Source organism: Pseudomonas fulva, from assembly GCF_023517795.1.
GTDB lineage: Bacteria > Pseudomonadota > Gammaproteobacteria > Pseudomonadales > Pseudomonadaceae > Aquipseudomonas > Aquipseudomonas fulva_D.
Genome location: NZ_CP082928.1, coordinates 4422566 through 4479868 on the forward strand (window position 1 = coordinate 4422566; position 57303 = coordinate 4479868).

Annotated in this window: 47 protein-coding genes and 3 pseudogenes (2 of these 50 only partly in view); 17 read left to right on the top strand and 33 right to left on the bottom strand. The window is 65.1% G+C overall.

Annotated elements, in window-relative coordinates; all coding sequences use genetic code 11:
- The 3 genes and pseudogenes from K8U54_RS20385 to K8U54_RS20395 all read right to left on the bottom strand — a co-directional run.
- Positions 1–734: the 5' portion of an OprD family outer membrane porin gene (locus K8U54_RS20385; RefSeq protein WP_434059962.1), read on the bottom strand. 322 nt of this gene lie to the left of the window's left edge; 734 of the gene's 1056 nt are visible here — the first part of the coding sequence; its start codon is at positions 732–734; its stop codon lies off the left edge, out of view.
- A complete protein-coding gene (locus tag K8U54_RS20390; RefSeq protein WP_249907506.1) occupies positions 731–1138 on the bottom strand; it encodes a DoxX family protein in 408 nt (135 codons plus the stop codon). Before K8U54_RS20390 ends, K8U54_RS20385 begins: the two co-directional genes overlap by 4 nt.
- Before the next feature lie 442 nt (positions 1139–1580).
- A pseudogene (locus K8U54_RS20395) lies at positions 1581–1742 on the bottom strand (general stress protein); the annotation flags it as partial.
- Between the two features lie 347 nt (positions 1743–2089).
- Here K8U54_RS20395 and K8U54_RS20400 point away from each other — a divergent pair.
- On the top strand, positions 2090–2353 hold the full coding sequence (locus K8U54_RS20400) for a DUF1652 domain-containing protein (RefSeq protein ID WP_249907507.1): 264 nt from the start codon (positions 2090–2092) through the stop codon (positions 2351–2353).
- A 45-nt stretch (positions 2354–2398) separates the two neighbouring features.
- A complete protein-coding gene (locus tag K8U54_RS20405; RefSeq protein WP_249907508.1) occupies positions 2399–2653 on the top strand; it encodes a hypothetical protein in 255 nt (84 codons plus the stop codon).
- 12 nt (positions 2654–2665) lie between these two features.
- Here the strand turns inward: K8U54_RS20405 and K8U54_RS20410 are convergent, their stop codons facing one another.
- Together K8U54_RS20410 and K8U54_RS20415 are read right to left on the bottom strand one after the other, a co-directional pair.
- Entirely contained in the window at positions 2666–5194 is a 2529-nt protein-coding gene (locus K8U54_RS20410; RefSeq protein WP_249907509.1) for a PAS domain-containing protein, read from the bottom strand.
- Between the two features lie 140 nt (positions 5195–5334).
- Positions 5335–6111: a substrate-binding periplasmic protein gene (locus K8U54_RS20415; protein ID WP_249907510.1), complete on the bottom strand. Its 777-nt coding sequence runs from the start codon at positions 6109–6111 to the stop codon at positions 5335–5337.
- A 239-nt stretch (positions 6112–6350) separates the two neighbouring features.
- Here K8U54_RS20415 and K8U54_RS20420 point away from each other — a divergent pair, with 239 nt between their 5' ends.
- On the top strand, positions 6351–8156 hold the full coding sequence (locus tag K8U54_RS20420) for a sensor domain-containing phosphodiesterase (protein ID WP_249907511.1): 1806 nt from the start codon (positions 6351–6353) through the stop codon (positions 8154–8156).
- Positions 8157–8237: 81 nt separating this feature from the next.
- Complete coding sequence (locus K8U54_RS20425; RefSeq protein WP_249907512.1) at positions 8238–8870, top strand: LysE family translocator; 633 nt, start codon at positions 8238–8240, stop codon at positions 8868–8870.
- 81 nt (positions 8871–8951) lie between these two features.
- Here K8U54_RS20425 and K8U54_RS20430 read toward each other — a convergent pair whose 3' ends face one another.
- Positions 8952–10418, bottom strand: a complete 1467-nt coding sequence (locus tag K8U54_RS20430; protein WP_249907513.1) for an alanine/glycine:cation symporter family protein — start codon at positions 10416–10418, stop codon at positions 8952–8954.
- Positions 10419–10678: 260 nt separating this feature from the next.
- Entirely contained in the window at positions 10679–11740 is a 1062-nt protein-coding gene (locus tag K8U54_RS20435) for an SDR family oxidoreductase (protein ID WP_249907514.1), read from the bottom strand.
- Positions 11741–11827: 87 nt separating this feature from the next.
- Here K8U54_RS20435 and K8U54_RS20440 point away from each other — a divergent pair, with 87 nt between their 5' ends.
- Positions 11828–12208 carry a winged helix-turn-helix transcriptional regulator gene (locus tag K8U54_RS20440; RefSeq protein WP_249907515.1) on the top strand — a complete coding sequence of 127 codons (381 nt, stop codon included), beginning with the start codon at positions 11828–11830 and terminating at the stop codon, positions 12206–12208.
- Positions 12209–12287: 79 nt separating this feature from the next.
- On the opposite strand, the gene K8U54_RS20445 is transcribed toward K8U54_RS20440, so the two are convergent.
- Positions 12288–15479 (bottom strand): hypothetical protein, encoded by a 3192-nt coding sequence (locus K8U54_RS20445; RefSeq protein ID WP_249907516.1) that lies wholly within the window; start codon positions 15477–15479, stop codon positions 12288–12290.
- A gap of 318 nt (positions 15480–15797) precedes the next feature.
- Here K8U54_RS20445 and K8U54_RS20450 point away from each other — a divergent pair, with 318 nt between their 5' ends.
- Positions 15798–16685 carry a hypothetical protein gene (locus K8U54_RS20450; protein ID WP_249907517.1) on the top strand — a complete coding sequence of 296 codons (888 nt, stop codon included), beginning with the start codon at positions 15798–15800 and terminating at the stop codon, positions 16683–16685.
- Between the two features lie 16 nt (positions 16686–16701).
- Here K8U54_RS20450 and K8U54_RS20455 read toward each other — a convergent pair whose 3' ends face one another.
- A complete protein-coding gene (locus K8U54_RS20455; RefSeq protein WP_249907518.1) occupies positions 16702–18147 on the bottom strand; it encodes a SulP family inorganic anion transporter in 1446 nt (481 codons plus the stop codon).
- Between the two features lie 322 nt (positions 18148–18469).
- On the opposite strand from K8U54_RS20455, the gene fabV reads away from it, so the two are divergent.
- Positions 18470–19678 (top strand): enoyl-ACP reductase FabV, encoded by a 1209-nt coding sequence (gene fabV / locus K8U54_RS20460; protein WP_249907519.1) that lies wholly within the window; start codon positions 18470–18472, stop codon positions 19676–19678.
- Between the two features lie 67 nt (positions 19679–19745).
- Here the strand turns inward: fabV and K8U54_RS20465 are convergent, their stop codons facing one another.
- Positions 19746–20852 carry a Gfo/Idh/MocA family protein gene (locus K8U54_RS20465; protein WP_249907520.1) on the bottom strand — a complete coding sequence of 369 codons (1107 nt, stop codon included), beginning with the start codon at positions 20850–20852 and terminating at the stop codon, positions 19746–19748.
- 204 nt (positions 20853–21056) lie between these two features.
- On the opposite strand from K8U54_RS20465, the gene K8U54_RS20470 reads away from it, so the two are divergent.
- Positions 21057–21434, top strand: coding sequence for a DUF1090 domain-containing protein (locus K8U54_RS20470; RefSeq protein WP_249907521.1), 378 nt, complete (start codon positions 21057–21059; stop codon positions 21432–21434).
- A gap of 59 nt (positions 21435–21493) precedes the next feature.
- On the opposite strand, the gene K8U54_RS20475 is transcribed toward K8U54_RS20470, so the two are convergent.
- From K8U54_RS20475 to K8U54_RS20535, 15 genes and pseudogenes are all read right to left on the bottom strand, one after another.
- Positions 21494–22786, bottom strand: a complete 1293-nt coding sequence (locus tag K8U54_RS20475; RefSeq protein ID WP_249907522.1) for an NAD(P)/FAD-dependent oxidoreductase — start codon at positions 22784–22786, stop codon at positions 21494–21496.
- Between the two features lie 46 nt (positions 22787–22832).
- Positions 22833–23255: a RidA family protein gene (locus K8U54_RS20480; RefSeq protein WP_249907523.1), complete on the bottom strand. Its 423-nt coding sequence runs from the start codon at positions 23253–23255 to the stop codon at positions 22833–22835.
- A 30-nt stretch (positions 23256–23285) separates the two neighbouring features.
- Complete coding sequence (locus K8U54_RS20485) at positions 23286–24425, bottom strand: tyramine oxidase subunit B (RefSeq protein ID WP_249907524.1); 1140 nt, start codon at positions 24423–24425, stop codon at positions 23286–23288.
- Between the two features lie 377 nt (positions 24426–24802).
- A complete protein-coding gene (locus K8U54_RS25445) occupies positions 24803–25570 on the bottom strand; it encodes a methyl-accepting chemotaxis protein (protein WP_434060039.1) in 768 nt (255 codons plus the stop codon).
- Between the two features lie 138 nt (positions 25571–25708).
- Positions 25709–27046: pseudogene (locus K8U54_RS25450) on the bottom strand (HAMP domain-containing protein); the annotation flags it as partial.
- Positions 26940–27707 carry a methyl-accepting chemotaxis protein gene (locus K8U54_RS25455; RefSeq protein ID WP_434060040.1) on the bottom strand — a complete coding sequence of 256 codons (768 nt, stop codon included), beginning with the start codon at positions 27705–27707 and terminating at the stop codon, positions 26940–26942. The gene K8U54_RS25455 and the pseudogene K8U54_RS25450, both read right to left, overlap by 107 nt.
- Positions 27708–27845: 138 nt before the next feature.
- A pseudogene (locus K8U54_RS25460) lies at positions 27846–28814 on the bottom strand (cache domain-containing protein); the annotation flags it as partial.
- A gap of 413 nt (positions 28815–29227) precedes the next feature.
- Positions 29228–30058 (bottom strand): metal ABC transporter permease, encoded by an 831-nt coding sequence (locus K8U54_RS20500; RefSeq protein ID WP_283939383.1) that lies wholly within the window; start codon positions 30056–30058, stop codon positions 29228–29230.
- Positions 30059–30060: 2 nt separating this feature from the next.
- Positions 30061–30915 carry a metal ABC transporter permease gene (locus K8U54_RS20505; protein ID WP_249907528.1) on the bottom strand — a complete coding sequence of 285 codons (855 nt, stop codon included), beginning with the start codon at positions 30913–30915 and terminating at the stop codon, positions 30061–30063.
- Entirely contained in the window at positions 30915–31796 is an 882-nt protein-coding gene (locus K8U54_RS20510) for a manganese/iron ABC transporter ATP-binding protein (RefSeq protein WP_249907529.1), read from the bottom strand. The genes K8U54_RS20505 and K8U54_RS20510 overlap by 1 nt, the downstream gene beginning before the upstream one ends.
- Entirely contained in the window at positions 31796–32692 is an 897-nt protein-coding gene (locus tag K8U54_RS20515; RefSeq protein WP_249907530.1) for a metal ABC transporter substrate-binding protein, read from the bottom strand. The genes K8U54_RS20510 and K8U54_RS20515 overlap by 1 nt, the downstream gene beginning before the upstream one ends.
- A 281-nt stretch (positions 32693–32973) precedes the next feature.
- Positions 32974–34074 carry a polyamine ABC transporter substrate-binding protein gene (locus K8U54_RS20520; protein ID WP_249907531.1) on the bottom strand — a complete coding sequence of 367 codons (1101 nt, stop codon included), beginning with the start codon at positions 34072–34074 and terminating at the stop codon, positions 32974–32976.
- 45 nt (positions 34075–34119) lie between these two features.
- Positions 34120–35148 carry a histone deacetylase family protein gene (locus K8U54_RS20525; protein WP_249907532.1) on the bottom strand — a complete coding sequence of 343 codons (1029 nt, stop codon included), beginning with the start codon at positions 35146–35148 and terminating at the stop codon, positions 34120–34122.
- 163 nt (positions 35149–35311) lie between these two features.
- Positions 35312–36316, bottom strand: a complete 1005-nt coding sequence (locus tag K8U54_RS20530) for an AraC family transcriptional regulator (RefSeq protein ID WP_249907533.1) — start codon at positions 36314–36316, stop codon at positions 35312–35314.
- 195 nt (positions 36317–36511) lie between these two features.
- Complete coding sequence (locus K8U54_RS20535) at positions 36512–37309, bottom strand: undecaprenyl-diphosphate phosphatase (RefSeq protein WP_249907534.1); 798 nt, start codon at positions 37307–37309, stop codon at positions 36512–36514.
- A gap of 227 nt (positions 37310–37536) precedes the next feature.
- Between K8U54_RS20535 and K8U54_RS20540 the strand changes: the two genes are divergently transcribed.
- Together K8U54_RS20540 and K8U54_RS20545 are read left to right on the top strand one after the other, a co-directional pair.
- Positions 37537–38820 (top strand): MFS transporter, encoded by a 1284-nt coding sequence (locus tag K8U54_RS20540; protein WP_249907535.1) that lies wholly within the window; start codon positions 37537–37539, stop codon positions 38818–38820.
- Positions 38821–38893: 73 nt separating this feature from the next.
- Complete coding sequence (locus K8U54_RS20545; RefSeq protein WP_249907536.1) at positions 38894–39334, top strand: HIT family protein; 441 nt, start codon at positions 38894–38896, stop codon at positions 39332–39334.
- Between the two features lie 283 nt (positions 39335–39617).
- On the opposite strand, the gene K8U54_RS20550 is transcribed toward K8U54_RS20545, so the two are convergent.
- The gene (locus tag K8U54_RS20550; protein ID WP_249907537.1) at positions 39618–40544 is read right to left on the bottom strand and encodes a DMT family transporter; all 927 of its coding nucleotides are present in this window, start codon (positions 40542–40544) and stop codon (positions 39618–39620) included.
- A 158-nt stretch (positions 40545–40702) separates the two neighbouring features.
- Here K8U54_RS20550 and K8U54_RS20555 point away from each other — a divergent pair, with 158 nt between their 5' ends.
- Together K8U54_RS20555 and K8U54_RS20560 are read left to right on the top strand one after the other, a co-directional pair.
- Positions 40703–41122 (top strand): 3-isopropylmalate dehydratase, encoded by a 420-nt coding sequence (locus tag K8U54_RS20555; RefSeq protein ID WP_249907538.1) that lies wholly within the window; start codon positions 40703–40705, stop codon positions 41120–41122.
- Positions 41123–41167: 45 nt separating this feature from the next.
- Positions 41168–42469, top strand: coding sequence for an FAD-dependent oxidoreductase (locus K8U54_RS20560; RefSeq protein WP_249907539.1), 1302 nt, complete (start codon positions 41168–41170; stop codon positions 42467–42469).
- On the opposite strand, the gene K8U54_RS20565 is transcribed toward K8U54_RS20560, so the two are convergent.
- Positions 42466–43671 (bottom strand): MFS transporter, encoded by a 1206-nt coding sequence (locus K8U54_RS20565; RefSeq protein WP_249907540.1) that lies wholly within the window; start codon positions 43669–43671, stop codon positions 42466–42468. The two genes, K8U54_RS20560 and K8U54_RS20565, sit on opposite strands and share 4 nt — an antisense overlap.
- An 86-nt stretch (positions 43672–43757) precedes the next feature.
- A complete protein-coding gene (locus K8U54_RS20570; RefSeq protein WP_249907541.1) occupies positions 43758–44546 on the bottom strand; it encodes a substrate-binding periplasmic protein in 789 nt (262 codons plus the stop codon).
- Positions 44547–44737: 191 nt separating this feature from the next.
- Here K8U54_RS20570 and ahpC point away from each other — a divergent pair, with 191 nt between their 5' ends.
- Positions 44738–45301 carry an alkyl hydroperoxide reductase subunit C gene (gene ahpC, locus K8U54_RS20575; protein WP_042552238.1) on the top strand — a complete coding sequence of 188 codons (564 nt, stop codon included), beginning with the start codon at positions 44738–44740 and terminating at the stop codon, positions 45299–45301.
- A gap of 302 nt (positions 45302–45603) precedes the next feature.
- Entirely contained in the window at positions 45604–47157 is a 1554-nt protein-coding gene (gene ahpF, locus K8U54_RS20580) for an alkyl hydroperoxide reductase subunit F (RefSeq protein WP_249907542.1), read from the top strand.
- Positions 47158–48130: 973 nt separating this feature from the next.
- Here ahpF and K8U54_RS20585 read toward each other — a convergent pair.
- Positions 48131–48526, bottom strand: a complete 396-nt coding sequence (locus K8U54_RS20585; RefSeq protein ID WP_249907543.1) for a hypothetical protein — start codon at positions 48524–48526, stop codon at positions 48131–48133.
- Between the two features lie 14 nt (positions 48527–48540).
- Positions 48541–48666, bottom strand: coding sequence for a hypothetical protein (locus K8U54_RS25230; protein WP_283939384.1), 126 nt, complete (start codon positions 48664–48666; stop codon positions 48541–48543).
- Here K8U54_RS25230 and K8U54_RS20590 point away from each other — a divergent pair.
- Positions 48665–49795, top strand: coding sequence for a M14 family metallopeptidase (locus tag K8U54_RS20590; RefSeq protein ID WP_249907544.1), 1131 nt, complete (start codon positions 48665–48667; stop codon positions 49793–49795). The genes K8U54_RS25230 and K8U54_RS20590 overlap by 2 nt on opposite strands.
- Here the strand turns inward: K8U54_RS20590 and K8U54_RS20595 are convergent, their stop codons facing one another.
- The 3 genes from K8U54_RS20595 to K8U54_RS20605 all read right to left on the bottom strand — a co-directional run bounded on the left by K8U54_RS20595 (position 49796) and on the right by K8U54_RS20605 (position 54496).
- Positions 49796–50326 (bottom strand): hypothetical protein, encoded by a 531-nt coding sequence (locus tag K8U54_RS20595; protein ID WP_249907545.1) that lies wholly within the window; start codon positions 50324–50326, stop codon positions 49796–49798.
- Positions 50327–50480: 154 nt separating this feature from the next.
- Positions 50481–52859, bottom strand: coding sequence for an ATP-dependent DNA helicase (locus tag K8U54_RS20600; RefSeq protein ID WP_249907546.1), 2379 nt, complete (start codon positions 52857–52859; stop codon positions 50481–50483).
- On the bottom strand, positions 52856–54496 hold the full coding sequence (locus K8U54_RS20605; RefSeq protein ID WP_283939385.1) for a VRR-NUC domain-containing protein: 1641 nt from the start codon (positions 54494–54496) through the stop codon (positions 52856–52858). The genes K8U54_RS20600 and K8U54_RS20605 overlap by 4 nt, the downstream gene beginning before the upstream one ends.
- 150 nt (positions 54497–54646) lie before the next feature.
- Between K8U54_RS20605 and K8U54_RS20610 the strand changes: the two genes are divergently transcribed.
- On the top strand, positions 54647–55807 hold the full coding sequence (locus K8U54_RS20610; protein WP_249907547.1) for a two-component system sensor histidine kinase NtrB: 1161 nt from the start codon (positions 54647–54649) through the stop codon (positions 55805–55807).
- Positions 55808–55915: 108 nt separating this feature from the next.
- Positions 55916–57303 carry the 5' portion of an ATPase domain-containing protein gene (locus tag K8U54_RS20615; protein WP_434059963.1) on the top strand. It continues 55 nt past the right edge of the window, so the window shows 1388 of its 1443 coding nt (coding positions 1–1388); the start codon lies at positions 55916–55918; the stop codon falls past the right edge of the window.

Consider the following 57303-nt stretch of genomic DNA (forward strand, 5'->3'; position numbering starts at 1 on the left):
CGGGTGCGATACAGATTGGCATCCAGGGTCAGTGCGTCGTCGACCCGATTGAGGTTCACATAGGCCTGGCGCCAGGTGTCGTCCAGCTGGGCGGCATAGAACGCTGCGGAAAATGGCCCAGGAGGCGAGTAACGGGTGCCGAGCAGGCTGATGCCGCTGCCGCGGGTACTGGCGCCGTAACCGCTGAAATCGTCGCGCCCTGAGCTGTTTGCCTGGTTCCTGAAGGCGGTGAAACGCCCGGCCTGCAGCTGTAGCGAGGGCGACAGGGGGCTGTCGAGCATTAGCCCGGTGGCATACTCCGGTTGCAGGCGCTTGTCGGCGGTGGCGAACACTGGCGTGGCGACACGCATCTCGCCAGCCTTGAGCAGGCTCTTGCCATAACGCAGCTTCAGCGCCGCGCCAGCCGAAGCGTAATCGCGCTCGGCGCGCCCAGTCGAGTCACGGGGCAGCAGGCCGGTACCGGCATGGCCGCGCCCACCGTCCAGCTTCAGGCCGAAGAACCCATGGGTATCCATGCCAAGGCCGAGCGGGCCAGGCGTGAATCCGGAACGCAGCTCGGCAATGAAACCCTGTGCCCATTCCTGTCGATAACCAGCCTGCGCCGGCCCCGTGCGCGTATCGCTGTGCAGAACGTAGTGGCGGCTGAGCAGGCTCCATCCCGGCTGTTCGCTCCCCCAGGCAGGCGTGCCAGCCGCTGCCGTACCGGCTGCCAGCACCCAGGCGAGGCGCCTCATTGCCACGGCAGCCGTCTGCCCAGGGCGAACCTGCCGGGGCCGGCGATCAGCAGGGTGGTGAAGATGATCGCCAGCAGCCAGGCGAATTGCCCTTCGCCCAGGCTCCATTCGGGGTGCACGACGGCCAGCGATACCACCAGCACGGCCAGCACCGGCAGCGTGGCCAGTCGGACGAAGGCGCCGGCGATGATCAGCAGGGGGCACAGCACCTCGGCGAAGATCGCCAGGCTGAGGGTCAGGTGCGGGCCCAGCCCGAACGGATCCTCGATCAAGCCGAGCTCGGCCTGGAAGTTGAGTGCCTTGGGCAGCCCGTGCACGACCAGCAGCAACAGGCTGCCCGTCACGCGTAAAAACAGCAGCGCCCAATCGTGGGGGTGTCCCTGAGGTGCGGTTGCGGTGTTCATGAAGCCTCCTGTGTAAAGGCTTCACTGTGCCGGGGTGGTCGGCGGAAATCTTGTATGGCTGTGCTCGACCGGCCTGTACCGCTTCAAGGACGGCTAGTTGTACGCGGTCTTAATCAGCAGCTTGAGTTTGTATAACTAAGCGAAGCCTGGCTAACCGGTTGCCCTGCAGTAGTGAAGTTAGCGTTGGAATGAAATTGCCGGGGGAGCCACCGGAAAAGTTAGCGCCAAGTGTTATTTATGGAAAGTTGCACCCTGTCAGCAGGAGTTGTTTCTGAAAGAGGTGCTGTTGTACAACTTTGGTGGATTGATACGGCCGAGATGGCGGAATAAATTGTACATATTCATTGTATGTACAATTTGTTCGCCCGTGTATCACTTCGCAATCAGCAGCGTTTATCGCCTATCAAAGCCAGGCCCCGATGCGGGGCCTGGGTTGTCGCGGTCAGGATGCGCGCTTGCCGCCACCGCCATGACTGTTCTGGCCGCCCTTGCGGCCTGCTTCCGCGGCTTTTTCACGGTCATTGGCGAAGTTGCCGCCACTGTTCTTGCCACCCTTGCGGCCTGCCTCTGCCGCTTTCGTACGATCATTTGCAAAGTTGCCTGGATTGCTATGAGCCATTTTCATCTCCTTATTGTTCAGGGCGAGGGGTGCCTCAGGAAGTACGAATTGAATTCTGCAGATTTCGTTCGAAATGAATAGCGGGTTATAGGATGAACGGCAACTTTCAGGGAGGCGAGTCAGGTCGGTCAAGTTATCCGGGCGTGCAAAATGCCGGAGTGCAGGAGCGGGTTATTGCATTGTGCATGACGAATATTTTGAACACCGCTGTTTTTATTGGAAAACTTTTTGGCATCGTTGATGCACGTTTTAACCACAGCCTATCGGGCTGTCACCAGGCAGTTCTTTTTTCCCTACTATAAATACGCGCTCAGCGTTCGAGGTGAGTTGTGATGATGTCCATCCTGGAACAACGGCAGATCATGGAATCCGCCTTTCTGCCACTCAACTGCCGTTGCACCATCGAAGCCGATGACACCATGACCCTGGAGATCCGTGCACCTGAAGACGATCAGGTGCTGCTCTGCGTGAGCGGTATCCAGCGCAGCGAGCTGTCCAGTTCCCGCTCCATTTCCCAGCTGGTGCTGCGTCTGCGTCAGCAACTGGCGACGCCTGAGCTGCAGGGTGCGGCCCGGCAGGTGGGCTCCCCGGCTTGAGTGACCGCCGCACGTTCCTTCCTACCAGCCGAGAAGAGGTGACCCATGAGTAGCGAGCCGATGGATACCCTGTGGGCCGAGCAACGCAGCAGCGTGCTGGCCCAGGCCCTGGGCATCAGCCGGGAGGAGGTCGAGCAGTGGGTGATCGAGGATTATCCCGACGCCGAAAGTGAAGGGCCGCTGGCCGGTCACATCGTGGAGCTGTCCGACGAAGCGCCGCCAGCGCTGGTCGAGAAGCTCGGCGGCAGCATCGTCAGGCTACCGCCGCTGCCGTTCAATCAGGGCCTGGAAGGTGCTTGAGCAGGCCGTCGCTCAGCTCGGGCCAGGGGTCAGCAGTTGCATCAGGCGGTCGGCCAGATCGCGACGGCGGAAAGGTTTGGCCAGGACTTCGAAGCTGCTGATCTGGGTCGGCGTCAGATTGGCATAGCCGGTGATGATCAGCACCGGCAGGCCCGGTAACCGCTGGCGCAACTCCTGGGCGAGCTGGGCGCCGGTCTTGTTTTCCATGATGTGATCGGTGACCAGCGCATCGGGGCGCAGGCCCTCGTCGATCAGCTTGAGGGCCGCCGCGGCGCAATCCACTTCGGTCACCTGATAGCCCAGGTCTTGCAACTGCAGGCTGGTGGTATCGCGTACCAGGGTTTCGTCATCGACCAACAGGATATGAGTCGGTCGCGGTGCATGGGGTACCTCTTCATCGCGCTCGAGCTTCTCACAGGCCACCGGTGCGTCGGTGGTCGGCAGCCACAGGCTGACCCGGGTACCCTGCCCGGGCGTGGAGTCGATGGCGAAGCCGCCACCGGACTGTACCAGCAAGCCCTGGACCATGGACAGCCCCAGGCCGGTGCCCTTGCCCACCCCCTTGGTGGAGTAGAACGGCTCGGCACAGCGGCGCAGGGTTTCTTCGTCCATGCCACAGCCCGAATCGCTCATTACCAGGCGGGCATACTGCCCACTGCTCAACCCGGCGCCGTTCTCGCCATGCACCTCGTTCAGCTCGGCGGTGATGCACAGCCGGCCATTGTCGTCCATGGCATCGCGGGCGTTGACGGCCAGGTTGAGTACCGCCAGCTCCAGCTGATGCGGGTCGATGAACACCGTGGGCATGCGCTCGGGGATATCGATGCGCAGCTCCACCATCGGCCCCAGAGATCGCTGGATCAGGTCGCGCATGTTACGAATCAACGTGCACAGCGCCACGGGCTGCGGCTTGAGGGTCTGGCGGCGGGCGAAGGTCAGCAACCGCCCGACCAGGATGCGCGCGCGGTCGGCCGCCTGCAGCGCCCCGTCGGCGAGTTTCGCGCAGCGTTCGTCCGGCAGGCGCCGGCGAATCAGTTCCAGCGAGGCCATGATGGGCGTCAGCAGGTTATTGAAGTCGTGGGCGATACCGCCCGTCAGTTGGCCGACCATCTCCATCTTGTGCGCTTCGTGCAACTGCGCGACGGCCGCTTCGCGTTGCGCCACCATGGTGGCGACGCGATCTTCGAGGGACTCGTTGAGTTCGCGCAGCTCGGCTTCGGCCCGCACCCGTTCGCTGATGTCGACGCTCACGCAGATGGTGCCGGCCACCTTGTGCTGTTCGTCGAGTAGCGGCGAGACGTGATTCTGCACCCACACCATGCTGCCGTCGGGCCGGCTGTAGCAGCGGGTGTTGTCGAAGGACCGGCCGTGGCGCAGGCTGTATTCGCATGCCGAGGCGACCGAGGCGCTTTCGCCCGACTCGGCCAGTTCGTACAGGCTCTGGCCAAGCAGCTGTTCGCGGCGCCGCCCGACGATCTGGCAGTAGTGGTCGTTCACCCGCACCAGGGTCATGCCGGCGTCACACACGGCAATGCCGGCAGCGGCCTGGTCGAACATCGCCGACAGCTGGGTGGAGCTCAGACGCAGCGCCACTTCGGCGCGGGCGTGGGTGATCCAGGCCCAGGCCAGCTTGGCGGTTTCCTCGGCCAGGTGGGCTTCGAAATCGGAGAATACGTGACCGCTGTCATGCTCGATGACCAGTACCGCATCGAGCTCGCCGTGGCGCACCACCGGCACGTGCAGGGCGGCCGGCGCGCCGTCGACGCCCTCCTGAATCAGCGGCCGGCCCGTGAGCAGCTGCCCGTTCTGTTCGACACTGTAGGGCTGCAGCGGTTGCCCGGTCGCCGTCGGTGTGAAGGCGTTGTGGCGGCTCAACGCCGCCCCGGCATCGAGATTTTCGGCGAAGAATATCTGCGTGGCGTTCAGCTCCTCGGCGAGCCTGCGCAACACCAGGGCCTCGACCTGGTCCGGCTCGGTGACCGATGGCAGTGCCTGGCCCAGTTCCAGCAGGAAGGCCTGGCGGCGTTCGAACTGCACGCGCTGGGTGGTTTCGTTGACCACGCACAGCACGCCGCCTACCGAACCATCTGCCTCGCGCACCGCCGAGTAGGACACATCGAAGTACACCGCTTCGCCGCGGCCATGACGTTCGATGTAGAAGGGGCGGTCCTTGGCGGCGAAGGTTTCACCGGTTTCGCGCACGCCGCGCAGCAGCGGTTCGAGGTCGTCCCAAAGCTCGGACCAGTTTTCCACTGCCGGTCGCCCCAGGGCGCGGGGATGCTTGTTGCCGATGCTCGGCGCGTACGCGTCGTTGTACAGCGCGATGTACTGGGGGCCCCAGAACAGCACGATCTGCGCCTTCACCGGCAGCATGGTGGCCATCAGGGTCTTCAGGGCCACTGACCAGTCGCCGGGCGCGCCCAATGGCGAGGCGCTGCCGTCGAGATTGCGCAACAGTTCGCCGACCTTGCCGCCATTGGCGGTAAAACCCAGGCGCTCGGTAACGGTTTCGGTGGGGGCTGGCTTGGTCAACTGATCCATATCATCGAGGCGAGCGCATTAATCGGAGGCATGACGAGCTTGTCTGCTAGCTAAGAGAGGTCGAAGCGGCGCCGCGTTCCGCCATATTTCGCTGTTTTCCAAGGCCTGTGCACGGCACGCCCGGCCCATTGCCACCCTGTTCAGCGTTTCGCGGCAGCGCTGCCGGGCTCGGCGCCCAGATAGCGGCGGCGGATGCGCTCGACCTCGCCGCTGCGGATCAGCGCCTGCAGCGCCGCATCGAGCCGCGGCAACTGATCGGCGTGCCGGCGTTGCAGCTTGATCACCAGCGGCGCATTGCTGAGCTGGGCGCCGCGGGTAAAGCCCTCCGGCTCCAGTTTGCGAGCGGCGAGCTGATCGATGAACACATCGTCCACCATGGCGACGGCATCGACCCGCCGGCGCACCAGCAGTTCGAGCAACGCGTGATCGCGCGAGGTTTCCAGCTTGTCCAACTGCCCGCTGGCCAGGGCGCCGTCCAGGCTGGGGTAGGCGTAACCGCGCACCATGCCGATACGCAGCCCGCGCATCTGCGCGATGGGCAGGTGCCGGGCCGGGTGGTCGCCCAGGAAGTACAGATACTCGCGCACCTGCAGGTAAGGCTGGGAGTAGACGAAGCGTTGTGCGGCGTCCTCGGCGTTCCAGAGGGGCGAGTCGGCATAGTTGAGGTCCAGGCGACCTTCGTCCAGCAGCACATTGAGACGCCTGGCCGGGTGGAAGACGAACTCGACCCGGTTGCCGCTCTGCGCCATGACCTGACGCATGACATCCACGGCGATCCCGGTCGCCCGGCCATCGCCATCCTGATAACTGTAGGGCGGCCACTGCGCGGCGCCGCCCGTCAGGCTCTGTGCCAGGCCGGCGCTGCACCACAGGGCGGCCATCGCTACGCAGCCGTAGAGCAGGCGGCAACCTGGCATGCGAACCTCGTGAACGTCCATGTTGAGAGGGTGGCAGTGTACGTGCCGACCGCACTCCATACGTTGACAGGTGTCTGAAATCCACGAGCCCGCCATCGCGCAAGGTTCTCATCGGCCGAACGGTTGTAAAGATTTGCGCAACTCTCTATGGGCCATGATGTCATTTGGTTATCATTCGTCCGGAAGGTCTGCGACAGGGATTCCGGCACCCGTTTTGCGCGACAACCGAGAGAACAACGATGCTGGCTCCGTACCCACCCCTACCGATGAACGAGCTGAGCCGGCAGCGCCTGATCGACGCGCACCCCTGCCTCGTCGAGGGCAACAGCGACGCCTTCCTCGATGAAGTGGTGAAGATCGCCGCGCTGTACTTCAACACGCCGATCTGCCTGATCACCATCCTCGACCGCAAACGCCAGTGGTTCCGCGCCCGGGTGGGGACCGAGCTGCAGGAAACCCCGCGCGCCGACTCGTTCTGTGCCTACAGCGTGGCCATCGGCGACAGCGTCGAGGTCTGCGATGCCCAGCAGGACGAACGCTTTCGCTGCAACCCGCTGGTCACCGGCGAGCCGGGCATCCGCTACTATGCGGGCGTGCCGCTGATGCTCGAAGGCGGGCTGGTGCTCGGTAACCTGTGCGTGATCGATACCGAACCACGCGCGCAGATGTCCGCCGCCGACATGGCGATGCTGCAGCAGATCGGTCGCCTGGCCGTGACCCGCCTCGACGAAATGCGCGCCGCCGCCTTTATCGATGGCACTACCGGGCTGTACAACCACGCCAAGCTGGACGAAGACATCAGCGACGCGATCGAGCGGGGCGAGAGCCCGTTGGCCGTGGCGATCGAGCTGGTGTCCCCGGCGCAATTGAACGACATGCTCAAGTCGCTCGGCTTCCAGTTCCTGACCGACTTCACCCTGTCCGTGAAGAACCTTCTGCGCCGCTTGCTGCCGGCCAGTTGGGAGCTCTACAAGATCAGCGCGTTGCGCTTCGCCTGCAGGGTGCCCGGCGACCAGCTCGAACAGGCCCAGGCGGTGTTCGCCACGCTGCTCGAGGCGTTCGGCAAGCCTATCCATTGCCAGGAACTGCCGGTGCTGCCGCAGATCGGCATCGGTGTGCTGCGTCTGGAACCTGGCGAGGTGCCCGAAGACTGGATGCGCCTGATCGTCTGCGCCGCCGATGAAGCGCGCACCTCGGGGCAGGGCTGGGCCTTCTATGACGAACAGATGGATGCCGCGCAGCAGCGCAGCACCCGGCTGCTCAACGACCTGGCCAACGCGGTGCGTGCCGATGACCAGCTGCGCCTGGTGTTCCAGCCGCGGGTCGACCTGCATACGGGCGCCTGCCTGTCCGTCGAAGCGCTGCTGCGCTGGACGCACCCGACCCTGGGCGAGGTCGGTCCCGCCGAGTTCATTCCCCTGGCCGAGAAGACGCCGCTGATCCACGCGGTCAGCTTCTGGGTGATCAACCGGGCGATCCGCCAGATCGATGCGTGGCGCCGTGAGGGCACGGATCTCAAGGTGGCCATCAACGTCTCGGCCGAGGACCTGAACAACGATCACCTGACCGACGAGATCGTCCGGCTGCTGGCGCGCAACGAACTCGACGGCTCGTGCCTGGAAGTGGAGTTCACCGAGAGCGCGCTGGTCGGCGATTTCTCTGTGGTGATCACCCAGATCGAGCGGCTCCAGGCCATGGGCGTGGAAATCGCCATCGACGATTTCGGCAGCGGTTACAGCAACTGGTCCTACCTGCGCGACATTCCCGCCAATACGGTGAAGCTCGACCGCTCGTTCATGGATGACCTGCAGCCGGGCAACAAGGACTGGAACATCGTCCGCGCCCTGATCAGCCTGGCCAGGGAACTGGGCCAGCGGGTGGTCGCCGAAGGCATCGAAACCGAGCATACCCTCAAGGTGATTCGCGAGTGGGGCTGCCAGGAAGCCCAGGGCTTCTACATTTCGCGCCCGCTCGAAGCCGACGACCTGCTGGCCTGGCTGGACCGGCGCACGGTCGCCACCATAGGCAGTTCGGAGTTGGCGTAAGTCCCCCGGCCCGATACCGTGCTGCCTGAAACATCCGGTTACTGCTAGGATCAGCTACTTCAGCCTTCACGAGCCGCCGCCATGGCCCTGCACCTGTGGTTCACCTTTTTCCTGGCCTATCTGGCCACCACCCTGACGCCCGGGCCGAACGTGCTGCTGGTGGTGCGCAATGCCTTGCGCCACGGGCCGGCGGCCATGGGCGCCACGCTGATCGGCAACCTGGCGGCGCAGCTGCTGGTCACCACGGGCGTCGCGCTGGGCGTCGGTGCACTGCTGATCGCCATGCCAACCGCCTTTCTGGCACTGAAGATCGTTGGCGCCGGCTACCTGATCTACCTGGGGATGCGCCAGCTGTTCGGTCGTCGGCCAGGTGCCGGTAGCAGCGTGACGCAACCGACCCTGAGTCGGGTGGCGAACTGGCGTATCGCTGGCGAGGCGTTTCTGGTGTCGGCCAGCAATCCCAAGACGATGATCTTCCTGTGCGCTTTCCTGCCGCAGTTTCTGCAGCCCGAGCGCTCCGTGACGCTGCAGTTCACGGTCATGTACCTGACCATCGCCACCATCGTGGTGGTGGTGCATTCGCTGTACTGCTTTACGGCGTTTCGCTTCGGCAAGCGGCTCAGGGCCATGGGCTGGGTGGCGGCCCTCAGGCGTCTGACCGGTGCGCTGTTCATCGGGCTGGGCGTGCGCCTGTTGACCGTGCGGGCCGTCTAGGTGGCGAGCGTGTTGCCGTAGCGGATAGCAGAACGCCGACCTGAAAAGGTCGGCGTTCGTTCATGCAGCGCTGCCGGCACCTCAGTTCTTCAGCGCCTCGGTGGCCGATTCGCGGTAGGTTTGCGCGCAGGTGACGTGGTCGCTGCCATCCCAGCACTCGATGTTCTTCAGGTCCGGCATGTCGTCGCGGTGGAACACCGGCTCCACGCCCTGGCGACGCTGGGCGTTGTAGTGGCTGAGCAGGCGCGCGGCGATCGCTGCCAGGGGCAGGATGGCGATCAGGTTGGTCAATGCCAGCAGCGGCATGAATACGTCGGCCATCGACCACACCACCGACACCTTGACCACCGAGCCGATCAGTACGAAGGCCATGACCAGGACGCGGAACAGGTTGAGCAGCAGCTTGCTGTCGAACATGTACTGGATATTGGACTCGCCGTAATAGTAGTTGCCGATCACCGAGGTGAAGGCGAACAGCAGGATGGCGAAGGTCAGGTAGTGGATCGCCCAGCTGCCGAGCTGCTCGGCCAGCGCCCACTGGGTCAGGCTGGCGCCCAGGGTGGCATCACCGTAGGCGTGGGTCGGGTCGGCGACCAGGATGATCAGCGCCGTCATGGTGCAGATGACCAGGGTGTCGAAATACACGCCCAGGGTCTGTACCAGGCCCTGCTTGACCGGGTGGGACACCGACGCGGTGGCGCTGGCATTGGGCACCGAGCCCATGCCGGCCTCGTTGGAGAACAGGCCGCGGCGCACGCCCATCATGATCGCCGCACCGATGCCGCCACCGGCGATTTCGCGCAGGCCGAAGGCATGGGCGAAGATATCGCTGAACACCCGTGGCACCTGGTCGATATTGAGCAGAATCACCACCAGGCCGATGCCCAGGTACAGCAGGGCCATCGCCGGTACCACGGTGACCGAGACCTTGGAGATGGTCTGCACGCCGCCGAAGATGATCACCCCGGTCAGCACGGTCAGCGCGATGCCCACGCCCCAGGCCAGGGTGCGGCTGCCGCCTTCACCGCCGAAGGAGGTCTGCATGGCGTCGACGATGGAGTTGGCCTGTACCGAGTTGAACACCAGCCCGTAGGTGATGCTGATCATCACCGCGAACACCACGGCCAGCCAGCGCCAGCCCAGGGCGCGCTGGATGTAATAGGCCGGGCCGCCGTGGTAGCGGTACTGCTTGTCCGACTTGTACAGCTGGCCGAGGGTCGATTCCACGAAGGACGTGGCGCCACCGACCAGGGCCACCATCCACATCCAGAACACCGCACCCGGCCCGCCGACGGCGATGGCCGTGGCCACCCCGGCGATATTGCCGGTGCCCACCCGCGACGCTGCGGAGATGGTGAAGGCCTTGAAGGAGGAGATCGCCTGTTTGTCACCATGGTTGCGCTCGAGGATCACCCGGAACATTTCCGGAATCATCCGTAGCTGCACACCGCGGCACACATAGGTGAGGTAGAGGCCGCTGAGCAGCAGCATGGGGATGGCAAGGTAGGTCCAGAGCAGGCCGGAGAAGGCATCGAGCAACGCAGACACGGGCGTCTTCCTTTGGTCGTCTTATTCGAAGGGGCGCGAGGATAGGGCAATACGCCCAAATTCCCAAACCCGATTACGCTGCCAGCCGGCCATACCAGCCCGGTTCCCTTTCCCTGCAGCGGTTCTGCTTAGGGCGGGAAAGGCCGGGTTGGTTCAGGTTAACGAAGCGGGTCGCGGGCTCCTGCCGGCCCTGCTGCGGCCGCGCGCAGCCTTGGAACCGGTAGCCCGTTGCGGGTCTCCCTTGCGGGCCGAAACCCTGCTCAGGGAATCAGCTTGGCCGTACGCAACTGCTCGAATACCGCGAAGAACGCATCGTCGCTGGCCTGGTAGTCGAGAAAGCCCAGCTTGCGGCTTTTCGACATGTCGGTGACCACTTCGATGGGGCGGCCCAGGTCGGCATCGGTGTGCCAGGGCGAGACCAGGCGCTCGATCTCGGCTTCGGCCAGGCCGTGCTTGGCGGCGAGGGTGTGCCAGATCTCCGCGTCGTTGGCCATCTGCTTCTCGAGGGGTGCAGGCTCGCCTTCGAAGGGCGCGGCCTGGATACCGAACCACTCGGCGATGCGTTGCCACATCCACTTCCAGCGAAACACGTCACCATTGACGACATTGAACGCCTGGTTGGCGGCCGCCGGGGTGGTCGAGGCCCAGTGCAACTGCCTGGCCAGTTGGCGGGCATCGGTCATGTCGGTCAGGCTGTTCCACTGCACGGCCGAGCCGGGGAAGCGGAACGGGCGGCCGGTTTCCCGGCAGATGGAGGCGTAGACGGCAAGGGTGGTTGCCATGTTCATGGCGTTGCCGACCGCCACGCCGGTAACGGTGTGCGGACGGTGCACGCTCCAGGTGAAGCCATCGCGCTCGGCGGCGGCGAACACTTCGTCTTCCTGGGCGTAATAGAAGTTCTCCACGTCCAGGCGGCCCTGTTCTTCGCGGAACGGCGTTTGCGGCAGGGTGCCCTTGCCGTAGGCCTCGAACGGGCCGAGGTAATGTTTGAGGCCGGTGACCAGGGCGACATGCTTGACGCTGCCGGCCGCGCGCAGGGCATCGAGCAGGTTGCGGATCATCGCCGCGTTGACACGGATGTTTTCTGCTTCGGTGGCCTGGCGTGCCCAGGTGGTCAGGTACAGGTGGGTGGGCTTGAGGCCTTCGAGGGCAGTGGCCAGCGAGGCGGGATCGAGCAGGTCGGCGGCCAGCGGGGTGACGTTTTCGGCGGTGTTGGGGTTGCGGGCCAGACCGGTGACCTGCCAGCCCTGTTCGGCCAGCAGCCGCGAGGTGGCGCTGCCGACGATACCGCTGGCGCCGACGACCAGTGCGTGATGTGCCATGAATCTATTCCTCCACAAGAACGAGTATTGGCACCATAGCGATGCAGCAGACTCAAACCAAGACGGCACCAAAAGGTAACCACCCCGATGCAACCCGGTACTCCCGATGAACAATGGCGCGAAGACTGCGCGCCGCGACGCGTACTCGAACTGTTCGCCACCAAGTGGACGAGCATGATCCTGCACACGCTGCATGCCCGCCACGGCGGCTCGGCCCGTACCGGCGTGCTGCAGCGCAGCCTGCCCGGTATCTCCAAGAAAATGCTGGTGCAGACCCTGCGCGAACTGGAAGCCAGCGGCCTGATCGACCGCCATGTCCATGACAGCGTGCCGCCCACGGTCGACTACTCGCTCACCGAACTCGGCCAGCGGCTGGTCGAGCCCATCGAGATGATCTACGGGTGGGCGCGAGACAACGCCCCGGCGCTCGATGCGCTGCAGCCGAGGCAGACGTCCCGTAGGCGTTGACTGCGCGTCCCGATCCCCTACGGGTCTTTACGGCGCGTAGCGCCCGCTGCGCAGGCGCTCATGCCACCCCGACCTGGCTTCAGGACGCCACGGTTGAGCCCCGATCCATGACGGTATCCAGGTTGTCGCCGTCGCCCTCGTAGTCTTCGTGCTGGCCATCCCAGTAGGTGTGACCTTTGTCGACGAAGTAATCCCACTCGTCGCTGCGGTACTCGAAGATGCTCGTGTCGTCCGGCGCATCGCGCTGGCCGTAGCTGTGCATGTACTCGTCGAGGAATTCGAAGCGCTGCAGGCCGTCGTCGGTGAGCAGGTCGTCACCTTCTAGGTCGGTGAACAGGTCCTTGAGGCTGTCGCGGTAGTCGTCGAGTTTGTTGTTGTACTTGATGTCCTCGATGATGCTGAAGGGCAGGGTGGCGAGGGTCAGCGCGGCGGATATCCAGAACATCGGGCCGACCGCGGCGCGGGCGAAGCTGAGCTTGGCCAGGGCGCCGGCCGAGGCGGCGCCGCCGCCCACGCCGAAGGCACCGGCCGCCACGGTGATGGCGCCCTGGGCGATCATCGCCTTGTCGCCCGAGTCGGCGCCTTTCTTGATCATCAAGCCGCCAAGCACCGCATCGGCCACGCCGACGAAGGTGTTGGCACCGGCGTCCAGCACGCGCAGGAAGGCGCCCGCGCCGCGGCTGAAGGCGTTGGAGTCGGCGAGCACAGGCGTGCCGCTGAAGCCTTCCTTCATGCCCTTGATGACCTGCTTGTAATCGTCCGTGGACAGGTTGAGCCTGTCGGCCATCTTGGCGTCATCAGCCAGCGGTGCGCTGCTCAGCAGCTCATCGAGGTTGCTCTGGAAGCGCGCACCGATTTCCGAGGTGAACGGCCGGTTCTCGGGCAGGCCCTTGCCGAAGATCTCCGGCAGGGATTTGTCCAGGCCAAGCATGGCGTTGAGGTGGCTGCCATTGACCTTGTCGATGATGTTGGTGCCCAGGTTGACGAAATGCTGGCTGGCCCCGAAGAAGGCGACCATTTCCTTGGCGATGGCCAGGCGTTCCTCGGGGGTGCCGCCGAGCTTGCCGCCGGCCATCTGGTAGATGCCCGAGGCCAGGGATATCAGGCCGCCCGTCGAGCCCAGGGCGCCGTTGCTGTTCAGCACGCTGACGGCGGACAGCATGCCGCCGTCGGTCTTTTCGTTGAGCGCCTTGTAGACGTCCTTCTTCATCAGCTCGTCGATGTCGCTCTGGGTGACTTCGCCGTTCTTGATGAAGCGGTCGCCCAGTTCCTGCAGCGCCTTGCCGAAATCCTTGGCGGTCTGCTTGTCGCCGAGGAATTCATTGACGAATTTGTCGAGGCTTTCGGCGGTACGCCGCGGCAGGTCGACACCGGCTTTCTTCAGGGCGGTGAGTACGGTCTTGACCACGTCCTGGGTGGCCAGGGCGAGGTTGTCATCGTTGATCAGCTCGGGATTGGCCATGAGCTTGTCGAGGTCGACGATGGTGGCGTCGAGCTGCAGCTTCTGGGCGAACTCGGCGGCCTTTTCCGGGTTGGCGATGGCCAGTTGCGCGTAGGTTTCGCGGATGTCGGCGGCGGCCAGGTCGTCTTTGCCGTCGGCCTGCAGGTCGCGGATGTGCTTGACGTAATCCTCGCTGAAGGCCATGTCCTCGAGTTTCCTGGTCACCTCGTCCTTGTTGGGCAGGGCGTCGAGGGCGCTTTTCTGGGCGTCGAGAAAATCCTTCTGCACGGCTTCGCTGGAGAACAGCGTGGTGAGCTGCTCGTCGACCTTGCGGCCGTCGATGATGGTTTCGAAATCCTCACCCTTGGTACCGCTGGTGCTCTGGCCCTTGCTGATGTCCAGGGTGACCATGTCCAGGCCGCCCTCCAGCGTCCCCTGGGCGCGCAGGGCGCGGTACATCTTGGCGCGGTCGTCGTCTTCCTTGATGGAGCCGTCTTCGATGCCTTTCTTCCAGCCGTCGATGACCTTTTGCCAGGTCAGCTCGCTGACCGTGAGCGAGCGTTTGCTGTCCTTGGGGTCTTTCTCGCGGGTTGCCATGCTGCCGATATCCAGTTCGCCGGTGCTCGGTAGATCGCTGTCGCCACGGGCATCATCGACCATCTCGAGGTTGTTGCGGCGGCCCTGGTCTTCGGCGACCAGGCGGTCGTACAGGGTGGGATTGAGTTCGCGGGAGACGATGACCTTGCGGCTCTTGTCGCCGTCGAAGATTTCAGCGCGCACGTAGCCATCGCCGACTTCGCCTTCGGGGCCGATGGTGGCGCCGGCGATCTCCTCGCTGGTCAGGTAATCGTCCGGGTGCAGCATGGCGTAGCCTTCCTTCTCCTGCTCGTTGGCCTTGAGCATGATCTCGGCGGTCTTCTTGAGCTGGGCGAACAGCTCCGGGCTGACGGCGGCCGATACCGCGACCTTTTCGCCGTCCCAGGTTTCGTAGGTGATAAGGCCGTTGTCGCCGACGTTGCCTTCCCAGCGAATGGCCTTGTAGTCGGGGTAGGGCGGCGCCTCGCCATCACGGTCGAGCAGCTTGTAACCGTCGTTCTGGGCACGATCCATGGCACCGCGGGAGTCATCGTTGCTGATGAGCTTTTCCATCTTGCTCAGGTAGTCGAAAAGGCCTGGGTTGTCGTCCTTGTGCAGCACCACCTTGTCGTCGCCGTTGTGATAGCGGATCACCCCGGGGCCCATTTCATCGACCTTGCCAACACCCAGGCCGCTGTAGGGCGGCCAGGTCTCGTTGTCGCTGGCGCGGCGGTAGCCGTCCTCCTCGCTGGCCGTAATGCCGTCGAGAGACTCCTTGACGCCGCTGAGCTTGTCGAACATATCGGGGTTGTCGGCCCTGGCGAGCACCACGCCGTCACCGTCCCGGTTGCGGTAGCGGATCACCTCGGGGGAGAGGCTTTCGATGGCCTGGTAATCGCTCACCTTGTCCGGCGCCTTGTCGTCCTTGCCGGCGCGGCGATCACCCTCGGCGGTGGCCTGGTTGAGCGCCTTGAGGGTCTCGAAATCCTTTTTCACCTGCTCGAACAGCGCCGGGGCGGTGGAGCGCAATACGATGATCCGGTCGCCGTTTTGGGTCTCGAAGCGGATGGTGTCGTTGGCCACTTCATTGGCCGGGCCGATGCTCTTGTAGTCGGCGAGGGCGGGCGCCTTGGCATCCGGCGCAGCGGGCTTGTAGTCCTGGCGAGGCTTGGTCTGGGCGAGGGCCAGGTTGGTATCGAAGGTTTTTTCGGAGGAGGACGGCGGCGTTTTCGACAGACGCGGGATGCTGCTCATGGTGGGCTCCATTCGACCAGAGGTATGAGGGTTGCCTGACAACCACGACTCCGGCAGGGAGCCGATACAAGCACGATGGCCGCGGGGGCGCCGCGGCAACCGGGACTGTGCGAGGCGCGGATGACAGATTGATTGCAATCGCGGCCGGGGGAAAAGGCGTGGATATGGCGGCGCTGCAGCGATAGCCAGCGTGGCCGCGGCCAGGAGCAGAAACGGCGGGTGGATGAGGCTCGTCGTGTTTAACAGTTTTTCACAGCGCCTCCGCCCGGCTTGGCGTTAGGGTCTGTCCTACAACCAGGCTCGAGCGGAGGAACCATCATGAGCGTCGAGAATGTCGGGCAACTGAACACGGTGCCGGGGCAGGGTGATCCGGGCCCCGAGTTCGATGCCGCGCTGGCTGGCGCCTGGCAGGGCGAATGGACCCGCCGCGAACAGGCTCGCGACCAGGCAAAGGCCGCCGGTGACGAGGGCCTGGCGCAGCATTACCAGAACGAGCTGGATGTGCTGCAGTTGATGATGCCGGGGGCCACGCCGGGCGAGGTACCGCCGCCGCCGGCGCCCGCCAACCTGGCGCAATTGCCACCGCAGCAGCAGGCGCTGGTCGACCATGACCCCTTGGCATCGCCGCCCGTTACGCCCACCGACGATGTCGCGCGAGACGCCGCGATCGCCGAGGGCAACAGCCTGACCTTCGTCAACGAAGGCGATACGCCGCTGACCATCGAGTTCACCGCCAATGCGGGGCAGGCCGGCATACCCGCCATCACCCTGCAGCCCGGCGAGACGCTGGCGCAGGGCTTCCCCGCAGGCTGGTCCGGCAACTTCCGCAGCACGGCCGGCGACGGCGCCCATGTGACGCTGGGCGAGGTGGCGTTCAATGGCGGCGTTGACGGCAACCAGACCTTCTACGACGTCAGCTACATCGAGGGCAACAATGCCCGCATGACCATCGAACCGAGCGAGGGCGGTGCGACGTCAGGCACCCTGGACGATATCGTCAGCGACGCACCGGATGCCATCAAGGCGCGGGACGAGCACGGCAATGTCTACGGCCTCAAGAAGACCACCACCTCGGAAGTCTTCGATGACCCGGTGATCGACTATTACCGGGCAGCGGTGGGCGAGGGTGAAGGGTACGTCGTGCCCAAGGATGACATCAGCACCCTGGGCACCGGCTCCAACAGCCTGACCGTGCGGGTGGCCTGAGCCTGCGTCTGACCGATCAGACCGGCTGCATCCCCGCCCGCTTGAGCAGCTGCTTGCAGCGTTCGGACAGGTGCACCACGCGCAGGTGCTTGCCGGCCTTGGTGTAGCGCTCGCGCAGGGTCATCAGGGCGGCGATGGCCGAGTAGTCGACGAAGCTCAGGTGGCGGCAGTCCACGGTGACCTGCTCGGGGTCGTTGGCGGTGTCGAACTGGTTGAGAAACTGCGTGGTCGAGGCGAAGAACAGCGTGCCGCGGGGCAGGTAGAGCTTGCTGCCGTCGGCTTCCAGGCGGCTTTCAGCGTGCAGCTCGCGGGCGTGCTGCCAAGCGAAGTTCAGCGCGGCGATGACGATGCCGCACGACACCGCCACGGCCAGGTCGGTGAGCACGGTGATGATGGTCACGGCGACGATCACCAGCACGTCGTTGAGCGGCACCTTGCCGAGCACCCGCAGCGAGGCCCAGGCGAAGGTCTGCTGGGCGACCACGAACATCACCCCGACCAGGGCCGCCAGGGGGATCAGCTCGATCAGCGGCGACAGGAACAGGATGTAGAGCAGGATCATCACCCCGGCGACGATACCGGACAGCCGCCCACGGCCGCCCGAGCTGAGGTTGATCATGGTCTGGCCGATCATCGCGCAGCCGCCCATGCCGCCGCACATGCCCGAGGCGATGTTGGCCGCGCCCAGGGCCACGCATTCGCGGTTCGGGTGGCCACGGCTTTCGGTGATCTCGTCGGTGAGGTTGAGGGTCAGCAGGGTTTCCAGCAGGCCGACCATGGCCATCAATACCGCGTAGGGCAGGATGATCTTCAGGGTTTCCAGGGTCCAGGGAATCTGCGGCAGCGCCGGCACCGGCATATTGCCGGCGATCTTCGCCATGTCGCCCAGGGTATGGGTGGGCAGGTGCAGGAAGTAGGTGAGCAGGCCTACGGTGAGGATCGCCGCCAAGGCCGGCGGAATCGCTTTGGTCAGGCGCGGCAGGATATAGACGATGGCCATGGTCAGTGCCACCAGGCCGAGCATCAGGTACAGCTCGTTGCCGGCGATCCACTGGCCGCCGCGCTGGAAGTGTTCCAACTGGGCGGTGGCGATGACGATGGCCAGGCCGTTGACGAAGCCGAGCATCACCGGGTAGGGCACCATGCGCACCAGCTTGCCCAGGCGCAACAGGCCGAAGGCCGTCATGATCAGGCCGCCGAGCAGCACGGTGGCCAGCAGATACTCGACGCCGTGCTGCACCACCAGGGCGACGATGACCACCGCCATGGAGCCGGCGGCGCCGGAGATCATCCCCGGGCGGCCGCCGAACAGGGCGGTGATCAGGCAGATGAAGAAGGCCCCGTACAGGCCCATCAGCGGGTTGACCTGGGCGACCAGGGCGAAGGCAATGCACTCGGGCACCAGCGCGAACGAGGACGTGAGACCGGCCAGGATATCGGCGCGCAGACGGGCGATTTTCATGGGTTACCTGAATCGAGCAAGACGGACGCCCGGCAGAGGGCGGGGCGTGGCTACGGCCTGTGCGGCCTTGGAGTTGGAAGGCTTGCGATGGTAAGGAATCGCCGTCGCGAAGGCCAGTGTCGGCGATCTGACCGCTGCAGCACGGCGGGGTTTCGCGGCGCCCGGCCCGCTACCGAATCGCACTGCGACCACGCAACGCAGCCGGTAAATGTGGCCTGGCTGGCTTTTGGAGCGACCAATAGGTCTAATTAGCCTTTTTCTCAGGCGCAAGATCGGCAGTAGACTGTCGCCTGCCCAAAAAAACGATGACGAGGTAAACGCGTTGATTATTCACCCTAAAGTTCGTGGCTTCATCTGTACCACCACCCACCCGCTGGGTTGCGAGCGCAACGTGGCCGAGCAGATCGAGGCGACGCGCAAACTGGGCGTGCGTAACGACGGTCCGAAGAAGGTGCTGGTGATCGGCGCTTCCAGCGGCTATGGCCTGGCGGCGCGCATCACCGCCGCCTTCGGCTTTGGCGCCGATACCCTGGGCGTGTTCTTCGAGAAGCCAGGCACCGAAACCAAGGCCGGCACCGCGGGCTGGTACAACTCGGCCGCGTTCGACAAGTTCGCCAAGGCCGAGGGCCTGTACAGCAGGTCGATCAACGGCGACGCCTTCTCCGACGAGGCCCGTGCCAAGGTCATCGAGCTGATCAGGAACGAAATGGGCGGCAAGGTCGACCTGATCGTCTACTCCCTGGCCTCGCCGGTGCGCAAGCTGCCGCAGAGCGGCGAAGTGGTTCGTTCGGCGCTCAAGCCCATCGGCCAGCCGTACAAGTCGACTGCCATCGACACCAACAAGGACGTGATCATCGAGGCGTCCATCGAGCCGGCCAGCGAGCAGGAAATCGCCGACACCGTGACCGTGATGGGCGGCCAGGACTGGCAGCTGTGGATCGATGCCCTGGCTGGCGCCGACGTGCTGGCCGAAGGTGCGCGTACCGTGGCCTTCAGCTACATCGGCACGGAAATCACCTGGCCGATCTACTGGCACGGCGCGCTGGGCAAGGCCAAGCAGGATCTGGACGAGACTGCCCTGCGCCTGGACAGGAAACTGGCCGCTGAAGTCAAAGGTGGCGCCAACGTGGCCGTGCTCAAGTCGGTGGTCACCCAGGCCAGCTCGGCCATCCCGGTGATGCCGCTGTACCTGTCGATGGTCTTCAAGATCATGCAGGAAAAGGGCGTTCACGAGGGCACCCAGGACCAGCTCGACCGCATGTTCCGTGACCGCCTGTATCGCGCCGACGGTGCCCCGGCTGCAGTCGACGAAAAAGCCCGCCTGCGCCTGGACGACTGGGAACTGCGCGACGACGTGCAGGACGCCTGCAAGGCCATGTGGCCACAGGTGACCACCGAGAACCTGTTCGAGCTGACCGACTATGCCGGTTACAAGAAGCAGTTCCTCAACCTGTTCGGCTTCGAGCGCAGCGACGTGGACTACGATGCTGACGTGGCCACCGATGTGCAGTTCGACGTGGTTCAGCTGTAACCCGCGCACTGCCAGCATGCAAAAAGGGACGCCGAGGCGTCCCTTTTTGTTGTCTGCTCGATAAGCCTCAGCTCACCGGCTCGCTGGTGTTGACGTACTCCGGCACCTCGGCCAGTGGCAGGCGGCGGGCCTGTTCGACGCTTACGCCGGGGCGCTTGGGCAGCGCGTCGAGGCGCTGCGGCTGGCCGGTCTCCAGGGCGCGCTCGATGGCCTCGAGCACGCGCACGTCGCGCCAGCCTTCGTCGCCATCGGGCTCCGGCTCGCGGTTCTGGATGATGCAGTCGGAGAAGTACTGGGTCTCCCCGGCGAACTGGTCGACCACTGGATGCTCGTGCTCGGTGGTTTCACCGTCGATGGTGGCGCGGTAGCTGATCGCCGTGCCTTCGCCGAAGCCGAAGCTGGGCGAGGCCTCGAACTCACCCTTGCTGCCGATCACCTGCAGGCGTTCGGTACTGGGCAGGCTGTAGCTCACGGTGAACACCGCCATGCGTTCCTCGGCGAAGCGCATGGTCACGGTCACGGTGTCCGGCGTGTTGATTTCGCGGCCGGGGGTCTGCACGGCCACGGCGCGCACTTCCAGGGGCTCGTCATCGAACAGGTTGCGCACGGCGTTGATCGGGTAGGGGCCCATGTCGGTCACCGGGCCGGCCCAGTAGCCGCTCTGCATACGGTGGTTGGCCGGGTCGACGGTTTGCGTGAAGGTAGCGGTGAACAAGCGCGGGTCGCCGATATCGCCGGCGCGGATACGGTGGATCATCTCCACGGTACCGGGTTCGAAATGCAGGCGGTAGGCGATCATCAGCTTGGCGCCCGAGCGTTCCGCGGCTGCGGTGATGGCCTTGCAGTCTTCCTCGCTGGTGGCCATGGGCTTTTCCAGCAGCACGTGAATACCGGCATCCAGCGCCGGCTCGGCGAATTCACGGTGACGGAAGTTGGGGGTGGCCAGGTAGATGGCGTCGATCTCGCCCGAGGCGAGCAGGGCGGGGAAGTCCTCGTAGCGGTAGCTCTTGATGTTGTAGAGCTTTGCCAGCTTGTCGGCCTTGATCGGGTCGCCGGTGACCAGCGCGGTGATCACCGAGTTGTCGGTCTGGCCGACGCCGGGCATGAAGGCGCCCTGGGAAATCCAGCCGCCGCCGACCACCGCGTAACGAACCTTGCGTTGAGCATCAGGCATTTCATCAACTCCTCTGCAACGCCGAACCGCATTGTCCGGCCTGTATTCAATCGGCAGGCGCGGCGACATGAAGTTCACGCAAAGCGCCTGTCGGTCTGCCCGCCCGCGACCTTTGCCCGACCCATGAAATCATCGCGACGATCCGCTGTCTGTATGCCGGCACGCCATCCGGCGTTGCTGTTCTGTGGTTAATGGAGTGTTGCGATGAAAGCCCTGATTTCCACCCTGTTGCTCGCTGCCGCCCTGCCGGCACTGGCCGACTCGGCTGCCAACCCACGGTGCGAAGCGAAGGCGGCGAACATCGAAAGACAGCTCCAGGCCGCCTGGGCCGAAGGCCATACGGAAAAAGCCAAGGGGCTCAGTGCCGCCCTGCAAGGCGTGCGCGACAACTGCTCGGACCAGAAGCTGATGCGTGAACTGGAAGCCAAGGTCAACGAGGCCCGCGAGGAGATCCGCGAGCGTGAGGCCGACCTGCGTGAAGCCGAACTGGCAGGTGACCCGAAAAAGATTGCCAAACGCCAGGCCAAGCTGGACGAAGCGCTGGAGGAGTTGAAGGCCGCCGAGGCCGAGTTCGCTCGCTGAGGTGGCTGCTGCAAGGAAAAGCCCTGCCAGTCAGGGCTTTTTGCTCAGGGCGGCGTTGGCTAGAGCCGCTCGAAGCGATAGGGCGTCGGGTCGACGATAGGCGTGGTGCCGCACAGCAGGTCGGCGGCCAGTTGCCCGGCAGCCGGCGAGGTGCCGAAGCCGTGGCCGGAAAAGCCGGTTGCCAGGCTCAGGCCGGGCAGCTTCGCGACCGCGCCGATCACCGGGTTGGAGTCCGGGGTGATGTCGATGACGCCAGCCCAGCTCTGCTCGATCCGGGCGTTGGCGAACATCGGCCAGGCAGCGACCAGGTTGCGCAGCGCCTCGGCATTGAGCGACGGGTTGGCGGCCGGATCGAGGGTGCGCACCTTCTCGAACGGCGTGACGGAGCTGCCTTTCCAGCTGCGCGCCAGGGCCAGGTCCTTGAAGAACGCCTTGCCGAACGACACCCGCAGGAAATCACGCTGCGCCTTGAGCTGGGGCAGGTAGCGCAGGCCGATCAGCAGGTGATCGAGGGTCAGGTGCGCATCGAGGGCGCCGCGCTGGGTGACGATGAAACCGCCATCCTTGTGGCGGCGGAACGAGAAGTCCGGTGCGCCCAGGGCGATCTCGGTCGGCCCGTCCATTGGCCCCGTGCGCATCACCGAACAGGTCAGCGGCAGGGTCGGCAGGTCGATGCCGTGGTTGCCGAGAAAGCGTCGCGACCACATGCCACCGGCCAGCAGCACCTGTTCGCAACGTATTTCGCCGCGCTCGGTCAGCACGCCGCTGACGCGCCCAGCGCTGGTGACCAGGGTGCGCACCGCGCAGTTCTCGATGATCAGCGCGCCCTTGGCCATGGCCGCCTTGGCGATGGCACTGGAGGCCAGGGTCGGCTCCGCGCGGGCATCGGACGGCGTGTAGATGCCACCGGCCCACTGGCCTTGGCCGCCGGGCGCCATCTTGGCGATTTCCGCGGCGCTGACCAGCCGCGAGTCCAGGTCCAGGGAGGCGACCGATTTCAGCCAGCCGTCGTGCATGGCCATCTGTGCATCGTTACGGGCGACGAACAGGATGCCGGCCTGGCGGAAGCCGACGTCCTGGCCAACCCGCTCGGGCATCTGCTGCCACAGCCGCTCGGCGGCCAGGGCCAGGGGAATGTCGTGCATGTGGCGGTTGGTCTTGCGCACCCAGCCGAGGTTGCGCGAGGACTGCTCGGCGGCGATGCGGCCTTTTTCCAGCACCACCACCGGGATGTTTCGCTCTGCCAGGGTCAGGGCCGCGGTGAGGCCGATGATGCCCCCACCGATGATGACCACGGCGCTGCTCGAGGGAAACTCGGTGGAGGTTTGTACGGGCTCTATTCGAGGTGACATGAAGAGCACTCAACAGTAAGGGGGATGACGTGACCGGAAACCTGGCTCACTGAGCCAGGTTGATCTTCTTCACGTCGGCGCGCGAGGCGCCGCGGAAGGCGGTCAGCTCCAGTTCGACCTTGTAGACGGTCGAGCCCAGGGGCGGGCAGGTCACGGTCGAGGCCGGGTCGATGCCGCGAAACTTCTCGCCGACGATGGTCATCACCGCCGGTACGTCCTGCGGGTTCTGGATGAACACGCGCGAGCACACCACGTCGGCCAGGCTGGCCTCCACGGCGGCGAGTGCCGACTCGATGTTGGCGAACACCTGGTGGGTCTGCTCGGCCAGGTCCTCGGAAATTTCCTTGCTGTGTGGATTGCGGCCGGCGGTGTTGGACACGAAGATCCAGTCGCCCACCGCGACCACGCGGGAGTAGCTGCCCATGTCTTCGTACCTGGAACCGGTTTTGACTTTGCTGATGGTGGTCATGGCGTAGGGTCCTTGAAAGGATTGAGGGGGTTAGCGAAGGGCCGGGGTTTCCCAGAGGTTGAGCTTCACGCCGATGCCCAGCTCGAGGGCCTTGCGGTACACCACGGTGCCCCAGGCCACGTCCTCGACCGGCATGCCACCGACCGACATGATGATGATTTCCTCGTCGTTACGACGGCCGGGCGCTTCGCCGGCGATGATCTTGCCGATGTCTTCGAGCTGATCGAGGGTCAGCTTTCCTTCCTCGAGCATGTCCATGAAGCGCACGCCGATCACCGGCACATGGTTGTGGGCAGGCTTGGGCAGTTCCGCGTACCAGGCCTGGTACAGGCCGACGTTGTCGAGTACCTTGCGTACGTCCGCCCGTTCCATGCCGGCGTCGATGTTGCAGCCGGCCGGCATGGCCAGGAAGGCACCGGGCTTGACCCACTCGCGCTTGACCAGCGGGTATTCGCTCGGGTCGCCGGTGCGGCCGGAAGTGCAGTAGGTCACCAGGTCGGAGCCGCGCACCACCGCTTCGATGCTGTCGACCACCTCGATGGTGGTGATCTGCGGGTAGGTGTCCTGCACCCAGCCGATGAAGTCGTCGAGGCTCTTCTGGCTGCGACCCTTGAGCTTGAGGGTGTCGATCAACGGGCAGACGGCAATGAAGGCGGCCAGCGTGGTCTTGCCCATCACGCCCGGGCCGAGCAAACCGACGACGCGAGCGTCCTTGCGCGCCAGGTGGCGCGCGCCGACGCCTGGAATCGCCCCGGTGCGATAAGCCGACAGCAGGTCGGCCGACATGTGCGCCAGGGGCGCGCCGGTGTCGACGTCATTCAAGGTGAACATCAGGATCGAGCGCGGCAGCCCCTTCTCGCGGTTCTCGACGTTGGAGCCGTACCATTTCACCCCGGCGGTGCGGAAGCTGCCACCCAGGTAGGCGGGCATCGCCATCATGCGGCGGTCGGCAGCATGGCGCGGCATGTCGGGAAACGGCGAATCCTCGGGGAAACAGACCAGGGCGCCGTGGGAGTCGTTGTTGGCGCCGGCCATTCGGTAGTCGCCCTTGTAGAGCAGGTCGAACACCTCTTCCATGGTATTGACGCAGGCGAGCATGTCGGTCACCCCGGCGCGGATCATGTCCTGCTCGGAGAGGTAGAGGAAGTCGATTCTTGTTTGAGTTGTCATGGCATTTCTCGAGTCGGAGGTGCGGGCCTGGCACAACGTGGAGCGGCGTTGCAGCAGCAATCGGTTTCGCCGGGCTCGAATGAGCGCAGCCAGAACCCGTAGCGCCAAATCGATGGTAGGTAAGTCGCCCGAGTGCCCGTTATCCCAAATCGGCCACTGTTGCGGCCGGGATCGGGTCTGCAATGCACAGTTTTGGGGCGGGGGCTGGCGAGGCAGTGAGTCGCATCGTTGGTACGGCGTGGCGGCGCCCGGAGGCGAGCAGCACGGAATCTCGCCAAGCAGGCCTGGCGAGCGCGGCGGGAGAGGGGAAGCGCGGCAGGCCGCGAATGACAGGGAAGCCGAGGCGCAAGCAGGACGCTTGCGCCTCGTGGGGCGGGTCAGGTTCTGAAGCGGCCCACCAGGCCGTTGAGTTCGCCGGAGAGGGTCTCCAGGCGCTGCGAGTCGCTGCGCGCCGAGTGGGCCAGCTCCTCGACCAGCTGGGCATCGGTGTGGATCTGCGCGATATGCCGGTTGATGTCCTCGGCCACGTGGTGCTGCTCCTCGGCGGCGGTGGCGATCTGATTGTTCTGGTCGCGGATCTCGTCCACCGAGGTGCGGATCTGCTCGAAGCTGTCGCGGGCCTGCTGGATGCGTTCCACGCTTTGCAGCGACATGCTCAGGCTGCTCTGCATCTGCTTGGTCACGTCCTGGGTACGGCGAGCCAGGCCACCGAGCAGACCGTCGATTTCCCCGGTGGAGTCGGCGGTACGCTTGGCCAGCGCGCGGACTTCGTCGGCGACCACGGCGAAGCCACGGCCTTGTTCGCCTGCGCGCGCCGCCTCGATGGCCGCGTTGAGGGCCAGCAGGTTGGTCTGCTCGGCGATCGAGCGGATGGTGTCGAGGATGGCGTTGATGTTCTTGCTGTCCTGCTCGAGCACCTGCATGGCCTGGGCGGATTTCTGCAGGTTCTCGCTGAGCTGGGTGACGCTGCCGGTGGCGTCGTCGATCTGCAGCTGGCCATCATGGACCTGGCGCTGACCGGCGTCGGCGGACGATGCGGCATTGCTGCAGGAACGGGCCACTTCGTTGGCGGTGGCGACCATCTCGTTGAAGGCGGTGGACACCAGTTCCACCGCTTCACGCTGGCGGCCGGCGGCATCGTTCATGTCGCGGGCCACACGGGTGCTGGCGTCCGAGGCGGTCTGCAGATCCGCCGAGGCGCTGCCGATGCGTTGCACCAGGGTGCGGATGGCCCCCAGGAACTGGTTGAACCAGCGCGCCAGCAGGGCGGTTTCGTCGTTGCCGCGCACGTCCAGGCTGCGGGTCAGGTCGCCTTCGCCCTGGGCGATGCCTTCCAGGCCGCCGGCCACGCTGCGGATCGGCTTGACGATCAGGCCGGCGAAGCTGGCGCCGACGATGGCGAACAGCACCGCCAGCACCGCGGCGATCACCGCGATCTGCCAGGTCAGGCTGGTGGCCTTGGCCATCACCTCGCTGCGCTCGATCAGGCCGATAAAGCGCCAGCCGAGGCTTTTCGACGACCAGACGTTGGCCATGTAGGGCACGCCGCCCAATTCGACCTCGACCAGGCCGCTCTCGACTCCGGCCAGCTCCGCGTAGCCGTCGCCCAGTTCGCTGATCAACTTGAAGTTATGTTCCGGGGTACGCGGGTCGACCAGCACGTTGCCGTTGCTTTCCAGCAGCATCAGGTAGCCGCTTTCGCCGAGCTTGATCTGCTTGACCAGTTCGGTGAGCTGCTTGAGCGACACGTCCAGGCCCACCACACCGGTCGGTTGGCCCTGCTGACCATCGACGGTACGCACGGTGCCCATCAGCACCACGTCATCGGGCGCCCAGTAGTAGGCGGCGGTGCGCACGGTCTTGCCGGGCGCGGCCATGGCGGCCTTGTACCAGGGCCGTACACGCGGATCGTAGCCGCTCAGCTTGGCGTCATCCGGCCAGGAGGCGTAGCCGCCGTCGGCCTTGCCGAGCGACAGGTAGGCGGTGCTCGGGTGGCTGGCGGCGAACTGGCCGAACATCTCCAGAAACGCCTTGCCCTGCTCGGTCTGCGCGATGGTCGCCGCGTCGGCACCCGAGTAGTCCTTCAGTGCGCCGGCGTTACGTACGACCGGGTGCTTGGCCAGGTACTCGACGTTTTGGGCGATGGCGTCGAAGAACTGGTTCATGGCGTTTTCGATCTGCCTGATCTCGCGGCTGCTGCTGTCCAGGAAGTCGTCCCGCGCCTGATCGCGCAGGTTGACCACCACCACGACGGCGACCAGTACGACGGGCACACAGGCAATGGCCGCGAAGGCCCAGGTGAGTTTCTGTTTGATGTTCACGGTGGTTCCTGCAGGGTCGTAAAGCGTTTTTGTTGGGTTTTTACAGCTTAGAAGCAGGCAGAAAGGGTCGTTGGCGAATTTGTAGTCGTTGTAGACACTGAATCGGCGTGGCCGATACAAACTTGAGCGCCTGCCCATCACGTTTTTCGCGTGACGGGCGGGCCTTGGAGGCGGGGGAGGGGGACGGGAAGGATCAGGTTCTGAAGCGGCGAACCAGGCCGTCGAGTTCGCCGGAGAGGGTCTCCAGGCGCTGCGAGTCGCTGCGCGCCGAGTGGGCCAGCTCCTCGACCAGCTGGGCATCGGTGTGGATCTGCGCGATATGCCGGTTGATGTCCTCGGCCACCTGGTGCTGCTCTTCCGCAGCGGTGGCGATCTGGCTGTTCTGGTCGCGGATCTCGTCCACCGAGGCGCGGATCTGCTCGAAGCTGTCACGGGCCTGCTGGATACGCTCCACGCTCTGCCGCGACATGCTCAGGCTGCTCTGCATCTGCCTGGTCACCTCCTGGGTGCGCTTGGCCAGGCCGCCGAGCAGGCCGTCGATTTCCCCGGTGGAGTCGGCGGTACGTTTGGCCAGCGCGCGCACCTCGTCGGCGACCACCGCGAAGCCGCGGCCCTGTTCGCCTGCGCGCGCCGCCTCGATGGCCGCGTTGAGGGCCAGCAGGTTGGTCTGCTCGGCGATCGAGCGGATGGTGTCGAGGATGGCGTTGATGTTCTTGCTGTCCTGTTCCAGCACCTGCATGGCCTGGGCGGATTTGTGCAGGTTTTCGCTGAGCTGGGTGACGCTGCCGGTGGCGTCGTCGATCTGCAGCTGGCCATCATGCACCTGGCGCTGGCCGGAGTCCGCCGAGCTGGCCGCCTGGCTGCAGGAGCGGGCCACCTCGTTGGCAGTGGCGACCATCTCGTTGAAGGCGGTGGACACCAGCTCCACCGCTTCGCGCTGGCGCACGGCGGCGTCGTTCATGTCCAGGGCGACCCGGGTGGTGGCGTCGGAGGCGCCCTGCAGATCCGCCGAGGCGCTGCCGATGCGTTGCACCAGGGTGCGGATGGCCCCCAGGAACTGGTTGAACCAGCGCGCCAGCAGGGCGGTTTCGTCGTTGCCGCGCACGTCCAGGCTGCGGGTCAGGTCGCCTTCGCCCTGGGCGATGCCTTCCAGGCCGCCGGCCACGCTGCGGATCGGCTTGACGATCAGGCCGGCGAAGCTGGCGCCGAGGAGCGCGAACACTACCGCCAGCACCGCGGCGATCACGCCGATCTGCCAGGTCAGGCGGGTGGCCTTGGCCATCACTTCGCTGCGCTCGATCAGGCCGATAAAGCGCCAGCCGAGCTGCTCGGACGACCAGACGTTGGCCATGTAGGTCACGCCGTCGAGTTCGACTTCGGCGAAGCCGCTGCTCACCCCGGCCAACGCGCGGTAGCCGTCACCCAGCTCATCGAGGCGCTTGAAGTTGTGGGCCGCATCCCGTGGGTCGACCAGCACGTTGCCGTTGCTTTCCAGCAACATCAGGTAGCCGCTTTCGCCGAGCTCGATCTGCTTGACCAGGTCGGTGAGCTGCTTGAGCGACACGTCCAGGCCAATGGCGCCCACCGGCTGGCCCTGGGCGTCGTCGAGGCTGTGCACGGTGCCCATCAGCACCACGTCATCGGGCGCCCAGTAGTAGGCCGGGGTGCGCACGATATTGCCGGGCGTGGCCATGGCAGCCTTGTACCAGGGGCGCTGGCGCGGGTCGTAGCTATTGAGCTTGGGGTCATCGGGCCAGACCAGGTAACCGCCGTCCTGGTGGCCCACCTGCAGGTAGGCGGTGGTCGGATGGCTGGTCGCGAACTGGTTCAGCCCATGCAGCAGCGCCTGGTTGCTGGCTGGCAGCGGCATCTGCGCGGCATCGGCAGCGGTGTAGTTCTTCAGGTTCTCGGTGGTGCGCAGCAGATCGCTCTTGGCCAGGTATTCGACGTTCTGGGCGATGGCGTCGAAGAACTGGTTCATCGCATTGTCGATCTGGCGAATCTCCCGGCTGCTGCTGTCGAGAAAGTCGTCCCGGGCCTGCTCGCGCAGGTTGATGACGACCACCATGGCGACCAGCACCACGGGCACGGAGGCGATGGCCGCAAAGCCCCAGGTAAGTTTTTGTTTGATGTTCACGGGTGGTTCCTGCTCGGGCAAGGGATGTTGTTATTGAGGCGAGGGCAGTAGGGGCGGTGGATGCTGGCTCGGGGCCACTTCCATCAACGGGTCGAGCGTACCTTAATGGTATGTGGTATGCCAAATGCGTAGGTGGAACGAGGTTACTCCCAAGTGCCGAGGTCCGGGTTGGCCGCTGTACCAGCCTTGTACGGGCTGGCCTTGTGCCTTGGTCGAGCTGTATGCAGGCCTGGCCATCGGCGTTCTGCTTTCAGCGCTCGATGGGCAAGCGCAGAACGGGCCATACGCCGGGGTTGGAGATCGGGCTCCTGGGGCTGTGTGCGGGTGTAGAAACGCGGCAGTTCCTACAGCTGCGCGGCGCTCCTGCGCTCGCGTGCGCTGGCGTAAACGAACACCGCCACGAACAGGACGCTGAGCAGTACCACGATGGTTGGCCCCGGTGCGCTGTCGATAAAGAAGCTCAGGTACACGCCACTCACCGCCGCGCCGACGGCGATGGCCACCGCGGTGAGGAGCATGGCGCCCATGGTGCGGGTGAGCAGGAAGGCGATGGCGCCGGGGGCGATCAGCAGGGCCACGGTGAGCACGATGCCGATGGCCTTGAGGGCACCGACGATGGTCAGCGACATCACCGCCAGCAGGCCGTAGTGCAGCAGGCCCACCGGCAGGCCGACGGTGCGCGCCTGCACCGGATCGAAGGCGTGCAGGAGCAGGTCGCGCCATTTCAGGCCGATGAAGGCGCTGACCGCCAGGGCGATCAGGCCGCTCTCCAGCAGATCGGCCCAGCCGATGCCGAGCATGTCGCCGAACAGGATATGGTCCAGGTGCACGTCACTGTGGATCTGCGTGTAGAGCAGCAGGCCCAGGCCGAACATGCCGGAGAACACCACCCCCATCAGGGTGTCCTGCTTGATCCGGCTGTTCTCCTTGAGATACCCCGCGGCGATGGCACACAGCATGCCGGCCACGAAGGCGCCGAGGGAGTAGGGCAGGCCGACGATATAAGCGACCACGACGCCGGGAAACACGGCGTGGGCAGTGGCGTCGCCCATCAGCGCCCAGCCCTTGAGCACCAGAAAGCACGACAGCAGGGCGGCGGGAATCGCCACTAGCACGGCGATCAGCAGGGCGTACTGCATGAAGTCGATTTGCAGCGGCTGCAGCAGCATCTCCATGCTCATGTCTCCAGCCGGGCTTGGGCGGCGCGGCGGCGCGCCGCCAGCAGGCCATGTTTGGGCGCGAAGCAGAAAGCCAGCAGGAACACGCCGGTCTGCAGCACGATGATGATCGCCCCGGTGGCGCCATCGAGAAAGTAGCTGGCGTAGGCGCCGATAAAGCTGGACAGCCCGCCGATGCACGCGGCGATCAGCAGCAGGCGTTCGAAGCGATCACTGAGCAGGTAGGCGGTGGCGCCGGGGGTGACGACCATGGCAATGACCAGGAAGGCGCCCACCGTCTGCATGGCCGCCACGGTGCAGGCCGACAGCAGGATGAAGAAGATCGCCTTCAGTCGCGTCGGGCTCAGGCCGATGGAGCGCGCGTGGTGCTCGTCGAAGAACACCACCATCAGGTCCTTCCAGCGCAGCGCCAGCACGGCCAGGGTGATGCCGGCAATCAGCAGCAGTTGCAGGGTATCGCCCGGGGTGATGGCCAGGATGTTGCCGAGCACGATGGTCTGGATGTTCACCGAGGTGGGCGACAGCGAGACCATGAACAGCCCGAGGCCGAAGAACGACGAGAAGATCAGGCCGATGATCACGTCTTCCTTGAGCTTGCTGCGCTGGTTGAGAAACAGCATGGCGCCGGCCGCCAAGGTGCCGGCTCCGAATGCGCCGAGGGCGAACGGCAGGCCGAGCATGTAGGCACCGGCGACGCCCGGCACGATGGAGTGGGCCAGGGCGTCGCCGATCAGCGACCAGCCCTTGAGCATCAGGTACACCGAGAGCAGCGCGCAGACCACGCCGACCAGGGTCGAGACCCACATGGCATTGACCATGTAGCCGTAGGAAAAGGGTTCGAGCAGGCTGGACACTATTGATCCTTGTCGTCGACGCGGCCGCGAATGGTCGACTTGCCGTCGTACAGCACCAGCGGGCGTTCGTCGTCGGTAATGATGCCGATCAGCGGCGAGCTGCGCTGGCCTTCGCCGGGCAGCTCGAAGTGGCGCAGCACGCCGCCGAAGGTGCGCTCCAGGTTCTCGCGGGTGAACACCAGCTGGGTCGGCCCGTAGGCGAGCACGGTGCGCGCCAGCAGCACGGTGCGGTCGCAGAATTCCGGCACGCTGCCCAGGTTGTGAGTAGAGACCAGCATCACCCGGCCCTCGTCGCGCAGCTCGCCGAGCAGCCGCACGATGGCGTCCTCGGTCTTCACGTCGACGCCGGTGAACGGCTCGTCGAGCAGGATCACCCGCGAATCCTGGGCCAGGGCGCGGGCCAGGAACACGCGCTTCTTCTGGCCGCCGGACAGCTCGCCGATCTGCCGTGTGCGCAGCTCGCCCATGCCGACCCTGGCCAGGGCGGCATCGACCGCCTCGCGGTCGGCGGCCTTGGGCCGGCGCAGCAGGCCCATATGCCCGTAGCGGCCCATCAGCACCACATCCTCGACCAGCACCGGGAAGTTCCAGTCGACGTCCTCGCTCTGCGGCACGTAGGCGATCAGGTTGCGTTTCAGCGCCTCGCGTACCGGCATGCCCAGTACGCTGATTTCGCCCTGGGCCAGCTTGACGAAGCCCATGATGGCCTTGAACAGGGTCGATTTGCCGCTGCCGTTGACGCCTACCAGGGCGGTGATGCTGCCGCCGGGGCTGCCGAAACTGGCGTCGCGCAGGGCCGTATGGCCGTTGCGGTAGGTGACGCTGATGCCGTCGACGCGGATGCCGTTCAGGCTGTCCTCTTCGTGCAGAGCGTTTGGCATCAGTCGGCCAGCCCGTCAGCGATGGTCTGCGAGGTGACGCGCAGCAGATCGAGGTAGGTCGGCACCGGGCCGCTCGGCTCGCTGAGCGAGTCCACATACAGCACGCCGCCGTATTTGGCGCCGGTTTCCCGGGCCACCTGCTGGGCCGGCGAGGCGGAGATGGTGCTTTCGCTGAATACTGCGGGAATCCGCTTGGCGCGCACCGCGTCGATCACCTTGCGCACCTGCTGGGGCGTGCCCTGCTGGTCGGCGTTGATCGGCCACAGGTACAGCTCCTTGAGGCCGAAGTCGCGGGCCAGGTAGCTGAACGCCCCTTCGCTGGACACCAGCCAGCGGCGCTGTTCGGGAATCGTCTGCAGACGCTCGCGGATCGGCCCCACGGTGGATTTGATCAGCGCCTTGTAGGCCTCGGCGTTGCGCTTGTAGGTGGCGGCGTTGGCCGGGTCGTGCTGGGCCAGGGCATCGCGGATATTGTCGATGTAGATCATCGCGGCATCCGGCGACATCCAGGCATGGGGGTTGGGCTTGCCGCTGTAGGGCCCCTCGGCGATGCCGATCGGCTCGACGCCTTCGCTGAGGGTCACCGCGGGTACGCCCTGCAGGCGCTGCAGGAAGCGCTCGAACCATAGCTCCAGGTTCATGCCGTTACGCAGGATCAGCTGCGCATCGCGGGCCTTGAGGATGTCGCCCGGGGTGGGCTGGTAGTTGTGGATCTCGGCGCCGGGCTTGGTGATCGACTCGACCTCGGCGGCGTCACCCGCCACCTGGCGAGCCATGTCGGCAAGCACCGTGAAGGTGGTCACCACCTTGAATTTGCCTTCGGCGACAGCCAATTGCGGCAGCAGGGCTACCAGAAGGGCGGCGAGCAGGGTGCGCAAGCGGATCCGATCGAACATCTCTATCCTCGTATGGCTTGACCAGTCATGGCGTCGGGCGGGTGGCCCGGACAGGGTTGCCACTCTAGCGACAAAACGACGCTAATGAAAACTATTGTCATTAGAGATTTATTTGTGTTGCCCACAGGCGCCGGCTCAGTCAGCGGCGCGCTTCAGCGTAGCCGGGTGAATCAGTGCATGTGAGCAGCCGCGCGCCTGGCAGGTTCAGACAACCGCGGCGCAGCGCTTGCCCTGAATGCAGACCCCGCGTCAGGCGCGGGGTCGTCGGGGAGGGAAGTGGTTCAGCTGCCGCTCTTGATCCTGGTCCAGGCGCGGGTACGGATGCGTTCGATCTTCTGTGGCAGCGGTTCGACGCTGTACAGCGTCTGCTGCGCTTCGGGCGTCGGCGTCAGGTCGGTGTTCGCGCTGATCGCCTTGTCCACCAGGGGCATGGAGTCCTTGTTCGGGTTGGGGTAACCGAGGAAGTCGCTGATCGGCGCGATCACCTTGGGGTCGAGCAGGTTGTTGAGGAACTCGTGGGCTTCCTCGACGTTCCTGGCGCTCTTGGGAATGGCGAAGGTGTCGAACCAGATCGGCGCGCCTTCCTTGGGCAGACGCCACTCGACCTTGACGCCGTTACCGGCTTCCTTGGCGCGGTTGGCGAACTGGTAGAAGCTGCCCGAATAGCCGATGGCCACGCAGATGTCGCCGTTGGCGATATCGGTCATGTACTTGGCCGAGTGGAAGTAGGTCACGTAGGGGCGCACCTTCATCAACAGCTCGGTGGCCTTCTCGTAGTCGTCCGGGTTGGTGCTGTTCGGCGGCAGGCCGAGGTAATGCAGGGCGATGGGCAGGATCTCGTTGGGCGCATCGAGCATGGTCACGCCGCACTGCTTGAGCTTTTCCATGTTCTCGGGCTTGAACACCAGGTCCCAGCTGTCCACGGGCGCGTTCTCGCCAAGCGCGGCCTTGACCTTGTCGGGGTTGTAGCCGATCAGCACGGTGCCGTACATGTAGGGCATGCCGTACTGGTTGCCGGGGTCGTTGGTCTCCAGCAGCTTGAGCAGCGCCGGGTCGAGGTGCCGCCAGTTGGGCAGCTTGCTCTTGTCAAGCTTCTGGAACACGCCGGCCTTGATCTGGGTGTCGAGGAACATGTTGGACGGCACCACCAGGTCGTAGCCCGAGTTGCCGGTGAGCAGTTTGGCTTCCAGCGCCTCGTTGGTCTCGAAGGTGTCCCAGGTCAGCTTGATGCCGCTGTGCTGCTGAAAGTCCTTGAGGGTCTGCGGCAGCATGTAGTCGGCCCAGTTGTAGACGCGCAGTTCCCGTGCCTCGGCCATGGCGCTGCCGGCCAGCAGCGCAACGCCGCAGAACGTGGCGCCGAACAGACGGTGGAGATTTTTCATGGTTATGTGCTCCGTTGCATGCAGGGTTGTCGGCAGCTTTTGGGGTCAGGCGCCCTCGAAACCTTCCAGTACGTTCACCGCGTTGACGCCGATCTCCTCCACCGCATAACCGCCCTCCATCACGAACAGGGTGGGTTTGCCGAGGCGCGCGATGCGCTCGCCCATGCGCAGGTAGTCGGGGCTGTCGAGCTTGAACTGGGAAATCGGGTCTTCCTTGAAGGTGTCAACGCCCAGCGACACCACGATCACCTCGGGTGCGTACTCGGCGATCCGCGCGCAGGCCTCTTCCAGGGCGGCGCTCCAGCGATCCCAGCCACTGCCGGCGGCCAGCGGCAGGTTGAGGTTGAAGCCCTGGCCGGCACCTTCGCCGACCTCGTCGTGGTAACCGAGGAAGAACGGAAACTCGAAGGACGGGTCGCCATGGATCGAGGCCACCAGCACATCGCTGCGTGCGTAGAAGATCGACTGGGTGCCATTGCCGTGGTGGTAGTCCACGTCGAGAATCGCCACCCGCTTGCAGCCCCCGTCGAGAAACGCCTGGGTGGCGATGGCCGCGTTGTTCAGGTAGCAGTAGCCGCCCATCAGGTCGCCGGCGGCATGATGGCCTGGCGGGCGGCACAGGGCGAAGGCGCTGCTGGCACCGTCGCTGATCAGCGCCTGGCCGGTGAGGGCGACTTGGGCAGAACTCCAGGCCGCCTGCCAGGTGCCGGCAGTGATCGGCGCGCCGCCGTCGAAGCTGTAGTAACCCAGCTGGCCGAGCAGGGTGTCCGGCAGCACGCTGCGCAAGGTGCGTGCCGGCCAGGTGAAGGGCAGGATGTCGCCGTCGCGGCCCATGGCCGTCCAGCGCGCCCAGGCCCCCTCGAAGAAGCGCAGGTAATCGGCATCATGGATGCGTTCGATCGGCGCGCGGCCGAAGTCGCGCGGCGCGAGCACCTCACCGAGGCCTTGCTGGCGCACGCGCGCCAGCACATGGTCGGCCCGCGACGGCATCTCGAAACAGGGTTTGAGCTCCCCGTCGATGATTTCACAGCGACCGTGGTGCAGGTGATGGTCATCGCTATAGATCGTGCGCATGCTTGGCCCTCCGCTTGTGGTAGCTGCATTCTTGGTCGCTCTCGGGCGGCAGGGAAATGAGCGGAGCGGCCAAAAAGGGATAGATGTGGCCACCAGATGGTGCTCCGCCGAACCGCATCGGTGCGCCTGGCCGACAGGCTGACGGCGACTTCGAGCGCCGCCGTCAAGCCAGGGCGGGGCGCCGATAGCGGCTTGGCGAGGTGCCGCTCCAGCGCTGGAAGGCGTGGCGAAAACTGGCCGTCTCGCTGTAGCCCAGGGCTTCGGCGATGCGCGCGATGGGCAGGCGCTCCTCGCCGAGCAGGCGCCGCGCCTGCTCGAAGCGCAGCTCGTCGAGCAGGCTCTGGTAGCTGGTGCCCACTTCCTGCAACTGACGGCGCAGGGTGCGCGAGGAACAGCGCAGCTGGCGCGCCAGGCCATCGAGCCCCGGCGACTCGGGCAATTGACTGGCGAGCAACTGGCGCACGCGGCTGATCAGCGCCTGGTGGGAGAGGAACTCACGGTTCAACTGGTGGCAGCGTTGCAGGGTGTCGCGGTGGGTCACCGGATCGGCCAGGGGCAGGCGCCGGTCCAGCCACTGGCTGTCGAAAACGATCACGTTGTCGGCGGCATTGAATTGCACCGGGCAGTCGAAATCCCGGCGGTACTGGCGCTGGTAGCGGGGCGCCTTGTGGGTGAAACGAGCCCTCGCCAGTGGCAAGGGGCGGCCGAGCAGGTCGTCGCAGATCAGCTTCAGGGAGGCCAGGCAGAACTCGGTATTGAAGGTGGACAGTTCTGCGGCGTCGCGGTAATCGCGGGCTTCGATCCATGCCTGCGCACCATCGCGGCGCAGCTGCAGCGTGAACAGGGTGCCCAGCAAGGCGGGAAAGCTGAACGCCACCTCCAGCGCCTCACCCAGGCTCGCTGCCGACAGCAGGCTGAAACCCAGCAGCCCGTAGGACGACACATGCATGCGCCGGCCCAGCAGCAGGCCGAGATCCTGGCAGCGGGCCGTGGCGTTGCGAAAGACCTGGCGTTCCTGGGCAATGCTGATGCGCATCTCCGGGCGCTGCAGGTCGGCCGGGGCGATGCCGCTACCGGCCAGCAGTTCGTCGATGCAGGTGCCGTCCTGGCAGAGCGTATCCAGGGCCAGCACCACGGCATGAAGGGTGGTCAGGTGGGAGTGCTGCATGGGGGCACGCCTTCTCGCAACGGGTCCCAGAGTCAGGCAATAAGCATGCCCGTGCCCGGCGTCGCCCGCGCTGGCGTTTCGCTGGGCAACGCGGCGCGCGGATGTAGGAGAAGGTAACGCCGGGTCAGCCTGTAACCGCTGTCGAGCGCAACCGTACCCAGGGCACTTGCCGGCTGTCGCTGCGCTCGACCCCGGCTACAGCGCCACGAACAGCAGGAAGGTGCCGAGGATCAGGCGGTAGATCACGTACGGCAGCATGCCGATGCGATCCAGCGCGGCCAGGAACAGCTTGATGCACAGGAACGCCGAGACGAACGACAGGCCGATGCCCCAGGCCATGTCGCCCCAATGGGCTCCATCGCCCTGTTCGATCAGGTGCACGGTCTTCAGGCTGCCGGCGGCGAGAATCAGCGGTATCGACAGCAGGAAGGAAAAGCTCGCCGCGCTCTTGCGGTCGAAGCCGAGCATCAGCGCCGCGGTCATGGTGATGCCCGAGCGCGAGGTGCCGGGAATCAGCGCGAGCATCTGCGCCAGGCCGATCAGCAGGGCGTGGCGCCAGGTCATGCGGCTCATGTCGGCGTCGCGGCTGCCGTTCACGTCGGCCCACCAGAGCACCAGGCCGAAGACGATGGTGGTGGTGCCGATCACCAGCATGGAACGGGTGTACTGCTCGATCAGCGATTCGAACACCAGCCCGGCCACCGCAGCCGGAACGGTAGCCAGGATGATCATCCAGCCCATGCGGCTTTCCGGGCTGGCGCGGCGCTGCAGCACATGGCCCAGCCAGCCGCTGACGATGGCGGCGATCTGCTGGCGAAAGGCGAGCACCACGGCCATCAGGGTGCCGACATGCACGGCGACGTCGAAGGCCTGGCCCTGGTCAGGCCAGCCCAGCAGTTGCGAGGGCAGGATCAGGTGGGCGGAGGAGGAGACGGGGATGAATTCGGTAACGCCCTGGATGAGCGAAAGAACGAGCAGGTGTAGCCAGTCCATGGGGTTCCTTAGTGAGGCGCTGACGGATGCGAACTGCGGGTATGACCCGGCGAGGGCGGATTTTCTCCCTCGCAACCTGTCGGTAAGCTGACACACATGCACACAATTTCGTGGCCAGGCCCGATTCGGCTGCGTCGCAGCGCTGCCCTCGGGCCACGAATTTGCTATCGTGAGCGCCCCGCGGGCCAAGCGCACCGCGGCTCCGTAGACCTCCGAGAACTCCCTCCATGCAATCTGCAGCCTCGTCGGCACCCGGCCGGCCCCTGACTCGTAGCGATTACAAGACCTTGTCCCTGTCCGCACTCGGCGGCGCCCTGGAATTCTACGATTTCATCATTTACGTGTTCTTCGCCACCATCGTCGGCAAGCTGTTCTTCCCGCCGGACATGCCCGACTGGCTGCGTATGCTGCAGACCTTCGGCATCTTCGCCGCCGGCTACCTGGCACGCCCCCTGGGCGGCATCATCATGGCGCACTTCGGCGACCTGATCGGCCGCAAGCGCATGTTCACCCTGAGCATCCTGATGATGGCGGTGCCGACCCTGATCATGGGCCTGCTGCCCACCTACGCGCAGATCGGCATCCTCGCGCCGTTGATGCTGCTGCTGATGCGCATCATCCAGGGTGCGGCGATCGGCGGCGAAGTACCGGGCGCCTGGGTGTTCGTCTCCGAGCACGTGCCGGCGCGGCATATCGGCTACGCCTGCGGCACGCTGACCTGCGGCCTGACCACCGGCATCCTGCTCGGCTCGCTGATGGCCACGCTGATCAATAGCGTGTTCACCGCCGAGCAGGTGCTGGACTGGGCCTGGCGTGTGCCGTTCCTGATCGGCGGGGTGTTCGGTCTGTTCGCCATGTACCTGCGCCAGTGGCTGCACGAAACCCCGGTGTTCACCGAGATGCAGCAGCGCAAGGCGCTGGCCGCGGAGCTGCCGCTGAAAACCGTGGTGCGCGACCACCGCGGCAGCGTGGCGATTTCCGCACTGCTGACCTGGCTGCTGTCGGCCGGCATCGTGGTGGCGATCCTGATGACGCCGACCTTCCTGCAGACCCTCTACGGCTTCGATGCAGTCACCTCGCTGAAGGCCAACAGCCTGGCCATCGTCATGCTCAGCATCGGCTGCATCGTCAGCGGCGCCCTGTGCGACCGTATCGGTGCCGGCCGGGTGCTGGTGGTCGGCTGCACGGCGCTGGCGGTCTGTGCCTGGCTGTTCTACAGCGGCCTGCACGCCAATCCGCAATGGCTGTTCCCGCTGTATGCGCTGGTCGGCCTGTTCGTCGGCACCATCGGCGCGGTGCCCTTCGTGATGGTGCATGCCTTCCCGGCGCCGGTGCGCTTCAGCGGCCTGTCGTTCTCCTACAACATGTCCTATGCGGTGTTCGGCGGCCTGACCCCGGTGGCCGTGTCGCTGCTGGTCAAGTGGAGCCCGCTGGGCCCGGCGTACTACCTGATCGCCCTGTGCGGCGTGGGCGTGATCATCGGCCTGACGTTACTGCGCAAGGGGCGTTGAGTAGCTGACTGCTTCGCACCAGCCGGCCGAGCCGGTATGGTGCGAGCACGTTCACAACGCGATGGAGAAGCCCATGAGCCTTTACGGCGATTACGATTCGCAGAACATCTTCGCCAAGATCATTCGCGGCGAGATGCCTTGCTACAAGCTGTACGAAGACGACGACGTGCTGGTGTTCCTGGATCTGTTCCCGCAGTCCTTCGGCCATACCCTGGTGATCCCCAAGCGCGCCGAAGCCCGCAACCTGCTGGAGATCGACGCGGACAACCTGACCAAGCTGACCCTGGCGGTGCAGAAGGTCGCCCGCGTACTGGCCGACGAGTTGCAGCCCGATGGCGTGCAGATCGCCCAGTTCAACGGTGCGCCTGCCGGGCAGACGGTGTTCCATATCCATATGCACGTGATTCCGCGTTTCAGCGAGCAGGGGCTGCACGCCCACGCCAGTGGCAAGGCCGACCCGGCCGAACTGGAAAAGCTGCAGGCCAGGCTGGTGAAGCGCTTCCAGAGCGCCTGAGCGGATTGGCCCAGTGGGGGCAGACCATACGCGCGAAAAAAATCGCGGGCATGGCCCGCTCCCACGCGCATTCATCTCTACGCTGAACCTGCTGACGCAAAATGCCTACTCGCCCCAGATTATGTGGGAGCGCGCCATGCGCGCGAAAAACCTTGGGCATAAACTAGGCGTTCCCGCCTGCTCACCACAGCGCGGTGGCTGAGTGTTTTTCGGATGGGCAAGGCGCTTAGCCACGACACCCATCGCTCCTGATCAGCAGCGAAGGCTGAATCACTACCCGCTATCACGCGCGCCGTTTCAGGCACTGGCTCAGCCATTCATAGCCGCTGACCAGCAGGATGCCGCACAGCACCAGCAGGGCACCGAGGATGAAGTTGGCCTCCAGCGGCTCGCCCAGCAGCACCACGCCGAACAGGATGCCGAACATCGGCGTCATGAACGACAACACCCCCAGGCGTGACGCCAGGTAGTTGCGCAGCAGCCAGAACCAGGCCAGGAAGCTGGCGAACGACACCAGCAACGCCTGGAAGATCAGCCCGCCGACGGCGATAGGCGTGGGATTGAAACGCAGCTGGTCGGTCACCGCGCAGGCCAGGATCAGCAGCACGAAGCCGCCCAGCAACTGGTAGAACAGCGTCTGGGTGACCGGCGCGTTGGACAGCCGTGAAGCGCGCACCACCACGGTGGTCGCGCCCCAGGCCATGGCACCGAGCAGGCCGAGGACGTCGCCATACAGCTGGCGGCCGGCATCCGCCGTTTCCACACCGCCGGAACGCCCGGCGAACGACACCACGATGCCCATGAAGGCAATGCCGATACCCAGCCACTGCAGGGGCCGCAGGCGTTCGGCAGGCAGCCGCCAGTGCAGCCCCAGCGCCGCGAAGATCGGCGCCGTGTAGAGAAAGATCACCATGTGCGAAGCGCTGGTGTGGCGCAGCCCCTCGCCAACCAGCATGAACTCCAGGGCGAACAGGAAACCGACCACCAGCCCAGGCCGCCAATTGCCGGTACGCACCCCCAGCCCGTCACGTCGCCATAGCATCAACAGGGCCACCAGCAGCGCGGCGATACCCGAGCGCAGAGCCAGCATCAGCACCGGTGCCACATCGTCGGCGGCGGCCTTGAGCACTACCTGCTGCATGCCCCAGATCATGCACAGGCCAACCATCAGGCCGCCGGCCAGGCCATCGATGTTCTTGCGCGTGTCCATGGGGGTCGCTCGTTGAGATGTGGGGCGCCATTATGGTGCTGCCGCCTTGCGCAAGCCAGCGCGCCCAGGGCGATGGATTTATTGCACGCTTATGGCAATGTGCTTGTCTGTGAGCAGAGCCTGTTGCTCGACATCCCGTGACTCTCCGGAGAGACCCCATGCGTCTGACCTATGCCGTACTGCCCCTGCTGCTCCTGGCCGGTTGCTCGTCCTATCAGGCCGACCCCGACAAGGTCACCGACATCCCGACCGAGCGCCTGCGTGCCTATCAGGCGCCGGTACAGGGCGGCGGCGAAGTGCTGGTCACCCGTGATCTGGGGCTGATGGGCGGCGGCTGCTACGTGGCCGTACTGATCGACCGCAAGCTGGCGGCGCGTATCGCCGTCGGTGAACAGGGCCGCTTCCAGGTGCCGGCGGGCAATCGCATCGTCGGCATCGCCGCCGACAGCGAAGACCAGACCCTGTGCGGCAAGGGCCGCCTCAATCGCGAGGTGCTTGTGAAGGTCGAGGCGGGCGGTGTCACCAATCTGCGTATCGTCAGCCAGAACCGTGGCGGCTTCGACATTCTTCCCGAATAGGCAAGGTAGAATCGTCCTTCACTCGATACCGCACAGGATGTGCCCGTGAAGGATCTACCCATCGCAATCGTCGGCGCCGGCACCGCAGGGTTGGCCAGCGCCATTCTGCTGGCCCGCCAGGGCTGGCCGGTTACTCTCTACGAACGCGTTGCCGAGCTGCAGCCGGTGGGCGCCGGCATCCTGCTGCAGCCCTCGGGGCTGGCGGCGCTGCGCCACCTGGGACTGCTCGATGAATGCACCGCGCTTGGCGCGCCGGTCAGCCGCCTGTTCGGCACCTCGGCCTGCGCCCGGCGGGTGATTCTCGACACCCGCTATGCCCACTGGCAGGCCGATTCCTTCGGCCTCGGCATTCACCGCGGGGTGTTGATGACCGCCTTGCTCGGTGCGGCACGTGCAGCCGGGGTGACCATCCGTACCGGCGTATCGATTTCGCGCTTCGTGCAGGCGCCCACCCATGTGCGTCTGCTTACCGACGATGGTCAGGGCAACGAGTCGGTGCTGGGCGAACACGGAGCGCTGATCCTGGCCGACGGCACCCGCTCGCAGCTGCGTGCGCAGATGCAGGTGCGCCAGGTGGTCAAGGCCTACCCCTGGGGCGCGTTGTGGAGCATCGTGCCGACCCCGGAGGGCGCCGACTCCACCGACCTGCGCCAGTGGTACCGCGGCTGCTCGCAGATGTTCGGCATCATGCCGACCGGCGTGACCCACAGCCAGCGGCAAACCAAGCTGAGCAGCCTGTTCTGGAGCCTGCCGATAGTCAATCACGCTGCCTGGCAGCAGGCGGGCCTGGAGGCCTGGAAGGATTCGGTGCGCAAGCTGGCAGGCGAGCCGGCCGACGCCTTTCTGCGCGCCATCGAGTCGCCGGAGCAGCTGATGCTGGCGAGCTACGCCGACGTGCGCATGCACCAATGGCATGACCGCCGGGTGCTGGCTATCGGTGACTGCGCCCATGCCATGAGCCCGCAGCTGGGGCAGGGCGCCAACATGGCCCTGGTCGACGCCGTGGCGCTGGCCGATGCCCTGGGTACTTGCGGCATCGGCCAGGCTGCCGATCCTGCTGCCTGCTTCGCCGCCTATGGCGCGGTGCGCGGTGCTCACCTGGGTTATTACCGCCAGGCCAGCCGCCTGCTGACGCCGTTGTTCCAGTCGCACAGCAGCGTGCTGGCGGTGCTGCGCGACAGCGCGCTGTTCGTGGCGCGGCATCTGCCTCTGGGCCGCCAGCATGCCGTGACCACCCTGGTTGGCGCGCGTACCGGCTGGCTGTTCTCGGGCAAGGGTGCGGCGCCGCTGCATGCCTGGCGCAAGCCAGCTCCGGCAGAGCCGGTGCTGGAAGCGACTTCGGCCTAAGCGGTGGCCCGGGTCTTCTGCACGTGCCAAGCCCAGAGGAACACCAGGAGGCCGGCTACTGCGGTCGCCGCGCCGATATAGCCGGTCGAGGTCCAGCCGAACCCGGCGCTGATCGCCAGGCCACCGAGCCACGGGCCCAGGGCATTGGCGATGTTGAAGGCGGCATGGTTGGACGCCGCGGCGAGCGTCTGGGCGCCGGTGGCCACGTCCATCAGGTGGGTCTGCAAGGCTGGTGACAGGGCGGCGATGGTGCCCAGGGCGAGAATCGCCGGCAGCACCGTCCACAGCGAGTGGGTGGCGGTCGGCAGCACCAGCAGTACCAGCGCGCTCCACAGCAGGATCCAGGCCACCGACTTGAAGCGCAGGCGGTCGAACAGCCAGCCGCCGGCCATGTTGCCGAGAATGCAGCCGACACCGAATATCGCCATGGCCACCGGAATCATCCCCGGGCTGACCCGGGTGACTTCCAGCAGGGTTGGCGCCATGTAGCTGAACACGCAGAACATGCCGGCAAAGCCGATCGAGCCGATGCCCAGTGCCAGCCAGATCGGTGCGCGATTGAAGGCGCGCAGCTCGTTGATCGGGCTGCTGCGCACTTCGCTGCGGTCCAGCGGCAGGAGCAGGGCAATCATCGCCACGGTGGCCAGCGCAATTACGCTGACCAGGGCGAAGGCGAAGCGCCAGCTGGCGCTCTGGCCCAGCCAGGTGGCCAAGGGGTTGCCGACCAGAATGGCCACGCTCAGGCCCATCAGTACCCGACTGACCGCCTTGGCGCGCTTGTGGGGCGGTGCCATGGAGGCTGCGACTAGCATGGCGATACCGAAATAGGCGCCATGGGGCAGCCCGGCAAAGAAGCGAAACACCAGCAGCGACAGGTAATCGGGCGCCAGGGCGCTGGCCAGGTTGCCCACGGCGAACACGCCCATCAGCAGCAACAGCAGGTGCTTGCGCAGCAGGCGCGAGCCCAGCAGGGCGAGGATCGGCGCGCCGACCACCACGCCCAGGGCGTAGCTGCTGATCACATGGCCGACCTGGGGTTCGCTGACGCCCAGATCCTGAGCCACGTTGGGCATCAGGCCCATGATGGAGAATTCGCTGGTGCCGATGGCGAAGCCGCCCAGGGCCAGGGCCAGTTCGATCAACAGGATCGCCCCGGCGCTCAGGCGCGGGGCGGCGTGGGCGGCGTGGGCGGAGCCACTCATGGTTTACCTCATCGGGGGCGACGGATCAGGCGGGGCATTATTCACGCATTGGCAGGCCGAGAAAACCTCGTTGGCCTGCCCGGCATTCAGCGATAGCGCTGCAGGATGGCAGTGAACTCGCCGTTTTCCTGCATTCGCCGCATCGCCTCGAGCACTGCCTGGGTCGGTAGGTCGGGCGCGTCGCGCACCAGACACGCCACCTCGTCGCGCGTCAGCTCGTGGACTTCGTGAAGCTTGTCGGCCTCGCTGCGGCCTCGATTGAACCACAGCAGCGCCAGTTCGTTGCTGATTGCATAATCGTAACGTCCGGCTGCCAGCTTGCGCAGTACCAGACCCTGGGTTCGCGCATCGTTGCGCCGCAGCTGGCCATTGTCGAACAGGGCGTTTAGGGTCGGGTAGTTGAAGCCCAGTACGGTGCCGATGGACTGCCCGGCGAGGCCCTCGGGGGCGACCGGTTGCGCGGAGCGGCTGACCAGCAGGTCGCGCTGCACCATGAACGGGGCGCTCCACAGGTATCCGGGATAGCTGTCGGTCAGCCAGTCCGGATTGACGTAGCAGCGCACGTCGATCTCCCCGTTCAGCAGCGCGCGGTGCACGCGCATGCGCGGCAGCACCAGCAGCCGGGCCTGGCGGCCGACCTTGTCGGCGAGGCTCATGGAGAGATCACGGAGTATGCCGTCGACTGCCTGGCCATCGCGGATCTGCACCATCGGCATGACACCGCTCTCGATGATGGAAAACCGCAACGGATCTTCCTCGGCCAGGGCGGTGCCGCTCATCAGGGCAAGCGGCAAGGTGAGCCAATACGCCAGATGGCAGCGAACCAGGCGGGAAAAGGTGGTGTCGCACACAGAAGTGGTCTGAAATCTGGTCATCGGTCGCTCGCGTATGCTGAACGTTCGCCCATTGCAGAGCACGAAATTTTCAGATTACTGTTTTAAAAGGCTTTTTATGTGGTTCGATTGACTCGGCTTATTGGTTTGATGCTTTCAATCAATGGGCTCTTTGGTCCACATGGGGCTACTATCCCTCCTGTAAATTTTTCAACCCTCGAAGGAGTTCACAGATGTCTTTGATTAACACTCAAGTTCAGCCGTTCAAGGTCAATGCCTTCCACAATGGCAAATTCATCGAAGTCACCGAAGAAAGCCTGAAAGGCAAGTGGTCGGTACTGATCTTCATGCCGGCAGCCTTCACCTTCAACTGCCCGACCGAGATCGAAGACGCCGCCAACAACTACGAAGCCTTCCAGAAGGCCGGTGCCGAAGTGTACATCGTTACCACCGACACCCACTTCTCCCACAAGGTATGGCACGAAACTTCGCCAGCCGTTGGCAAGGCTCGCTTCCCGCTGATCGGCGACCCGACTCACCAGCTGACCAACGCTTTCGGCGTGCACATCGCTGAAGAAGGTCTGGCACTGCGCGGCACCTTCGTGATCAACCCGGAAGGCCAGATCAAGACCGTCGAAATCCACTCCAACGAGATCGCTCGTGACGTGGCCGAGACTCTGCGCAAGCTGCAAGCCGCTCAGTACACCGCTGCCCACCCGGGTGAAGTGTGCCCAGCCAAGTGGAAAGAAGGCGCTCAGACTCTGGCTCCTTCCCTGGACCTGGTCGGCAAGATCTAAAAACGGCCGGGAAACTACTGCGCGTCGTCGATGCGGCGTTGAAACCAGGCTCGGGCTCGTCATTTACAGCTCGTAAACTCCTCGCCCGAGCCTGATTTACTCGCTGGCGCTCGCCCTTCGGGCCAGCCTTTGGCTGTTACTCCCGATGGTCGTTGCGCCTTGCCTCGACACCGCTCGCTACGTTTCCCAATCCGTTTTCCGCGCTGACCAATCATCCGCTGATTCTGGAAGCGCGCCCGAACGCCCGGGCGTAACCCGTCCGGGCGTTTTATTGCCCGAATTTCGTCATTGAGGACTCGTATATGTTGGACGCAACCCTTAAATCCCAGTTGAAGGCGTACCTGGAAAAGGTCAGCCAGCCGTTCGAGATCGTCGCGTCCCTCGATGACAGCGACAAATCTCAGGAGCTCAAAGGCCTGCTCGACGATATCGTCAGCCTGACCGACAAGATCACCCTGAAGACAGACGGCACCGACGCCCGCGTGCCGTCGTTCGCCCTGAATCGCCCGAATGGCAACATCAGCCTGCGTTTCGCCGGTCTGCCGATGGGCCACGAATTCACGTCGCTGGTGCTGGCCCTGCTGCAAGTCGGTGGCCACCCGTCGAAGCTCGCCGCCGAAGTGATCGAGCAGATCCAGAACCTGGAAGGCGAATTCAACTTCGAGACCTACTTCTCGCTGTCCTGCCAGAACTGCCCGGACGTGGTCCAGGCGCTGAACCTGATGGCCGTGCTCAACCCGAACATCCGCCATGTCGCCATCGACGGCGCGCTGTTCCAGGATGAAGTCGAGTCCCGCCAGATCATGTCGGTACCGAGCATCTACCTGAACGGCGAATTGTTCGGCCAGGGCCGTATGGACGCCGAGCAGATCCTCGCCAAGATCGACACCGGCGCTTCGGCCCGCGATGCCGAGAAGCTCAACGCCAAGCAAGCTTTCGACGTGCTGGTCATCGGTGGCGGCCCGGCCGGTGCTGCAGCGGCCATCTACGCCGCCCGTAAAGGCATCCGCACCGGCGTCGCCGCCGAGCGTTTCGGCGGCCAGGTGCTCGACACCATGGCCATCGAGAACTTCATCTCGGTGCAGGAAACCGAAGGCCCGAAACTGGCCCGCGCCCTGGAAGAGCACGTCAAGCAGTACGAAGTCGACATCATGAACCTGCAGCGTGCCAGCGCGCTGATCCCGGCCTCCAGCGAAGGTGGCCTGCATGAAGTGAAGTTCGAGAGCGGCGCGAGCCTGAAAGCCAAGACCGTGATTCTGTCCACCGGCGCACGCTGGAGAGAGATGAACGTGCCGGGCGAGAAGGAATACCGCAACAAGGGCGTGGCCTATTGCCCGCACTGCGACGGCCCGCTGTTCAAGGGCAAGCGCGTGGCGGTGGTCGGCGGTGGCAACTCCGGCGTGGAAGCGGCCATCGACCTGGCCGGTATCGTCGCCGAAGTGACTCTGCTCGAGTACGACAGCAAGCTGCGCGCCGACGCCGTGCTGCAGAAGAAGCTCTACAGCCTGCCCAACGTCAAGGTGATCACCAGCGCCCTGACCAGTGAGGTGAAAGGCGACGGCCAGAAGGTCACCGGCCTGGTCTACAAGGATCGCAACTCCGATGCGTTCATCCCCGTAGAGCTGGAAGGCATCTTCGTGCAGATCGGCCTGCTGCCCAACTCCGAGTGGCTCAAGGGCTCGGTGGAGCTGTCGGACCGCGGCGAGATCATCGTCGACGCCCGTGGTGAAACCTCGCTGCCCGGCATCTTCGCCGCCGGCGACGTGACTACCGTGCCGTACAAGCAGATCGTCATCGCCGTAGGCGAGGGTGCCAAGGCTTCGCTGAGCGCGTTCGATCACCTGATCCGTAGTTGATCAACTGATGCATATGAAAACGGGCCCAGCGGGCCCGTTTTTTTGTGTTCCGCAGAGCTTGGGGGATGGTGACACCGGACTGGCAATAAAGCGTTCGTTGCCGATGGCTTGGCACTCTCCATTAACCCGCCGCCTGGTCTGATAGGTTTCGCCCCTTACGGGCGAGTCACTTGATTCGCTGCGCTTACCCTTCGGGCCAGCCTACGGCTGTTACTTCGCTGCGCTTCGTAGCTCTTGCTTGCCCAAGAGAAAGTAACCAAAGAGAAGGGCACCCCACCATCCGGGCTAGGCGCCCCCGCCCTGCTGCGCCGGGGTTCCCTCGCTCCATCACCACTCCAGGGGCACGTCCGGATGCGGCCCACTGACTAAGGGCCATCCCTGCCTAGGCGGCCCCGGCCATCGCAGCTCTCGCGGCATCCATGCCGCTCAACCCCTTACACAGCGATTCCACTCGGCCTCCTGAAGGGGACTTGGGCGTCGTCTGTGAGATCGCAGCTCAAGAGCAAAAGCAGACGCTGCCGAACTTGAGTCCGTGGAAATCTTGCAAGCTCGCGCTTCGGTCCCGTCAGGAGGCCGAGTGGAGGTGTTGCGTAGGGGAGCGAGCCGCATGGATGCGGCGAGAGGCTTAATGGGCCAGGGAAGGCCCATGTAAGCCGGCCCCCGGAGCGGCGCCGGAGCGAGGAAACGCAGCGAAGCGGAGTAACAGCCGCAGGCTGGCCCGAAGGGTGAGCAAAGCGAATCAAGTTTCGCGCAGCGAAACCCGGATGTCGGGGTGCCCTTCTTTGCCACACCTTTCTTGGGCAAGCAAGAAAGGTGTGGCGCCCGTAAGGGGGGCAACACAATGGTTCAGTAGACGCGGTAATGGATAGTGCGAAGCCGGTAGGTGATACGCACACAAACTTGTCAGTCCGGCGTCAAGCGTATCCTCCCCGCAAAAATGCGATGCCTTCTTTATGCCTGCTGGCGCCGCGACTCAGTCGGTCTCGTCGTCACGGATCAGCACGTAACTGCTGCCATTCTCGTCATCCAGGCGCTCGCAAACGAAGTACATCTCCACCTTGCCCGCGTTCATGGCGGCCAGCAGGTCGCCAGCCTGGGGCGTGAAAAAGCCCTTGGCGCCGGGCTCGGCTTCGCAGGCGATCAGCGCGGTGACGAACAGTGCCGGGTCGGTGCCATCGAAGTAATCCTCGCGCTCGGCGGCGTCCCATTCCCGGGGCGGCTCGAACGGGCCGGTGAACAGTACCTTGGCGTCGCCCAGGTCCTCTTCCTCGGCGTCCAGGTCGTCTTCGTCCGGGCGGTAGACCGTGCAGTCCAGCGCGTCGGCGGCGTCCAGCACGTGCTGGCGGTTGGGGTCATCGGCTAGGGACACGTTGGCTCCGGCTCTCAGTACAAGGAAGGCGCCAGTGTGCGGCGCAGCACCGCGCGCTGCAATCGTCGCGTGTGCATTTCCTCGGCGTCGGGAACCTGCGATGCTGCCGCCACCGTGAACACAGCAACGAGAACAGCCATGAAGATCAGCTCGGATTTCGACAGCGGCAATATCCTCGTGCAGGACGCCAGCGACCCGCACAAGGTGCTGCTGGCCATGCGCAAGGATCTCAACAGCGATCACTTCCAGTGGTTTCATTTCCATGTCGAGGGTCTGACGCCGGGCGCGCGCCATGACTTCAGCATCACCAATGCCGGGCAGTCCGCCTACAGCCATGCCTGGACCGGTTACAACGCGGCCGCCTCCTATGATCAGCAGACCTGGTTCCGGGTGCCCAGCCGCTTCGACAATGGCGCGCTGAACTTCGGCCTGGAGCCCGAGCATGAGCAGATCTGGTTCGCCTATTTCGAGCCCTACAGCCGTGAGCGCCACGCCGCGCTGATCGAACGGGCACTGGCATTGCCAGGCGTCGAGCTGCAGGCCAGCGGGCGCAGCATCGAGGGCCGTGACATCGAGCTGCTGCGCGTGCACCGCCATGGCAGCGCGAACCGCAAGGTATGGATCATCGCCCAGCAACATCCGGGCGAGCACATGGCCGAGTGGTTTATGGAAGGCATCATCGAGCGCCTGGGTGACTCGACCGATAGCGAGCTGGATTCGCTATTGCAACAGGCCGATCTGTACCTGGTGCCGAACATGAACCCCGATGGCGCCTTCCGTGGCCACCTGCGCACCAACGCGGCAGGGCAGGACCTCAATCGTGCCTGGCAGTCGGCGAGCGCCGAGCGCAGCCCGGAAGTGCTGTTCGTCCAGCAGGCGATGCGCGGGATCGGCGTGGATCTGTTTCTGGATATCCACGGCGACGAGGAAATTCCCCACGTGTTCACCGCCGGTTGCGAGGGCAACCCTGGCTTCACGCCGCGCCTGGAGGCCCTGGAAAGCGAGTTTCGCCAGCGCCTGGTGGATAGCGGCGCCGAGTTTCAGACCCGCTTCGGTTACCCGCGCAGCGCCCCTGGCAAAGCCAACCTGGCGCTGGCCTGCAATTCGGTGGGGCAGGAATTCGACTGCCTGTCGTTCACCCTGGAAATGCCCTTCAAGGACCATGACGATACGCCGAACCCGCGGACCGGCTGGAATGGCCAGCGCTCGATGAAACTGGCCGCCGACATGCTTGGCGTGGTCGGTCAGATGGTCGACCGCCTGCGCTGATCAGGCATGCTCGTGCAGGCTGCCGGGTTCATCCTGGGTGGCCTGCAACTCCTGAAGAATCTTCATCTTCTCGGCGATTTCCCTCTCGGCGGCGGCGCGCTGTTCAGGCAGCATGTTCTCCAGGTCTTCCTCGGTGATGCCGACCTCCTTGAGGATCTTGTCGCGCATCTTCTCCGCCGGGGTCATGGCCATGTAGGCCATGAACTCATCCCTGGCGCTCGGCTTGGACGGGGCCTTCTGCTCGTCGCTGGCCGACAGCGTGCCGGTATCCTGCAGGGCGTCTTCGCTCGCCCGATGGGGCGAGCTGTTGAGGGTCACGAGCATCCGTGCGAAGGCTTCGTCATAGGCCTGCTGGTGGGCATTCGCCTCATCGCTCCTGAACGTCGGCGCGACCCGCCCGTTTTCCCGTGGCTTGCCGGGCTCGGCGAGCAGTGCTGCATCGCTGCTCTTCTTGAAATCCAGTTCCTCGGCGCGGGTGCGCTGCAGGGACGTGGCCATCGTGTAGGGATTGAGCGAACCGATGATGCTCATGGCGGGCCTCCTTGTCGTGAGCTTCTGGCTCAGCAAGGCCCGTGCCACTGCATCTCAATAAAGTAAGTCGCTGATATTCAAGTATATCTTTCATGAGGCTGACGCTTGGCGGGCAGCGCGTTGCCACCGGCGGCAATGCGCTGCCGGTGGTCTTTCAGCCAGGTGGATCGAAAAGACCACGCTGGGCAAGGGCAGGCAGGCGTTCGCTCGAGGTCGGCTGCTGTACAGGTGGTGCCGGCCGCCGAGCCATGGGCGGCAGCACTGGCGTTTGCGGCACGCGACTGCGCTGCACGTGCCACCAGCCAGGCAGCAGGGCACGTACTTCGGGCAGGGTGAAGCGGTCGTCCATCAGGTGTACCACACCGTTGTCCTGCGGCGTGCGGATCACCCGCCCGGCGGCCTGCACGACCTTCTGCAGGCCGGGATACAGGTAGGTGTAGTCGTAGCTGCTGCCGAACATCTCGGCCATGCGCAGCTTGATCTGCTCGTTGATCGGGTTGATCTGCGGCAGCCCCAGGGTGGCGATGAACGCGCCGATCAGCCGATCCCCCGGCAGGTCGATGCCTTCGCCGAACACCCCGCCGAGTACCGCGAAGCCGATTCCCTGGCCGCCGGGTCTGAAGCGCTCGAGAAATTGCTGACGCTCGGCCTCGTCCATCTGCCGGGCCTGCACCCAGCGGGTGAGCTGCGGGTGCTCGCGGTCGAACAGCTCCAGCACCTGCTGCAGGTAGGCGTAACTGCTGAAGAACGCCAGGTAGTTGCCCGGGCGCTTGGCGAACTGCCGGGCCATCAGCGCGACGATGGGCGCCAGGGAGCGCTCGCGGTGCTGGTAGCGGGTCGATAGGTTGCTCACCGCCTGCACCTCGAGCTGCGCGGCCTGGAAGGGCGACTCGACATCCACCCAGGGCGTTGCCTCGGGCAGGCCGAGCAGGTCGGCGTAGTAGCGGGCGGGGCTCAGGGTGGCGGAAAACAGCGTGGTGCTGTGGCTGTCCTCGAAACGCGGTGCCAGAAAGGGCGCCGGCACCACGTTGCGCAGGCACAGCACCGAGTGGCTACGGCCACGGCCATCCGCCTGGCGGCTGATATCGAACAGCGAGTGGGGGCCGAAGGCCTCGGCCAGGCGGCAAAAGGCCATGGCGTCGAGGTAGAACTGCAGCAACTCGCCATCGTTGCCGGTGGGCTGGTCGGTCAGGTGATCGGTTAGGGCACTGACCGCTTTTTGCAACGACAGGAGCAGCAGATCCGGCGGCTGCGGGTAGGTCTGGTAGTCCTTGCTCTGCTCCTTGTGCAGCTGCTTCCAGTGCCGGCTGATGCGCGACAGCACCGCATTCAGGCCCTTGGGCGCGTTGCTGCGCATGGCCTCGAAGCGCGCCTGGTCGAGTTCGGCGCTGTACATGCGCCGGGCGCGTTCGATCAGGTTGTGGGCCTCGTCGACCAGCAGCGTCACCCGCCATTCGTTGATCAGGGTCAGGCTGTAGAGCAGGGCGCTGAGGTCGAAGTAATAGTTGTAATCGCACACCACCACGTCGGCCCAGCGGGTCAGTTCCTGGCTCAGGTAGTAGGGGCAGACTTGGTGCTGCAGGGCGATCTCGCGCACCGCGGCCTGGTCCAGCCAGACGCGCTCGACCGCGGCCTGGCGCGCAGCCGGCAGGCGGTCGTAGAAGCCGCGGGCCAGCGGGCAGGACTCGCCATGGCAGGCCTTGTCCGGGTGTTCGCAGGCCTTGTCCCGCGCCACGTGTTCGAGCACGCGCAGGGGCAGTGATTCGCCGCGCAGAATATCCAGGGCATGTAGCGCCAGTTGGCGGCCCGGGGTCTTGGCGGTCAGGAAGAACAGGCGATCGAGCTGCTTTTCCGGGAACGCCTTGAGCTGCGGAAACAGCGTGCCCAGGGTCTTGCCGATGCCGGTGGTGGCCTGGGCCATCAGGCAATGGCCATCGCGTGCTGCGCGGTAAACGGCCTCGGCCAGTTGCCGCTGGCCATGGCGAAAGCCGGCATGGGGAAAGCGCAGTTCGGCCAGCGCGGCATCGCGGCTCAGGCGGTGCGCCTGCTCCCGCTCGGCCCAGGTGATGAAGCGCTGGCACAGGGTCTCGAAGAACGCCTGCAGCTCGGCGGCCGTGCGGCTTTCGCGAAACAGGCTTTCCTTCTGGGTGAGCACGTTGAAGTACACCACGGCCAGGTCGATCCGCGCCAGGCCGCGGCTCTGGCAGAGCAGCCAGCCATACACCCGCGCCTGGGCCCAGTGCAACTGGCGGTGGTTTTCCGGAATGCGGCTGACGTCGCCGCGATGGGTCTTGATCTCCTCGAGCAGGTTGCCCTGCGGGTCGAAGCCGTCGGCGCGGCCACGCACCTGCAGCGAGGCGTATTCCCCAGCCAGCGGGACCTCGGATTCATAACCGTCGCCGCGCCGGGCGACCACCGTGGCATGCCCGGCCATGCCCTCCTGGGCGGTGGGCGAGGGCGTGAAACGCAGGTCGAGATCGCCACACTTGGCGGTGAACTCGCACAGGGCGCGCACCGCCACGCGGTAACTCATGCTGGCGCCCACTGCACGTAGCAGACGTCTACCGGCATGCCGTGCTCGGCGCAGAACGCCAGCCAGCGGCGCTGGTTGTCCTGCAGGCGATCGCCGGGGCCTTTCACTTCGATCATCCGGTAGCGCTTTTCCTCGGGCCAGAACTGGATCAGGTCCGGCATGCCCGAGCGGTTCGCCTGGACATCGCCCAACAGGCGGCGAAACCAGGCTTGCAGGTGAGCCGCCGGCAGGCAGTCCAGGGCCTGTTCGAGCAGGGTTTCGCTGAGTACTCCCCAGTGCACGAACGGCGACTGGATGCCGAACTTGTCACGGTAGGTCTGGCGAATGCTGTCGCGGTAGCGATGGTCGTCCAGCTGCGCCAGGTACTCGGCGAACAGCGCACGCCGGCGCGGGTAGAATTCCGCGCTCAGCAGATCCGCGGGGCCATGCTGGAACGGATGAAAGAACGCGCCGGGAATCGCGGCGAAGATCGCTGGCCAGCAGAGCAGGCCGAACAGGCTGCAGATCAGCGTGTTCTCGACGTAATGCACCGGCGCCTCGCTGCAGTGCAGATGCTGTTGCACCAGCCGCTCGACTGCCAGCATGGGCGTTTTCGGCAGGTGCAGATCCAGGCGCGCGGGGGCCTGCACCTTGCCGCGTTTCTGCGCTGGCAGGCCCAGATGACGGGCCAGGCGCACCAGTGCCCGTTCGGCCAGCTGTAGTTCGCCATCGCTGACCGGTTCGGCCACGGCCTGGCTGGCCAGTTCGAAGGCCTCGCGGTGCTGCAGGGTGCGTTCCAGCACGCGGATGCAGCGCTGCCGCGCCGCGCCGTAGCCACTGCTGGCGTACACCTGCAGCGCCAGGTCGAAGTCGGCGCCGCGCTCCAGGTGCTGGCCGATGCGAAACAGCAGCTTGGCGCGACGTTCGGCGATATAGGGGTTGTCGTAGCGACGGGCGTCGATGCGGGCGAGCAGCTCGTCGCTGACCTCGCCGGCTTCGAAGGCTTCGCGGCAGCGCTGCAGGTGCAGGTAGTCGTCGACGTCCTCGCGACAGCGCAGGGCCCGTGAGTCCGCCGGAAAGTCGACCCGCTCGTAACGGAAGATACCCAGGTCGGCGAGCACGAATTCCGACCATTCCTGGCGCAGGTTGCCAAAGAACATCAGGCGCAGGCGCTCGCTCAGGTCATCGATGGTCAGGCTGTAGAGCACGTCGTCGAGGGCCGGGCACCAGGCGGCGAACGACTGGCTGGCCGCGAACTGGGCGGCCAGCTGCTGGGCCAGGTCATCCTTGCGGGCGCGTCGGTCGCTGAGCTGCGCGGTGAAACTGGCGACGATTTCGTCCTTGCGCAGCAGGGCCAGCAGCACATCGAGTGGCAGCGGTGCATCGTCGAGCACCCAGCCATTGGCGATCAGCGCCGCGGCGGCCTGCCGGCAGCAACCGATTTCCTCGTAATTGAGCTTGCTGGCGCGAAAGTGCACGCCCTTGCGCATGATCATCCGTACCAGCAGGGCCTGGGCCCCCCAGTCCAGCGCATCGAAGGCCTGCAGGAAGGCCTGTTCGCGGGCATCGAGCAGGTCGGCGTGGCGATCGCCGATCCAGGCCAGGGCCTTGCGAAAGTTGTGCAGGTAGTAGAAACGTGGATCAATGCTTGAAGACATGGGGCAGGCAGGGTACTGTTTTTTTATACAGATATCAGGCCGCCCGTCATCTGGCAATCGCCACGGGATGGGCGGATGGTACAACTCACTGTCACTCGGCATCGGTCGCGGACTACACTGCACCTCCATCGCCGCCTGGAACGGGCCACCATGAACAGCCAGTTTGCGCCTCTCTCTCCAGGCACCCTGACCGAGCGACACTACGAGATGCTGGTTCAGGCGGTCGTCGACTACGCCATCTTCATGCTCGACCCGGCGGGGGTCGTGGTGTCCTGGAACGCCGGGGCGGCGCGCATCAAGGGCTACGCCGCCGGCGAGGTGATCGGTCAGCATCTGTCCATTTTCTATACCGACGAAGACCGCCGCGCCGGCAAGCCCGGCTACCTGCTCGACCGGGCGCTGCGTGAGGGCCGTGCCCAGGACGAAGGCTGGCGGGTGCGCAAGGATGGCACGCGCTTCTGGGCCCTGGTGGTGATCGATGCGATCCGCAACGAGCAGGGTGAACTCATCGGCCTGGCCAAGATCACCCGCGACATCACCGACCGCCGCGAAGCCGAAGGCCGCTATGACGCCTTGCGTGCGCAGCTGTTCCAGGCTCAGAAGCTGGAGGCCCTCGGGCAACTGAGCGGCGGCATGGCCCACGACTTCAACAACCTGCTGACCATCATCCTCAGCGCCGCCAAGCTGGCCAGCCGTACCGACGATCCACAGCGCCTGGCCAGCCTGCTGGACAACATCCAGACCGCTGGCGAGCGCGGCGCGCAGATGACCCGCAACCTGCTGACCTTCGCCCGTTGCGAGCCCAAGCCCAGTCGCCTGGTCGACCTCAACCAGTTGCTTGATGCAGCCTCGACCTTCATTAGCCAGGCGCTGCCCAAGAGCATGACCCTGCAGATGCAGATCGATGACGGATTGCACCCCGTGCAACTGGATCCCAGCGAACTGGACATGGCGCTGCTCAACCTGATTCTCAACGCCCGCGATGCCATGGGCGGCGTCGGCACGGTGCAGTTGCAGGCGGGCAATCGCCAGTTGGCAGGGGAGGTCGATGGGCTGCACGGTGCGTTCGTGGCGATCGCCGTGGCCGACCAGGGCTGCGGCATCGATCCGGCGATCCGTCCGCGCCTGTTCGAGCCTTTCTTCACCACCAAGGACACCGGCAAGGGAACCGGCCTGGGCCTTTGCCAGGTCTATGGGTTCGCGCGTCAGGCGGGCGGAGCCGTGCAGGTCGAAAGCGTCAACGGCCACGGAACGACCATGATTCTGTATTTGCCGGCGTCCTCCGGTCAGTCGGCAGATGCGCAGGCATGAACATGGTAGTATCGCCAATCACTTTTTCAGCCAGCGCTGCGGGGTTTGGGTGACCCATGTGTCAACCCAGGCCATATTTGCGTAATTTCGACTGAGGCAAGCCAGATCTTGGAACAGCTACAACGCCTTCAAAGTGGGATCGAGGGACTTGACGCTCTATTGAAGGGCGGTCTGGTGGCCGGTGCATCCTATATCGTTCAGGGGCGCCCCGGCTCTGGCAAGACGATTCTCGCCAACCAGGTCGCGTTCAACCATGTGCGCGACGGGGGCCGTGTTCTGGTGGCCACCCTGTTGGCCGAGTCCCATGAAAGGCTCTTTCAATTCCTTTCCACGATGAGCTTCTTCGACCCGGGCAAGGTCGGCGCGGAGATCCAGTTCGTCAGCGCCTTCGACACCCTGGAAAACGAGGGGCTCGACGAAGTCGTCAAGCTGCTGCGCCGCGAGATCAGTCGCCAGAAGGCCACGTTGCTGATCGTCGACGGCCTGCTCAACGCCCGCTCCAAGGCGGAGAACCAGATCGACACCAAGAAATTCATCTCCGAGCTGCAGGGCCATGCGGCCTTCGCCGGTTGCACGGTGCTGTTTCTGACCAGCTCGCGGCTGGACGACGGCAGCCCCGAGCACACCATGGTCGATGGCGTGATCGAGCTGGGCGAGGAACTGTTCGGTGCCCGCTCGGTGCGCCGCATTCACCTGCGCAAGACCCGTGGCAGCGGCGCCCTGTCCGGCCTGCACGAGTGCGAGATCACCGACGACGGGTTGGTGATCCACCCGCGCCTGGAAAGCCTGTACAGCCAGCCGAGCCAACCCGACAGCGAAACCCTGGGGCAGATTTCCAGTGGCATCCCGAGTCTTGATGAGCTGATCGGCGGTGGGCTGGCGGCATCCTCGGTCACCCTGATCATGGGGCCCTCGGGCGTCGGCAAGACCACCCTGGGGCTCAACTTCCTGGCGCAATCCACCGTCGAGGCGCCGGGCCTGCACTTTGGTTTCTATGAAACGCCGCAACGCCTGCGCCTGAAGGCCGAGGCACTGGGCATCGACTTCGGTGCCCTGGAGGCCAGCGGCGCGCTGCATATCCTGTGGCAGCCGACTACCGAGGGGCTGCTCGATGGTCTGGGCGCCAAGGTCATCGATGCGGTACGCGCGAGGGGGATCAAGCGTCTGCATATCGATAGCCTCGGCGGCATGGCCCGCCTGGCGACAGGCAACGCACGGTTGATCGAGTTCTTCAGCGCGCTGATGAACCAGCTGCGGGCCATGGGCGTCACGGTATTCGCCACCTGGGAAATGCGCGACCTGTTCACCGCCGAGATCAATGCCCCGGCCCCGGAGCTGTCGAGCATCGTCGACAACCTGATTCTCATGCGTTTCGTGGAGAAAGACGCTGAACTAAAGCGGCTTCTGTCCATCCTTAAGATGAGGGACAGGTGTTACGATCCCACGCTTCTGGAAGTGGTCATCAGTGATCATGGTATTGAACTCAGCAAGGCCTT

Coding starts and splice junctions, on each gene's coding strand:
- K8U54_RS20390 (WP_249907506.1), bottom strand. CDS start 1,138: ATGAACACCGCAACCGCACCTCAGGGACACCCCCACGATTGGGCGCTG.
- K8U54_RS20400 (WP_249907507.1), top strand. CDS start 2,090: ATGATGTCCATCCTGGAACAACGGCAGATCATGGAATCCGCCTTTCTG.
- K8U54_RS20405 (WP_249907508.1), top strand. CDS start 2,399: ATGAGTAGCGAGCCGATGGATACCCTGTGGGCCGAGCAACGCAGCAGC.
- K8U54_RS20410 (WP_249907509.1), bottom strand. CDS start 5,194: ATGGATCAGTTGACCAAGCCAGCCCCCACCGAAACCGTTACCGAGCGC.
- K8U54_RS20415 (WP_249907510.1), bottom strand. CDS start 6,111: ATGCCAGGTTGCCGCCTGCTCTACGGCTGCGTAGCGATGGCCGCCCTG.
- K8U54_RS20420 (WP_249907511.1), top strand. CDS start 6,351: ATGCTGGCTCCGTACCCACCCCTACCGATGAACGAGCTGAGCCGGCAG.
- K8U54_RS20425 (WP_249907512.1), top strand. CDS start 8,238: ATGGCCCTGCACCTGTGGTTCACCTTTTTCCTGGCCTATCTGGCCACC.
- K8U54_RS20435 (WP_249907514.1), bottom strand. CDS start 11,740: ATGGCACATCACGCACTGGTCGTCGGCGCCAGCGGTATCGTCGGCAGC.
- K8U54_RS20440 (WP_249907515.1), top strand. CDS start 11,828: ATGCAACCCGGTACTCCCGATGAACAATGGCGCGAAGACTGCGCGCCG.
- K8U54_RS20445 (WP_249907516.1), bottom strand. CDS start 15,479: ATGAGCAGCATCCCGCGTCTGTCGAAAACGCCGCCGTCCTCCTCCGAA.
- K8U54_RS20450 (WP_249907517.1), top strand. CDS start 15,798: ATGAGCGTCGAGAATGTCGGGCAACTGAACACGGTGCCGGGGCAGGGT.
- K8U54_RS20455 (WP_249907518.1), bottom strand. CDS start 18,147: ATGAAAATCGCCCGTCTGCGCGCCGATATCCTGGCCGGTCTCACGTCC.
- K8U54_RS20465 (WP_249907520.1), bottom strand. CDS start 20,852: ATGCCTGATGCTCAACGCAAGGTTCGTTACGCGGTGGTCGGCGGCGGC.
- K8U54_RS20470 (WP_249907521.1), top strand. CDS start 21,057: ATGAAAGCCCTGATTTCCACCCTGTTGCTCGCTGCCGCCCTGCCGGCA.
- K8U54_RS20475 (WP_249907522.1), bottom strand. CDS start 22,786: ATGTCACCTCGAATAGAGCCCGTACAAACCTCCACCGAGTTTCCCTCG.
- K8U54_RS20480 (WP_249907523.1), bottom strand. CDS start 23,255: ATGACCACCATCAGCAAAGTCAAAACCGGTTCCAGGTACGAAGACATG.
- K8U54_RS20485 (WP_249907524.1), bottom strand. CDS start 24,425: ATGACAACTCAAACAAGAATCGACTTCCTCTACCTCTCCGAGCAGGAC.
- K8U54_RS25445 (WP_434060039.1), bottom strand. CDS start 25,570: ATGAACGATGCCGCCGGCCGCCAGCGTGAAGCGGTGGAACTGGTGTCC.
- K8U54_RS25455 (WP_434060040.1), bottom strand. CDS start 27,707: ATGAACGACGCCGCCGTGCGCCAGCGCGAAGCGGTGGAGCTGGTGTCC.
- K8U54_RS20500 (WP_283939383.1), bottom strand. CDS start 30,058: ATGGAGATGCTGCTGCAGCCGCTGCAAATCGACTTCATGCAGTACGCC.
- K8U54_RS20510 (WP_249907529.1), bottom strand. CDS start 31,796: ATGCCAAACGCTCTGCACGAAGAGGACAGCCTGAACGGCATCCGCGTC.
- K8U54_RS20515 (WP_249907530.1), bottom strand. CDS start 32,692: ATGTTCGATCGGATCCGCTTGCGCACCCTGCTCGCCGCCCTTCTGGTA.
- K8U54_RS20520 (WP_249907531.1), bottom strand. CDS start 34,074: ATGAAAAATCTCCACCGTCTGTTCGGCGCCACGTTCTGCGGCGTTGCG.
- K8U54_RS20525 (WP_249907532.1), bottom strand. CDS start 35,148: ATGCGCACGATCTATAGCGATGACCATCACCTGCACCACGGTCGCTGT.
- K8U54_RS20530 (WP_249907533.1), bottom strand. CDS start 36,316: ATGCAGCACTCCCACCTGACCACCCTTCATGCCGTGGTGCTGGCCCTG.
- K8U54_RS20535 (WP_249907534.1), bottom strand. CDS start 37,309: ATGGACTGGCTACACCTGCTCGTTCTTTCGCTCATCCAGGGCGTTACC.
- K8U54_RS20540 (WP_249907535.1), top strand. CDS start 37,537: ATGCAATCTGCAGCCTCGTCGGCACCCGGCCGGCCCCTGACTCGTAGC.
- K8U54_RS20545 (WP_249907536.1), top strand. CDS start 38,894: ATGAGCCTTTACGGCGATTACGATTCGCAGAACATCTTCGCCAAGATC.
- K8U54_RS20550 (WP_249907537.1), bottom strand. CDS start 40,544: ATGGACACGCGCAAGAACATCGATGGCCTGGCCGGCGGCCTGATGGTT.
- K8U54_RS20555 (WP_249907538.1), top strand. CDS start 40,703: ATGCGTCTGACCTATGCCGTACTGCCCCTGCTGCTCCTGGCCGGTTGC.
- K8U54_RS20565 (WP_249907540.1), bottom strand. CDS start 43,671: ATGAGTGGCTCCGCCCACGCCGCCCACGCCGCCCCGCGCCTGAGCGCC.
- K8U54_RS20570 (WP_249907541.1), bottom strand. CDS start 44,546: ATGACCAGATTTCAGACCACTTCTGTGTGCGACACCACCTTTTCCCGC.
- ahpC (WP_042552238.1), top strand. CDS start 44,738: ATGTCTTTGATTAACACTCAAGTTCAGCCGTTCAAGGTCAATGCCTTC.
- ahpF (WP_249907542.1), top strand. CDS start 45,604: ATGTTGGACGCAACCCTTAAATCCCAGTTGAAGGCGTACCTGGAAAAG.
- K8U54_RS20590 (WP_249907544.1), top strand. CDS start 48,665: ATGAAGATCAGCTCGGATTTCGACAGCGGCAATATCCTCGTGCAGGAC.
- K8U54_RS25230 (WP_283939384.1), bottom strand. CDS start 48,666: ATGGCTGTTCTCGTTGCTGTGTTCACGGTGGCGGCAGCATCGCAGGTT.
- K8U54_RS20595 (WP_249907545.1), bottom strand. CDS start 50,326: ATGAGCATCATCGGTTCGCTCAATCCCTACACGATGGCCACGTCCCTG.
- K8U54_RS20600 (WP_249907546.1), bottom strand. CDS start 52,859: ATGAGTTACCGCGTGGCGGTGCGCGCCCTGTGCGAGTTCACCGCCAAG.
- K8U54_RS20605 (WP_283939385.1), bottom strand. CDS start 54,496: ATGTCTTCAAGCATTGATCCACGTTTCTACTACCTGCACAACTTTCGC.
- K8U54_RS20610 (WP_249907547.1), top strand. CDS start 54,647: ATGAACAGCCAGTTTGCGCCTCTCTCTCCAGGCACCCTGACCGAGCGA.